Consider the following 57,671-nt stretch of genomic DNA (forward strand, 5'->3'; position numbering starts at 1 on the left):
GCCGTCCCCGTACGAGGACGGCCCCGGCCGGCAGCCCCCCGGCCCGCACGGCCCCCCCCCCCCCCCCCCCCCCCGGGCCCCCCCAACCCCCCCCCCGCCCCCCCCCCCGGGGGGCCCCCCCCCCCCCGGGGGGGGGGGGCCCCCCCCCCCCCCCCCCCCCCCCCTCCGGCGTACTGCCCCGAGAGGGAGGAGCGGCCCCAGGGGCCGCAGGGCGTCAACGCCGGGCGTCAACGCCGTTCCGCGCCGAACCACTTCGGCAGGTGCCCGGTCAGGTCCCGCTGGTCCTCGCCGACCCACGCCACATGGCCGTCCGGGCGCAGCAGCACCGCCCGCGCGTCCAGCTCTTCGCCCTCGCCGAGATCGTCCACGACGTGGTCGACCCGGTCCTCCCAGCCCGCGACGGACAGCAGCCCGGTCCGGTCCAGGAGCAGACCCCGCCCGGCGTGCGTCAGCCCGTACAGGTGGCCGTCCTCGAGCCGCAGGTCACGCAGGCGCCTGCCGAGCAGGTCATGGCCCCCGCCGAAGTCGTAGCGGACCGCGACGCCGGTGATCTTCTCGATCAGATACCGGTCCACCTCCTCGAAGCGCACCAGTTCGGCCAGCAGGCGGCGCACGGCCCGCGGACCGGGCTCCGTCGACATCAGCTGGATCTGCGCCCGGGTGTTGTCGAGGACGTCGGCGGCGACCGGGTGCCGCTCCGCGTGGTAGCTGTCGAGCAGCCCCTCGGGGGCCCAGCCCGCCACCTCGGCGGCCAGCTTCCAGCCCAGGTTGAAGGCGTCCTGGACCCCGAGGTTGAGCCCCTGTCCACCGGTCGGGGGATGGATGTGCGCCGCGTCGCCCGCGAGGAGGACCCGGCCGCTCCGGTAGCGGTCGGCGAGCCGGGTGGCGTCGCCGAAGCGGGAGAGCCAGCGCGGTGCGTGCGCGCCGAGGTCGGTGCCCGCGAACTTCCGCAGCTGGGTCCGGAACTCGTCGATTCCGGGAGTGGCGGTGCGGTCCTCCGCCACCCCCTCGGCGGGCACGATGACCCGGTACAGACCGTCGCCCAGCGGCATCGCGCCGAACCGCAGCTGGGTCCTGCGGACCTCGGCCGTCACGGCGGCGAGTTCCTCCGGGGAGACGTCCAGCGCCATCTCGCCCAGCAGCGTCTCGACCCGTGAGGGTTCGCCGGGGAAGCCGACGCCGAGGAGAGCGCGCACGGTGCTGCGACCGCCGTCGCAGCCGACCAGATGGCGGGCGCGCAGCCGGGCGCCGTCCGCCAGCTCCACCGTCACCCCCTCGGCGTCCTGCTCCAGTCCCACCAGTTCACGGCCGCGCCGGATCTCGGCGCCCGCCTCCACGGCGTGCTCGGCGAGCAGCCGCTCGGTGACGGCCTGCGGAATGGCCAGGACATAGGAATGCGCGGTGTCGAGGTGTTCGGGCCAGGAAGTGCTGAGACCCGCGAAGAAACCACCGGACCGGATTTCCCGGCCCTCCGCGAGAAAACGTCCGAGCAGCCCGCGCTGTTCCATCACTTCGATACTGCGCACATGCAGCCCCTGCGCCCTCGACTGGAGGGTCGGCTCCGTCTCCTTGTCGAGAACCAGCACGTCCACGCCGTGCAGCCGCAGTTCTCCGGCGAGCATCAGGCCGGTCGGACCGGCCCCGGCGATGATCACGTCGATCATGAGAAAAGCCCCGTTCGATAATTCCGGTGTTCCGTGGGGGCGGGTGATCCGTACGTCGTCGCATTGCGCCGTCCACGGCTTCGCCCGGAGATTGTGGACCACGACCTGGGCCTTGCGGCAAGGCCCCCCGTGCGCTATATCTTGAGAGTGGCGAGGAGTCCTTGGACTTCTCGCCTTTCCTGTTTCCCGCCCGCCGCGTGCCACCGGGAGCGGGGTTCACCGGGGTGGTTGACGAAAGGTCTGGACCAACCTACGGTCTGGTCGAACGCGCGCCATGCCCAGGACCATCCCCCACGACGTCCCCAGGAGCACGCATGCCACGCCCACGGATCGCCCGCGCCCTCGGAGCGGGAATCGCCACCCTGCTCGCGGCCGCGGCCCTCGCCGCCCCCACCGCCCAGGCCACCACCCCGGGACCGGCCGCCGCCCCCGGCACCACGTCCGCCGCCGCCCCCGGCGACACCTGCGCCCTCAAGTCCCGCCCCACCGGGAAGGTGCTCCAGGGCTACTGGGAGAACTGGGACGGCTCCGCCAACGGCGTCCACCCGCCCTTCGGCTGGGCCCCCATCGACGACCCCCGCTTCGCCGCCCACGGGTACAACGTCATCAACGCCGCCTTCCCCGTGATCCGTTCGGACGGCACGGTGCTCTGGCAGGACGGCATGGACAACACCGTCCGGGTCTCCACCCCGGCCGAGATGTGCCGCGCCAAGGCGGCGGGCGCCACCCTGCTCCTGTCGATCGGCGGCGCCACCGCGGGCATCGACCTCAGCTCCCGCGCCGTCGCGGACAAGTTCATCGCCACCGTCGTGCCGATCCTCCAGACCTACAACTTCGACGGCATCGACATCGACATCGAGACCGGACTCGTCGGCAGCGGCAACATCAACACCCTCTCCACCTCCCAGGCCAACCTGATCCACATCATCGACGGCGTCCTCGCCCGGATGCCCGCGGGCTTCGGACTGACCATGGCGCCCGAGACGGCCTACGTCACCGGCGGCAGCGTCGTCTACGGCTCGATCTGGGGCGCGTACCTCCCGATCATCAAGAAGTACGCCGACAACGGACGCCTGTGGTGGCTCAACATGCAGTACTACAACGGCAGCATGTACGGCTGTTCCGGCGACTCCTACTCCGCCGGGACCGTCGCCGGGTTCGCCGCCCAGACCGACTGCCTCAACCGGGGCCTGGTCATCCAGGGCACCACCATCCGCGTCCCGTACGACAAGCAGGTCCCCGGTCTGCCCGCCCAGCCCGGCGCGGGCGGCGGCTACATGTCGCCCTCCCTGGTCTCCCAGGCCTGGAACCGCTACAACGGCGCCCTCAAGGGCCTGATGACCTGGTCCGCCAACTGGGACGGCTCCAAGGGCTGGACCTTCGGCGACAACGTGAAGGCGCTCCAGGGCCGCTGAACCCCCGGGCCCTGATCAGGGGACACCCGACCGCCACGCGCACGACCACGCGTCCCCTGCCATCCCTGCCACGCACCCGGGCCCTGGCCGTCGGCCACGGCCGCGCCACCACGGCCCCCCGCCCCGGACCAGTGATCGAGAACCGACGATCACTGGCCCGGGGCACGGGTGGTGTGCTTTGCTGGCCCCATGACCCTGCTCGTGATGCGCCGACACGTGGACTACGTGCGCGTCACGACCACGTCCTGTTCCGGCTGACACCGAGGCACTCGTCCCGGCAGCCGGCCGTCGCACGCGCGACCACCGCGCCCCCCGTCACCCTCGACGCCGTCCTCCGGCGTGCCCTCCCGGGCCCGTCGCCGTCGGCACGAGCGCCTCCCGGTGCAGCGAACCCCGCCCGCGCCCGTCCCACCTGGAGGACCCATGAGTCTCGGGAACGACCCCGACTCCCGCACCGCGCCCGCCCGCCCCGGCACCGCCGACGGCGTCCCCGAGGACTTCGTCGCGGAGTGGGAGGCATGGCACCGCGACAAGGAGGCCCGGCTCTCCGCCGCGCACGGCTTCCTCGCCATCACCGGCCTGCACTGGCTCACCGACGAGCCGCAGAGCATCACCGACACCCCCGGAACCTGGACCACCGGACCGGAGGGAGTCGTCGTCGAACTCGCCGACGACGAGGAACTCGTCATCGACGGGACCACCGTCAAGGGCCGGTACGCCTTCGGGGACATCCCCGAGCGCGGCGGGGTCGACGCCGTCTGGGGGGACGTCGTCATCGAGGTCGCCCGGCGCGGCGGCCACGACGTCGTCCGGCCACGCCACCCCGCCCACCCGCTGCGGGTCGCCTTCACAGGGACACCCGCCTACGCGCCCCACCCGCGCTGGGCGGTCACCGGCCGGTACGTGCCCTTCGACGAGCCCAGGCCCACCACCGTCGGCGCCAGCGTCGAGGGCCTGCGGCACGTGTACGACGCGCCCGGCCGGATCGACTTCCGGCTCGACGGACAGGACCTGAGCCTCACCGCCTTCAACGGCTACACGCCCGGCGGCTTCACCGTCCTCTTCACCGACCGCACCTCGGGCGTCACCACCTACGCCGCCAACCGCAGCCTGCGGGTCGCCGCCCCGGCACCCGACGGCACCGTGCTCCTCGACTTCAACCGCGCGGGCAACCTGCCCTGCGCGTACACCGACTACGCGACCTGCCCGCTGCCCCCGACGGAGAACCGCCTCCCGGTCGCCGTCGAAGCGGGCGAGAAGATCCCCCGGGAGCGCGGACCCGTCACCACCTGACCGACCGGCCCCACCGACCGGGCCCGTCAACCGGCCCCACCGCCCGGCCCGTCCGGCCGGGCGGCGCGGTCGGCCGTCTCAGCCGAGGTCGAACCGGTCCAGGTTCATGACCTTGTCCCACGCCGACACGAAGTCCCGCACGAACTTCCCGCCCGCGTCCCGGGACGCGTAGACCTCGGACAGCGCCCGGAGCTCCGCGTGCGAGCCGAAGACGAGATCGACGGCGGTCGCCGTCCACCGGACCTCGCCCGTGGCCCGGTCGCTGCCCTCGTACACGTTCTCGTCCATGACCGACGGCCTCCACTCCGTGCCCATGTCCAGCAGGTTCACGAAGAAGTCCGTCGTCAGCGACTCCGGCCGGTCGGTGAACACCCCGTGCCGGGAGCCCGCGAAACCGGTGTCGAGGGCGCGCATCCCGCCGACCAGCACCGTCATCTCCGGCGCGGTCAGCGTCAGCAGGTTCGCACGGTCGAGGAGCAGGGTCTCCGGCGACAGCTTCTCGCCCGTCCCGAGGTAGTTGCGGAAGCCGTCCGCCCGGGGTTCGAGCACGGCGAACGACGCCACGTCGGTCTGCTCCTGCGCCGCGTCCGTACGGCCCGGCGCGAACGGCACGGCGACCTCGTGCCCGGCGTTCCGCGCGGCCTGCTCGACCGCCGCGCAGCCGCCGAGGACGATCAGGTCCGCCAGCGAGATCCGCACGCCGTCGGAGCGGCCCCCGTCGAACTCCCGCCGGATCCGGTCGAGCGTCTCCACCGTCCGTGCCACCTCGGGCCGGGCGTTGACCTCCCAGTCCTTCTGCGGCGCGAGCCGGATGCGGGCCCCGTTGGCACCGCCCCGCCGGTCGGTGCCGCGGAAGCTCGACGCGGCCGCCCAGGCGGTGCTGACCAACTGCGACAGGGCCAGGCCCGAGGCGAGGATCTCGCCCTTCAGAGCGGTGACGTCCACCTCCTCGACCAGCGGGTGATCCACCTCCGGGACCGGGTCCTGCCACAGCTGCGGCCCGGGGACCCAGGGACCCAGACAGCGCGAGACCGGCCCCATGTCACGGTGCAGCAGCTTGTACCAGGCGCGGCCGAAGACCTCCGCGAGCCGCTCCGGGTCCTCGTGGAAGGACCGGGCGATCGGGGCGTAGACCGGGTCCAGCTTCATCGAGAGGTCCGTCGTCAGCATCATGGGGGCGTGCCGCTTCGACGGGTCGTGCGCGTCGGGGACCGTGTCGCCCGCCGCCGGGTCCGTCGGCTTCCACTGACGGGCCCCGGCCGGACTCGTCGTCAGCTCCCACTCATAGCCGAACAGATGGTCGAGGTAGCCGTTGTCCCACGTGGTCGGCGCCGTGGTCCAGGCACCTTCGAGACCGCTGGTGAGGGCATCGGCGCCGACCCCCCTGCCACAGGTGTTCCGCCAGCCGAGTCCCTGCTGCTCCAGGGGCGCGGCCTCCGGCTCGGGACCGACGCACGAGGGGTCGACGGCGCCGTGACACTTGCCGAACGTGTGCCCGCCGATGATCAGCGCGGCCGTCTCCTCGTCGTCCATCGCCATCCGCCGGAACGTCTCGCGGATGTCCCGGGCCGCGGCGAGGGGGTCCGGATCGCCGTTGGGCCCCTCAGGATTGACGTAGATCAGGCCCATCTGCACGGCCCCGAGCGGGCCGGTCAGCTCCCGGTCGCCGCGGTAGCGCTCGTCACCCAGCCAGGTGTCCTCGGGACCCCAGAAGACCTCCTGCGGCTCCCAGACGTCCTCCCGGCCGAAGCTGAACCCGAGGGTCTCGAAGCCCATCGACTCCAGGGCGCAGTTCCCCGCGAAGACCAGGAGGTCCGCCCAGGAGATCTTCCGGCCGTACTTCTGCTTCACCGGCCACAGCAGCCGCCGGGCCTTGTCGAGGCTGGCGTTGTCGGGCCAGCTGTTGAGCGGGGCGAAGCGCTGGGCGCCGGAACCGCCGCCGCCCCGGCCGTCCTCGATGCGGTACGTCCCCGCCGAGTGCCAGCTCATCCGGATGAACAGCGGCCCGTAGTGGCCGTAGTCGGCGGGCCACCAGTCCTGCGACGCCGTCATCACCTCGAAGACGTCACGCTTCAGCGCCTCGACGTCCAGGCCCGCGAACTCCTTCGCGTAGTCGAAGTCCTCGTCCATCGGACCGGACCGCCGCGCGTGCTGGTGCAGCACCTGCAGATCCAGCTGGTTCGGCCACCAGTCCCGGTTGCTCATCGGCGGGGCGTCGGTGGGGGTGGGGGAGGGGATCGCCGGGTTCTCGCTCTCGGACACGTCGGTCCTTCCTGTCGCGGTGTCTCCGAATGCCGGCCGCGCACCCCGACGTCCCCCCCACTTCCGGTGCCGTGCACGCGACGCGGCGCGTCCGTATGGTCGCGCACGGCGGGCCGCGCAGCGCGGTGAACACGCGGGGCACCGGCACCGGGACCGGCCCGCCCCCCCTCGTACGGGACGGACCGGGAACGCGTCAGAGTCCGGCGACCCGGGAACTCGCCGACAGCTCGTACACCAGCGTGACCGCCCGGCGGGCCCCCGGCGCGAGAGCGACGTCCCAGCGGACGACGCCCTCGGCGTCCACCGCGTCGGGCACCGGCGAACACGCCTCCTCGCGCAGCCGCACCTCCACCGCCGACACCTCGGACACCGGAACGCGCTCGCGCACCACCACCGTCCGCTCCCCGCCCTCCCCGGGAGCGGAGAACCGGGACAGGTGCAGCCGGACCGTGCGCGTGACCACCGTCCGCTGGGTGAGCCCCGTGGTGTCCCGGCTCTCCTCCGTCGTACGGACCACCCGGTGGTCGTCGTCCCCGCCGAAGGCCAGCTCCACCGGCGCGCCGGGCGCGGTGAACTCCAGCGTGCCCCGGCCCACGAAACCGCCGCCCCTGACCAGGTCCACCGGACCGGCGAGCAGTGCGTGACCGGACCGGTTGTCGCCCCGCACCACCCGGGTGACCAGCGGGGACAGCTCGGGCGCACAGGCGTACTCGCTGCTCACGGGGGTGCTGAAGGACGACAGCGGCACCCGGTGGGCCCGCCCGTCCGAGCGCACCGACACCGGCGCGGGGGCGGGCAGGACACGGACCTCGCCGCCGTCGTCCACCCCGGGAAGACCGACCACCGCGGCGGCCGGACCCAGCGCACCGATCTCCTCCTCGCGCAGCTCCACGTCGACCGTGCGGCGCTCGGCCGCCGTTCGGTCCTTGAGGACGAGCCGGTCCTCGTCGAGCCGGGGCGGTTCGGCGGCCGTCGCCGACCGGGCCGTGGAGAGCGTGAGCCGCACCCCGGACCAGTCCTCGCCGGTCTGCTGCCACACCACGGCGTCCGTCTCCAGCGTCACGGCGTCCCCGTCGAGGACGGCACGGTAGGCGGGCCGCCACAGCGCGCACGGGACGAGGTGGCTCAGCCGCAGCCCGACCGGCCCCGCCGAGGCGGCCTCCACGGTCAGCTCGACGTGCCCGAGCAGTTCGGCGGGCTCCTCCTCGGCGAGCGCCCGGCCTTCCAGGACCTCGGCCAGTTCGGCGGCGACGGCCGTCAGCCGGGCGTCCACGGCACGGAGCCGCTCGCCGTACTCCTCGCGTCCGGCGTCCACCCGGTCGAGCTCCCGGGCCCAGCGGGGACCCTCGGCCTCCCCGTGCCCGACGCCCTCGCCGATCTCCCGCAGCAGATCGGCGGCGAGCCCGCCCAGCAGGTCCAGCCGGGTGCGCAGCCGGTCCCGGGACTGTTCGAGGCCGGTCCGCTCCTCCTCCAGGGCGTGCTCGCGGTGGCGCAGCGCGGAATCGTCCGCGCCCGGCGGGCGGGGGCCGCGCGGTGCCCAGGTACGGACGATCCGGGCGTCGAGCACCGTCGCCGGGGGCCCGGAGAGCGGCTCGGCGTGCAGGGTGCGGTCGACGGCGAGTGCGGAGACCGGGCCCAGGCGCAGCCGGTGGACGCCCGGCTCCAGCTCGACGAGCGCCTCGCGTTCGACGTGCGCGCGGTCCTCCAGACAGGTGACGGCGGTGACGGGGGCGGCGACGGTCTCGACGTCCGTGGACATGGTGTCTCAGCTCCTGCGGTTGCCGCCGACCAGGGCTCTGCCGGCCGGGATGCGGATCTCGTATCGGCCGTCGAGGGCCGTGGTGCCCCCGGCGGGCAGCTCGACCCGCCAGAGGCGGGTGCCGGGCGCGTGCCGTTCGGGACCGTCGTCCCCGGGGGCCGACCAGTCGGCGTGCTCCTCGATCCGGACGTCCGGGTCGGAGGAGACCGGCACCCGTTCGCGGACCTCGACGGTCACCGGCCGCGCGAGCCCGTTGGCGAGTTCCACCCGGACGCGGTGGTCCAGTACGGAGGTCTGGTTGCGCAGACCCGAGGTGGACTCGCGCAGGTGCGCGTTCCGGGAGACCCGCACGCCCTCCGCCGGGCCCAGCCCCATCCGGCTCGTGCCGCCCGGCGCGAGCGTCGGCAGGGCCGCCGTCCGCAGGAACTCCCCGTCGACGGTGACCTCGACCGGGCCCGCGAGGAGCGCCCGGTCGGAGGCGTTGGAGAGCACCAGGGTCGCGTACACGACCGGTTCCACGGACGGCACGGCGAGGTGTTCGGTGCGCAGACCGACCGCGAGTTCCATGACGGTGACGGTGTGCCAGGTGCCGTCCGAGGGGACGTCGGCGCGGGCGGCGGCGTCGAAGCGCTGGTCGAAGGAGCCTGCCGACTCGCGGGGGAGCACGGCGTGCGCGGGCAGCGGCAGGGAGGCCACCGCCTCGGCACGGCGCCGGTACTCGGTCGCCACCGCGTCGGACGACAGATCGGGGAACAGCCGCCCCCGGTGGTGGCCGGGCCCGTCGGGACCGCGCAGGACGAGGGCCGTGTAGTCGAGTTCGGCGGCGTCGGGGCGCGGCGGTCCGGGGACCGGCGCCGGGGACGGCGGCGACGCGCCGGGCGCGGGGGCGCCGGGAGCCGCCGCCGCCGGCGGGGCGGCGAACGCGGCGGGCGCCGCGCCGAAGGCCGCGCTCCCGGGGACGGCGGCGCGGGAGCGCGTACGGGCCGGTGCCGGGGCGTGCCGCTCGGCGGCGAAGGCGTCGCCCCCATAACCCTGGCTCCCGTACCCGTGGTCACCGTACCCCTGGCCGTCGAAGGCCTCGGGGGCGGATCCGGGACCGCCCGGGACCGGGAACCCGGCGACCGGGAGCGGGGACGGCGCGACACCGGCGGCGCCGGACACGGCGCTCCCGGCCCGGCCGAACGTCCCGGGCCGGGGGCCCGCCGCGTCGTACCCGGTGAACAGGTCGTCCAGCCCCGTGGGCGGCTCGCGCCAGCCGGACGCGGCGGGGGGTTCCTGGCGCCGTCCGATCCTGATCGAGCGGAGCTTCGGGAGATCGGTGCGGCGCCGGAGGTCGGCGGTGGCCAGGGCGACGCGCACCCCGGTCCAGTCCTCGCCGGTGCGCTGGGCGACGGAGGCGCGCAGCACCAGACGGCCGGTGTCCTCGCCCTGACGGTGGGACAGCCGGTACGCGGGCACCCAGACGGCACCCGGCACCCCGTACTCCACCTCGATCTCCACCGGCTCCGCACCCGCCCCGACGACGGTGAGGAGCGCCTGGACGGTGGTGTCCACGTGCCGGGACGGCGCGTCGGTGGAGGCGCGGTCCAGCCGGTCCGCGGCCAGCTCCAGCGCGTGCTCGGCGCGCAGCAGTTCCTCGTCGAGAGCGGTCAGCCGGGTGTGGAGACCGGTCAGCCGCCCGTCGACGAAGCCGGCCAGCTCCAGCCAGGCGTCGACCGGGGCGCGGCGGTGCTGGGGCTCGTCGCGCCTGCGGGGCGGCGCCACCGGACGCAGGGCGCCGACCTCCGCGACCAGGGCCCGCTGCCGGTCCCGGCGGGCCCGCGCGGCCTCCGCCTCGTCCCGCAGCCGCTCGACCTCGCGCCGCAGCGCGTCCCGTCCGTCGGGGACGGCGGCGCGGGGCTCCGCCCCGATCTCCACCCGCGCCTCGGTCACCCGGGAGCCGGGGGAGCCCAGGACCCGGGCCCGCAGCGAGCCGTGGTCGAGGGTGCGGGGCAGGCCCGTCACCCGTACCCGGCCGTCCGGCGGCACGACGCCCCGGGCCAGCCTGCGGCAGAGCGCGCCCCGCGCGTACACCACGACCGAGTCCAGGGCCGAGGCCCACCGTCCCGCCGTGTCCGCCGTCCGTTCCGTACCGGTTGTCATCGACCCGCCCCCACCCGGCTCCGCCCGACCGCTGTCCTCGGGGCGAAGCCTACGGGAGCGGCCCCCGGTCACCCCGGGCCGCTCCCGTGCGCCGGGGTGAGCCGTGTCTCACCCCGGCGCGCTCCCTTGCCTATGCAACGAGTTGCATAGAAGGATGGGGGTGTGGCGATCGAACACGCGATTCTGGTGTCCCTGCTGGAGAAGCCCGGGTCCGGCTATGAACTGGCCCGGCGCTTCGAGCGCTCCATCGGCTACTTCTGGACGGCCAGTCACCAGCAGATCTACCGCGTCCTCAAACGCATGGAGGGCGACGGCTGGGTGGATGTCAGGGACGTGCCCCAGCAGGGCCGTCCGGACAAGAAGGAGTACTCCGTCGCCGCCCCCGGACGCGCCGCCCTGACCGGCTGGCTGCGCGAGCCCGTCGAACCCGAGAGCCTCCGGCACGACCTCGCCGTGAAGATCCGGGGCGCGGCCTTCGACGACCCCGCCGCCCTGGTCCACGAGGTGGAACGGCACCGGCGGACGCACGCCGACCGGCTCGCCCACTACCTCGCCGGAGAGGAACGGGACTTCACCGGCCCCGACGCGCCCGGCACCGCCGGGGGACCCCTCGACCCCGGACGGGAACTCCAGCACGTCGTGCTGCGCGGCGGCATCGCGTACGAGCGGATGACGCTCGCCTGGCTCGACGACGTCCTCGCCACCCTCCACCGGCTCGCCGCCCCGCGCTGAAACCGCCCTGTCCGTACCCCGGCACCGGCCGTACCCCGCACAGGCCGCCCGGACCCCAGACCCCGGCCCCCGCACCGGCCGCCGGAACCCCGCCCCCCCCAGACCTCGTACCACTCGCAGCACCCGCCCCGCCCCTCCGGACCGAGAGACGAACACCATGGCCGAATCGCCGCTGTTCAACCCGCGCACCTACGATCCCGCGCACTTCGACCCCGAGACCCGCAGGCTGCTGCGCGCCACCGTCGACTGGTTCGAGGCGCGCGGCAAGCGGCGGCTGATCGAGGACTACCGCACCCGCGCCTGGCTCGGTGACTTCCTCGCCTTCGCCGCCGCCGAGGGCCTCTTCGCGACCTTCCTGACCCCCGCGTCGGAGGGCAAGGGGGACCGGCGCTGGGACACCGCCCGGATCGCCGCCCTCAACGAGATCCTCGGCTTCTACGGTCTCGACTACTGGTACGTCTGGCAGGTCACCGTCCTCGGTCTGGGCCCCGTCTGGCAGAGCGACAACGCCGCCGCCCGCCGCCGGGCCGCCGAACTCCTCGACCAGGGAGAGGTGTTCGCCTTCGGCCTGTCCGAGAAGACGCACGGCGCCGACATCTACTCCACCGACATGCTCCTCACCCCCGACGGCGACGGCGGGTTCCGCGCCACCGGCTCCAAGTACTACATCGGCAACGGCAACGCCGCCGGGCTCGTCTCCGTCTTCGGCCGCCGCACCGACGTCGAGGGCCCCGACGGCTACGTCTTCTTCGCCGCCGACAGCCGCCACCCGGCCTACCACCTCGTCAAGAACGTCGTCGACTCGTCGAAGTTCGTCAGCGAGTTCCGCCTGGAGGAGTACCCCGTCGCCGCCGGGGACGTCCTGCACACCGGCCGCGCCGCCTTCGACGCCGCCCTCAACACCGTCAACGTCGGCAAGTTCAACCTGTGCACCGCCTCCATCGGCATCTGCGAGCACGCGATGTACGAGGCCGTCACCCACGCCCACCACCGGGTCCTCTACGGCCGTCCCGTCACCGCCTTCCCGCACGTGCGGCGCGAACTGACCGACGCCTACGTCCGGCTCGTCGGCATGAAGCTCTTCAGCGACCGGGCCGTCGACTACTTCCGCTCGGCGGGCCCCGACGACCGCCGCTACCTCCTCTTCAACCCGATGACGAAGATGAAGGTGACCACCGAGGGCGAGAAGGTCGTCGACCTCCTGTGGGACGTCATCGCCGCCAAGGGCTTCGAGAAGGACAACTACTTCGCGCAGGCGGCCGTCGAGATCCGGGGCCTGCCGAAGCTGGAGGGCACCGTCCACGTCAACCTGGCGCTGATCCTCAAGTTCCTGCGCGGCCATCTCCTCGACCCGGTCGCGTACGAGCCCGTACCGACCCGCCTGGACCCGGCCGACGACGCCTTCCTCTTCCGGCAGGGTCCGGCCCGCGGCCTGGGCTCCGTGCGCTTCCACGACTGGCGGCCCGCGTTCGACGCCCACGCCCACCTGCCCAACGTCGTCCGCTTCCGCGAACAGGCCGACGCCCTCTGCGCGTTCGTCGCCACCGCCGCCCCCGACGAGGAGCAGAGCCGGGACCTCGATCTGCTGCTCGCGGTCGGCCAGCTCTTCGCGCTCGTCGTCCACGGCCAGCTGGTCCTGGAGCAGGCGGGCCTGACCGAGGTGGACGAGGACGTCCTCGACGAGCTGTTCGCGGTGCTCGTACGGGACTTCTCCGCGCACGCCGTCGAACTGCACGGCAAGGACTCGGCCACCGGGCAGCAGCAGGAGTGGGCGCTGGGCGCGGTGCGCCGCCCGGTCGTCGACCCGGCCCGCTCGGGCCGTGTCTGGAAGACGGTGGAGGCGCTGTCCGACGCGTACGAGATGGCGGACTGACCCGCCCCCGTCCGGCCCCGCCCCGTCCGGCCGCTCAGCCGCCGGGCGGCGGGGCCAGCCGGTCCAGGGCCGCGACCGTCAGGGCGTCGATCGCCGGCGGCAGGGCGGCCCGCACGTCGGGCGCGAAGCGCGGCGAGTGGTTGGGCGGGAGGCGGCCCCCGGCGACCGCCCACTGCCCGGCCCCTGCGGTGCCGGTCATCCAGTAGACCAGCGGCACCCCCTCCTCGCCGTGCAGGGCGGCGCCCGCGTCGCCGTAGAGGGGGAAGTCCTCCGAAGCCGGGGACGGCGGCCGGACGCCGACCCGCGCCGCGCCGAACAGGGCGGTGTGGGCGGCCCGTACCGCGGCCGTCGCCGCCGGGTCGCCCCACAGCGCGGGGGCGCGCGAGACCTGCCGGACCTCGGGCTCGCGCGGGCAGGCGGAGGCGGCGCACTCGGCCCGCACGATCCGCTCCACCGCCAGGACCGCCCGGTCGAGGGCGCCGTCCGTGGCCGCCCGTACGCCGATGCCCAGTTCGGCCGTGTCCGGGACGACGTTCACCGCCGTGCCCGCCCGTACGGTGCCGACGGTGACGACGACCCGGTCGTCCGGCGCGGACTCGCGGGAGACGACCGTCTGGAGCCGGGTGATCACCGCCGCCGCCGTCACCACCGGGTCCACGGTCAGGTGCGGGGTGCCCGCGTGCCCGCCCCGCCCGTGCACCACGACCTGGAGCGTGGCGCACGCGGAGGTCACCGGCGCGTACGGGGTGCCGTGCGCGACGGTGCCCGCGGGCAGCGGCGCCGCGTGCTGGGCGAGGACCGCGTCCGGCCTGCCGAACCGCTCGTACAGCCCGTCCGCCAGCATCGCGCGGGCCCCCGTCAGGGTCTCCTCGGCGGGCTGGCCCAGCACCACGAGGGTGCCCCGCCAGCGCCCGGCGGCCCGGACGAGGAGGTCCGCCGCACCGGTGGCGGCGGCGAGGTGCAGATCGTGTCCGCAGGCGTGCATGGCGCCGTTCCCGCTCGCGTACGGCAGCCCGGTCAGCTCCGTCAGCGGCAGGGCGTCCAGTTCGGCCCGCAGCCAGACGCGGGGGCCCGCGCCGTTGCGCAGCACCCCGACCACGCCGTGGCCGCCGACTCCCCGGGTGACATCGAAGCCCAGGGCGGTGAGCCGGTCGGCGAAGAGCTCTGCCGTGCGGGTCTCCTCGCCGGACAGCTCCGGCGTGCGGTGGACGTCCAGACAGAGCAGCAGGGCGGGGCGCAGCACCTCCCGCGCGGGGGCGAGCACCGCGCGGACGGCTTCGGCGGGACGGACGGGAGCGGGGCCGGACACCGGGTCGGAGGTGGGGCCGGGTGCGTCTTCGGCGGGACCGGGCGTGGCGGACCGGCCCGGTACGCCGGAGGAGGACGCGTCCGGGGCGGTGGTGGCCGCACCGCCCGGGTCGGGGAGGTTCACGAGGACTCCAGGGGACGGGGTGAGCGGACCGCTGGCGCCGGGTGCCAGCGATGTGCGCGCGCGAGACGTGCCGAACGGTGAGCGGGCGGCGGTGCAATGGACGGCGTAACCCCCGGTCGGTCCCCGCGCGGGGCCGTGGTCACAGGAGGCGCCATGAACAAGGACCTGAGCACCCTCGCCGACGAGATCCTCGAACTGGAGGCCGAGACCTTCGAGATCTCCGACTACTCGGACGCCAGCGAGGTCGTGCTCGCCGGTTCCACGAGCACCAGCTCGACCTCGACGTGCAGCTCCACCACCAGCACCACCTCCTGCTCCGCCTGACCGGACCAGGACGGACCGGCCACGGCCGGACGCGCGCCCGGTGACCTGTCCCCAGGCCACCGGGCGCGCCTCCGTTCCCGGGTCGGGACCGCCGGTCACGGGAACGGGTGCGGGACCATCCGGACCTCCTCGTCGGCCAGGTCCGTCGCCCGGTGACCGCCCCGGCGCAGCGCCGTGCGCAGCCGGGGCATCAGCGGCGCCCGCTGCCGGTTCCAGCCGAAGTCGATCGGCAGCAGCCCCGGCACGAGGGTGCTGACCGTGCGCAGGCCCATCCGCTCCTGCTCGGGGGTGGTCTGGTCGACGACGACCACGTCGTGCCCCGCCGCCGTCAGGTACCCCGTCACGGCCCGTACGTCGTCCGCGAGGTCGCCCGTGCGGGGCCGCACGGACGTCTCCCAGTCCCGGTACACCTCGTCGAAACCGCGTACCGCCCTCGGCTCCAGATATCCCCTGGCGTGCTCGGCCATGCGCGGGAGCCCGTACAGCTGGGCGTGGTCCTTGAGGTGGCGGACCCGGTCGAAGTCCTCGGCCATGGCCTCCAGTTCGGGCCTGCGCTCCTCGGTCTGGCGGGAGAGGTGCGGGATGTAGGTGAGCACCTCGGAGAGCGCGCCCTCGACGGCGGCGCGCGGGTCGAGGGAGGACGCCGCCGCGAAGGACAGGGTGCCGGGGCCGCCGTCCCGGCGTACGGCGACCGCCGTGACCACGGGCACCGGCAGGTCGATCCGGTTGTCCAGGACGTGGACGTCGTACCCCTGGAGCGCGGCGCGCGCGGCCATGGCGGCGGAGGCCCGGCCGCCGACCGTGGCGAGGTCGATGCCGGTGAGCCGGGCGCCGCCGTACCAGGCGTTGAGGAAGGCGTCGCGCTCGATCAGTTCCAGGAGCCCGCCGAGGACCGCCTCCTCCAGAGCGCCACCGATGGCGCAGCCGTTGGAGCACTCGAAGACGAAGTTGTCTGCGGCGAGACCGGCGCTGTAGTAGACGAGGCGCGAGGGGACCAGGACGGGGCGGGCGTCACGGAGGGACCAGCCCCACTCCCAGGGGATGGCCCGGTCCGGGTCGAAGGGGTCCACCAGCGGGTCGTCGCGGTAGGTCCGGGGGTCGTAGAAGCCGCAGACGGCGGGGTCCACGGCGTCCTCCCGCAGCGCGTTCCACGAGCCGACGACGGGGGTGCGGCGAGCGCGCCGGTGGGTGCCCGCGTACCGTTCGAGGCCCTCCAGGAAGGCCAGGGTGCGGCTGGTGGCGAAGGTGTTCTCCTGCCCGCTCCAGGTGACGTCGTGGAGACCGGCGTAACCGCGCACGAAGACGCTGCCCGCGACGGGCGCGGTCGTCGGCGAGGTGACGCCGAGCCACGTCCCGCCGCCGAGCGCCCCGCACACCGGGTTGGCGAGCGCCTCGCGGGGCAGCGGGTACACCGACGCGGGACGCAGCCGGTACGCGCCCGGGTCGGGCTTCGGACGCGCGACGAGGTCCAGTGGCCGGGGCCCCGCCGGGACGGGCGCCGGGCCGCAGTCCGGGCAGAGCGGATCGGCGAGCAGCGGGAACGTGCGGACCGCGAGCGTCACCAGGTCGACCCGGGTCACCTGGGGCAGCGCCCGGTCGGCGGCCTCCCGCGCGGGAGGCAGCGCGCCGGGGCCGTCGAGCAGTGCCTCGCAGAGCGCCGCGACCGTGTCGTGCGCATGAGCGGTGAGCACCGGCCAGGCTCCGGCGGGGCGGGGTCCGTCCGGGCCGCCGGTCTCCAGCGCGTCGCGTTCGCTGCGGCTGCGCAGCCGCTGCCAGCGCAGCGCGAGGCAGCGCCCGCAGGCGGGCGCGCTGCCGTCGCCGCCCCAGGGGCCGACGAGGACGGCGGAGGCGGTGAGGTGGACGCGGGCCCCGGCGCGTTCGGCGGCCCACGGGTCGGGGGCGCCCCGCCCGCCGGAGGGCGCGGCGGCGTCGGTGGCGCCGACCGGGACGACGGGGACGTCCCGGCCGAGGCGCCCGCAGAGCGCGGCCCGCAGCTCCGCCCGTGCCGTGTCCATGGGCGGCGGCAGCGGCCGGGTGGCGGTGCTCACGAGGACCTCGTCCAGCGGAAGGTCTTCACCGCGACGGCCCCGAAGAGCACGCCGAACACGAGGAGCCCGGCGCAGCCCACCCACACGTCGGAGGGCTCGCCACGGCCCGCGAGGGCGTGGGACACGGCGTCGTTGAGGTAGCGCAGCGGCATCGCCAGGGAGACCTTCCGCAGCCAGTCCGGCATCGAGTCCAGCGGGAAGAAGGAGCCGGAGAGGAACGCCATCGGCAGCATCAGGAAGTTGGCGACCGCCGCGACCGACTCGGGGGTGTTCGCGAAGGACCCGATGATCACCCCCAGGAGCAGGAAGGTGGTGATGCCGAGAACCAGTACCGGGATCAGCAGCGGCCAGCCGGACGCGGGTTCCAGGCCGAACACGGGCAGCATCGCGACCCCGACGAAGAGCAGCGACTGCACGGCCCCCACCACCAGGGCGAGGACGTACCGGGAGCCGATGACGGCCGACAGCGGCGCCGGGGACATCCGGATCAGCCGCAGGATGTCGTCCGTCCGCCACTGCATGAGGGTGAACGCGATGCCGAAGACGGCGGCGTTCGCCACGCCCCAGGACAGTACGCCCGCCGCCGTGTACGACAGATAGGACAGGCCGCTCTCCGTCACCTCCTGGCCCCGGAAGATCAGCCCGAAGACGACGAGGAAGAGGAGCGGGAAGGCGAACGTGAAGAAGAGGGTGGTCCTGTCCCGGACCTGGGCCCGGTATCCCGCCCGGGTCAGTGCGGCGTAGGCGCTCATGGTCACGGCTCCGTGGTCTCGGCGTGCGGATGGGCCGACCGGCCGGAACCGGCGAGCCGGGCGGTCAGGTCGAGATAGACGTCCTCCAGTCCCGCGGTCCTGGTCTGGACGCCGTCGAGCCCGGTGAGCCGGTCGACGGCGGCGAGGACCCGCCCGGTCTGATGGGTCTCCAGGACGAGCGAACCGCCCTCCACGGTGACCCGTTCGACGCCCTCGATGGCCGCCGCCGCCGTCTCGTCCAGGCGCCCCAGCGGAAGCAGCAGACGGCTCGGGGCGCGGGAGGCGCCCACCAGGTTGTGCGGCGAGTCGGTCACCGCGATCCGGCCGTCCACCAGGATCGCGATCCGGTCGCAGAGCGCCTCCGCCTCGTCGAGGTGGTGGGTGGTGTGGACGATCGTGCGGCCCCGCGCCTTCAGGCCGCGCAGCACCTCCCAGAGGGCGCGGCGGGCCTGTGGGTCGAGTGCCGCCGACGGCTCGTCCAGGAAGATCAGCTCGGGCCCGTGGACCAGGGCCGAGGCGATGGCGAGCCGCTGCCGCTGGCCCCCGGAGAGGTTCTCCACCTGGACGCGGCGCTGTTCGGTGAGGCCCACCGAGGCGAGCGTGGCGTCGACGGCGGCCGGGGGCGCCCCGTAGAGCGCGGCGACGGTCCGCAGGTGCTCGTGCGCGGTCTGCCGCACGAAGAACGCCGAACTCTGCGTCTGGACCCCCAGCCGGGGCAGCAGACCGGTGTTGCGCGGCCAGGGGGACTCCCCGAAGACGGCGACCGTGCCGCTGTCGGCCCTGCGCAGCCCCTCCATGATCTCGATCAGGGTGGACTTGCCCGCGCCGTTGGGGCCGAGCAGACCGAAGAACTCGCCCCGGTGGATCTCCAGGGAGACGTCGTCCACGGCCTGTCGGTCCCCGTACCGCTTGGAGACTCCCCGGACCTGGACGGCGGCGGTCGGTGAACCGCCCGCCGCGGATGTGGTTGACATGGCCTGTACCTCACTCGTGTGGTGCGTGGAACGTGGTCGTCGGGAATCGCGGTCGTGGGGAAACGTGATGGTCGGGAAACGCCGTTGTCGGGAAGCGATGGGGTCGTGAGCCGCGCGGGGGTCCGTGGCCGGTCAGCCGAGGGCGCCGAGCACGGCGAGGACGAAGGCGACGGTGCCCGCCACGACGAGGAGCACCAGGGCCGCCGCCCCGATCGCGTACGCCGTGTGGATCCGCCGGGCCCGCGCCGGATACGCCGCCAGCGCGGGGGACCCCCGCCCGCCCCGGCGTACCGTCAGATACGTCCTGGTCTCGGCGGCCAGCCGGGCGGTGCCCAGAACCTGCCCGAGCATCCGGTACCCGTCCAGCGGCGGCAGCGGTACGAGATTGCTCAGCCCCTGCACGGTGCCGAACACCAGCAGCCCGGCGAGCGCGGGGCGCTCCGGCGCTCCGGCGGGCAGCAGCAGCCACCAGACGGCGAAGGGCAGCAGGAGCACCATGTTGAGGTGCGCGCCCGCCCCGGCGATCACCAGTCCGGCCCGTCTGCCCGGCAAGAACAGGTAGTCGTCGACCGTGCAGTACAGCAGGGCGGCCGGGAGCCGCCAGCGCACTCCGATCTCGGCGACGTGCCCCCCGTAGTGCTGGGCGGCCACCCCGTGGGCCAGTTCGTGGAGGGTGATGCTCAGCCAGAGGAACAGGGCCGCGCCCAGGAGCGCGACGGGCCGCCGGACCAGCCAGGCCGCCCCGTCGATCAGCTCGGGCGCCCGTACGGCGAACAGCACAAGGAACGCCAGGACGGCGACGAGCAGCGGGTACTGGACGGCCGGGCGGAGCAGCGGACGCAGCACCCGGTGCAGCCGCGCCGTGGTCGCGTCGGCGTCCGCGACCAGCGGCCGGGTGCCGCGCCACACCGAGTTCGGCGGCTTCGGCCCGGTCGCGGGCGGCGCCGGGTCGGGAGCCCCGGCGAGCAGCCCCCGGGTGCCGAGGAGACCCAGCAGCCGGTACCAGTGGTCCTCGCCGAGACGGCGGCCGAACCGGTCCGCGTACACCGGCGCGAGGTCGTCCAGGTTCCGCGTCCCGTCGAGCCGGGCCATGAGGAAGTGCTCCTTGACGCCGACCTCGAAGGCCGCGCCGGTCACCGGGTGCCGGACCAGGTGCACGGTCCGGGGGCCGCGCAGCAGCGGCCCGCTCAGCAGGACCCCGGGCCGCAGGGCCGGACGGTGGGCCCGCGCGGCGGCGGACGTCACGAGCCCGCCGCCGTCCCGCGCCCGTCCCGCAGGACCTGCCCGAGGACGAAGGACAGATAGGCCTCGTCCCGGATCGTCACATGCAGCCGGTTGTTGGTCATGTGCATGTACGGGGAGAGCAGTCGGGGCAGCACCGAGGGCACATGGGTCAGCGGCTCCGGCGGGACCGTGTCCACCGGCTCCGCGCGCACCTGCCCGGTGTCCTCGCGGGCGGGCCCCTCGTACGGCGGGAACAGCAGCTCGCCCCGGACCGCGAGGTCCGCCGCGCGGGACCGCAGCTCCAGACAGTGCTCCGCCCAGCCCCGCAGGAACGACGGCAGCCGCCCCAGCTCCCCCGAGGCCACCGCCGCCCGCACGGCGGCGAACCGGCGGCCGAGCGCGGGCGCCATCTCCGCGTAGTTCCGCTCGTACTCCGCCGAGCCGATGAAACCGGTTCCGGGGAACGCCCGGTGCCAGAACGCGTAGTAGCCGTCCAGATAGTCGGCGAGCCGGTCCTCCTCCGGCAGGAAGCAGCTCGCCATCACCATCATCAGCTGCGCGGAGGTCCCGAGCAGCACCGTGCGCAGATGCAGGTTCATCGTGCGGAAGGCGTCCACGACCAGATCGCTGGAGTGCCGGAAGTGCCACTCGGCCAGCTCGACCCCGGCGGGCCCGCCGTACTTCGCGTACTCGGGGGCGTACGGCTCCTCGCTGAAGCTGTTGTTGGGCCGCAGCCGCATCCGGCCGTCCTCGCCCATGTACCGCCCCCGGTCCTCGCCGGGGAACTCGATGTCGAACAGGGCGTTGTAGAAGTCCTTCAGGAACCCCGAGTCGACCTCGTACAGCGCGGGTCTGCCCCGGAGGAACGCGGCCAGCGCCTCCTCGGCCCGCCGCCGCACCTCGGGTGCGGCCGACGGGCTCGTGGGACGCAGCCGCAGCCGGACGTGCGGACCCTCCAGCCAGTAGTTGAGGAAGAAGTACCCGTGCAGCAGGCCCTCTTCGGTGAGCCGGGCGACCAGCGGCCGGACACAGTCCACCAGCATCGGCCGGGGGCTGGCGGCGTAGAACACGTGCAGCGCGATCCACGCACCCGGCTCACCCCGCCCGGCCGGGTCGCGTGCCACAGCCGGTCCGGTCGCCCCGTCCGGCGCCGTCGGAACAGGGGCGGGCGCGGGTGTGTGCGTGGGCAGGGAGGAAGGAGCGTCGGCGTCGGTGCGGGAGAGGTCGGGGGAGGGGAGCGGGGCGATCAGTTCCGGCATGGGGGGCCGTCCTCGGTGCGGTGGCGGAAGGTGAAGGTCTCCACGGCCAGTTCGGCCACGTGCCGGCCCTCGTCGGACGTCACGTGCAGCGCGTCCTCGGCCGGGAGCATCTCGCGCAGGACGACCCCGGCGCCCGGCGCGCGGTCCACCAGGGCCTCGAAGGCGGTCAGCGACAGGGGGCTCTCGAAGTCCACGTACACGGGCTTGGCACCGAGCGCCCGACGGCCCCCGCGCAGCACCGTCGCGAAGACCCGGTCGGGCAGCCCGTGCGCCCGCTGCCAGCGCCGCCACCCCAGGTACCACCCGGCCTCGTCCGTGCCGGGCCCGCGCACCGGGAGGACCGCGGCGTCCGCCGTCCAGCTCCGGCGGGAGACCACGACGTCGCCGTGGGCGACGCGCGGACGGCGGGTCACCCCGTCCGCCGCCGGACCCGCCGGGACCCCGCCCCACACATCGGCCGGGGCCATCCCGCTCGGCGAGAGCAACAGCAGCGTGCGGGGGATCTCCGGCAGCGCCACCGGCACCAGATAGCCGAGGTAGACGGGCACCACCTCGCGGCCGAGCCGCCGCGACCGCAGCACCAGCCGGTCGGCCGCCTCGTCGTGCTCCAGATACAGGTCCTCCAGGTCGATCCGGGCCTCCGGCGGCACCGCCGCCGTCTCGCCCGGACACACGATCCGGTGGTCGGTCAGCCGCCCGTGCAGATTGAGGTTGCTGGTGACGGGACCGCCGGTCAGCTCCGCGAACACCGTCCCGGGCGGCTGCCGGTCCCGCAGCTCGGCCCGCAGCGCGTCCGACAGCCCGGACGCGGCGGGCCCGTCGTACACATGGGTGAAGCGGCTGAAGGGGAACGCGAGCCCGCCGTACGAACGGTTGAGGACCACCCGGGTCGCCCCGTCGCCTCCGGACGGGGGCCGCACCACCTGGAGATGATGACTCAGCGGAGTGAAGTCTCCCGTCAAAGGCTCCAGTTCGGCCGCGATGTCGGCCAGTAGCCCGGCGGGCAGCCGTAGTTCCTCCTCCATGCCGTGACGGTCCCACAGCTCACGCATCCCCGCCACGAACCGGCGGCGGGCGTCGTCGAGCCTCCGCAGCGCGCTCTGGCCCAGCCAGTTCTCCTCCGGGACGTACGCGCCGTCCGCGTCGAACGCCGAGCGCTTCGCCGTGAAGGACACGTACTGGTCGAAGAAGTCCTCGTGGAAGTCGTGTACGAGCCCCAGCAGGTCGTCGCAGCGCCCGCCCCGCCCGTACCGCGCCACGAAGAATCCCCGCAGGGAGACCCGGTGCGGGAGCGTCAGGTCGAACATCGGCAGCACGCCCTCGACCGCGCGCAGCGCCGCCGCCGTCCCGCCCGCGAGCAGTCCTGCGTCGGCGACCGGTCCGTCACCCGCGCCGACGTCCTCGTACAGCAGCGTCCGGGGCAGTGACGGCTCCTCGGCGCCCAGCCCCCGCTGCACGTCGAGGAGTTCGGAGCGCAGCGTCCGCAACAGGGCGCGCCGCTCGGCGAGCCCGGCGGCCGGGTACGCGGCGAGGCGGGCCGCCGGACCTCCGAGCCGGTCGGCGACCGCCTCGGCCCACGGCACCGCGAGGGCCCGCAGGGCCCGCCGGAACGCGTCCAGCGGATCGGCGGCGTGCACATCGGTGCGCAGACACGGCACCTGCACCATGCCGACCCGGAGCAGCGCGGCGGCGTACCGCTCGCACTCGGCGGGCTCGGCGCCGTGCTCGGCCCGGAGCCGTTCGACGAGATCGCGGTGTCGGAGCCCCGGGGAGCCGTCCAGGAACCCGAGCAGCCGTTCGAGGGTGCCGCTGCTCCGCAGGTAGAACAGCCGGTCGCGGACCGAGTCGAAGGTCACGGAGGCGTCGTCGTCGCCGCTCGTCACCCACTGCCGCACGTACCGGACGCGGTCCTCGTCGCGCCCCCAGCCCGGGGACAGGACCACGGGCAGGTCCTGGCGGAGCACCGGATCGGCCAGGATCAGATCGGCGATCCGGCCCAGCGCGACCACGTTGAGCCGCACATGACCGGTCCGCTCCGCGCCGAGACGCGGTCCCGGCCCGTCGTCCCCGGCGCCGTCCGGAACCGTACCGAAGACGGCGGACGCGACCGGGGTGAACGTACTGAAGGGGCTGGTCTTGCACGCCGTGCGGTAGAGGTACGTGAGCGCCGACCGCTCGACCTTCCGCATCCGTCCGCTCGACATCGAGCCGGAGCCGGAGCCGGAGCCGGGGGCGGGGGCGGAGGCGGTGCTCGTGCCGGAGCCGGTGTCGGGGGTGGGTATGGGACCGCCGTCGGAAACCGGATCGTGGTCAGCACCGGCACCGGCACCGGCACCAGCACCACCACCGGCACCGGAGCCCGCTCCCACGCCCGCGCCGGACGCCGTACCGACGCCCGCGCCCGCCGTCAGGTACCCGTCGAGCCTGCTGTCCAGCGTCGGTGACGCCAGGAGCAGACCGCGTCGGACCTCCTCGCGGGACAGCGCGGCGCGCAGCGCGCCCCGGGCCGTCGCCAGTTCCCCGGCCAGCAGTGCGGGACCCGCGTCGAGCAGGACGCCGTACCGCTCCCGGTCGTCCAGCCAGGCGGCGAGCCGCCCGCCCGCCGCCGCGTCGAGCCCGGTGACCAGGCGCACGGCCGCCCCCGGGTCGGCGGGCGCCCGGTTGTTGAAGACGCGGCGGCGCAGGGCGAGGAGCGCCCGCCGGGCCTCGTCGCCCGTGGCGTCGGCCGCCCCGAGCAGACCGTGCAGCAGGTCGCTGACGGCGGCGCCCTCGGCGGCCAGCCGCTCCTCCCGGGCGAGCACCTCGTCGGCCCAGGCACGGGTGAGGGGGCAGCGAAGCCCGCGCACGGTCTCCACGGGGAGCCCGGCGGCCCGGAGCAGGAAACGGCGGCCCACCTCCCAAGTGACGGGTCGGCGGGCGGCCGTGCCGGTGGTCGGACGTGTCATCGCGGTCTCACCTCAGGCGATCTCGTGGCGGAAGTCGGCAGGACCGGGCCGCTCGTTGCCGAGCGGCATGATGAGCAGCGGCGCCTCCTCGGTGCCCGCGAGGTCCAGCCGCTCGACGAACGACACGTTGTCGAAGCCGAGGGCCACTCCCGCGCCCAGGCCGAGGGCGGACGCCGTCAGGTAGAAGGTCTGCGCCACCGCGCCCGCCGTACCGACGGCCAGCCGGTAGCCCCGGTCGCCGACCGCGTCCAGGACGGCCGCCGTGCGGACCGTCGGCACCAGGACCGCGCCCGCCTGCTCCAGGTTGTAGTTGGCCAGGAAGTAGTTCTCCTGGAGGAAGCGCCCCTGCGGGCCGGGGACGACCAGGGACAGTTCGCCCGTGTCGGCGTCGTGGACGTACGCCCCGGGGGCGATGTCCTCGACGTGGTTGACGAAGGCGTAGAGCCGGACCTGGCGCGGGGTGCCCTCGGGGGCCGCGTCCCCGCCGAGAGAGGTCGCCGCGCAGGCCGCGAGCACCGTCGACAACTGCCCGGGGGTGACCGGGACGGCGGCGTCGAACCGCCCGAAGCTGCTGCGCCGGTTCCGCAGCACCCGCCGCACCGGCACCTCCGGCAGCTCGGGCGCGGGCAGGGCGATCCGGGTGCCGCCCCCGGGGACCGGCCGCGCCGCCGAGGCGTTGAGGGCCCCCGGCGCGGGCCGGTCGGTGGCCCCGGCCACCGTCGCCGCGTGCATCGCGAGGACGGTGGGGAACCGGACGACGGTACGGGACCGCTCGACGTCCCGGTGCCGCACGGCGGGATCGGGGCCGGGGCCGGTGCGACCGGAGGCGGTCCCGCCGTGACCGGCCCCACCGGGAGGGACCGCGTACCCGGCCCCACCGGGGCCCGGCGCGCGTCCGGCCGCACCGGGAGTATCCGCACGCGCGGCGCCGCCCTCCCAGCGTAGCGGGACGACCGCGAAGACGCTCTCCTCCTCGCCGTCGGCGCCGAGCAGCCCGTTCAGTCGGGGCTCGTCGAACCACAGGAGGGGCGCGACCAGGAGCCCGTGGGCGGCGGCCCAGACCCGCCAGGTCTGCACCAGGGTGCCCACATCGGTGCAGACCACGTGGTAGCCGAAACTGTTGTACTTGAACGCGGTCTGCCAGTACTTCACCCCGAGCAGCAGGTACTGGTCGGTGCCCAGGGCCCCGGCGGGCGCGTCCGTGCCCAGCGCCTCCCGGACCCGGTCCGTCACATCGCCGGTCAGCAGCCGTCGCACGGCGTGCCGGTGCACGTCGTAGTGGTGGACACCCGGGGTGAGCGGTCCGGAGGGCCCGGACACCCAGTGGACCGAAACCGGATAGAGGCCGCCGCCACCCGCCGTGCCGCGCGACCAGTTGGCGTGCGGGTAGAGCGGCAGCCCCGACAGGTCGCTGTTGGCCTGGACACCCAGACGGCGCCCGGTGAGCCCGTACGAGTCCTTGAGCATCGCGGACAGCAGCGGCAGGGTGAAGCCGGACCCGCCGGACCCGGTGGGGCCGCCGGGCGCGGGCAGCAGGCCGAGCCGGGCCGGTGCGTCGGCGAGGCCGTCGCCGTCGGGGAGCGCGTACGGCTCCGCGTCGGGATAGAACTTCCCCCGGCGCGGCCCGTCGGGCCAGTCGGGGACGAAGTCGGCGGGCTCCATCGGAACGCGGCCCCGGTACAGGACGGCGTCGGCGTACTCATGGGCGAACCCCATCGGGGTCGGCCTCCTTTCGGACGGCGGGCGGAACGGGCGGCGCACCGGACGGGCGAGCCGTGCGGGGCACGGGAACCGCACGGCGGGAGAGGGCTACGGGAAGGGGTGGGGCGCGGGATTGAGCCCCGAGCCGGCCAGCGCCCCGCGCATCCGGGGCATGTGCCGGGCCCGCTGCCGGGACCAGCCGAAGTCGATCGGCAGCAGACCGGGCACCAGCACCTTCACGGTGTGCAGCCCCACGGCCCGCTGCTCCGGCAGCGTCTGGTCGACCACCACCACGTCGAAACCGGCGTCCGCCACCGCGCCCACCGCCCACAGCAGGTCCTCGCGCACGTCCGGGGAGACGGCGGACGCCCCCACGGCCGGACCGCCGGGACCCGCCGCGCGCGACCGCGCCAGTTCGGCGACGGCCAGCGGCGGGGCGGGCTCCGGCTGCCGCAGCAGGAAGTCGGCGTGACGGCCCGTCTCGGGGACGCCGTACATCAGCGGATGGTCGTGAAGGGTGGTCACCAGCGAGAAGTCGTCGGCCATGGCCCGCAGCCGGACCTCGTCGCGCCGGGTCCTGCCGACCAGGTTCACGGAGTCGGTGGCGATCTCGCACAGCGCCGCGTCGAGCGCCGACTCGGGGTCGAGCCCCGCTCCCGCGCCGAAGCACATCCGGCCCACCCCGCCGTCGACCCGCTCGGCGCAGGCGGTGACGACCGGCACCGGCAGATCGTGCCGGGCGTCGAAGAGCCGGGCCCGGTAGCCGTACATCGCGAGCCGGTCCACCATGTGCCGGGTGCCCGCCCGGACGCTGGTCGACGGGTCGATCTCCCGCAGCGGGACCCGCCCGTACCAGGCGAGCAGGAAGGCGTCCCGCTCGACGACCTCCATCAGGCCGAAGTAGACGGCCTCCTCCGTACTGCCCCCCGAAGCACAGCCGTTGGAACTCTCCTGTACGAACCGGTGCTCAAGACCGGGCGCGTGGTAGTACGCCAGGACCTCGGGCACCGCCCGGGGGGCGCCGTCGCGCAACGACCAGCCCCACACCCAGGGGATGCGCCGGTCGGGGGCGAACGGCCGCACCCGGGGGTTGTCGCGGTGGAACTCCTCCGCGTACAGGCCGGTCACCCGCGGGTCCACGGCCGCCGGGCCCAGCTCGTCCAGCGAGGCCGTCAGCCGCGCCGTCCGGGTCCTGGCCCGCATCCCCGCGTACCGTTCGAGCCCTTCGAGCACCCCGACGCGCTGGCTGCGCGCGAAGGTGTCGGCGTGACCGCCCCAGAACGTCTCGCGCAGATACTCCCCGGAGCGCGACGAGAAGCAGCCGACGGTTGCCGACGTGGTGGTGGACGCCACGTCGCACACCACCGAGGAACCGATCGCCCCCCAGTGCGGATTGGCGAAGGCGTCCACCGGCAGCCCGTACTCCTCGATCCGGCGGACCCGGAAGACCCCCTCCCGGTACTTGGGCGCGGGCCGCAGCTCCAGGGCCGCGCCCCCGGCGGTGTCGGCCTCCGGCACCCCGCAGGACGGGCACTCCGGATCGGGCACCAGCGGATGGCTCCGTACGGTCCCCGCGTCCAGGTCGAGCAGATGGACCCGGGGGTACGGGCCCGGCGCCGGGCCCGCCGCCGCGAGCCCCGCCACCAGGGCGGCCACGGCGGTCGCGGCGAAGGGCACGCCGTACGGCCAGTCGCCCGCCCGCCGGGTCCCCGCACCGCGTTCGAGACCGTCGCGCAGCGGCACCGAGCGGACGCCCTGCCAGCGCCGGGCCAGACAGGTCGCGCAGCCGCGCCCCCGCCCGGAGGACGGCCAGGGGCCGACGAGCAGTTGACGCCCGTAGAGGTGCACGGGCAGCCGCCCCTCGGACGGCACCGCCCCGGCGTACGCGTCACCCGTACCGAGGGCACCGACCACCACCTCGGGCAGCGGCACACCCCCGGACTCCCACGCCCGCAACGCCGCCCGCAGTTCGTCCGCGAAGACGTCGTGGCACCGGACCGGCCGGGGCGGCACGCGCTTCGGCACGGCGTCCGGTACGGCCGTCCGAGGCGGGGCCGCCAGGGCGTCCGGTACGTCCGCCGGACCGCTCCCCGATGCCGTCGACGGTTCGGTTCTCATCGGGCCGCCGCCCGGGTGAGCAGCACCCGCACGGTGTGGATGCCCGCGCCCGGCAGGTCGGCGGCGTGCGTCGGGACGACCAGCGCGTCCCGGCCGGTGGCCGCGAGGCGCTCCAGGACATCGGCCCACTCCGGCGGCGCGCCCGCCGCCACCGTGTCCGTGTCCGTGTCCGGGGAGATCCGTATCAGCGAGGCGTCGAGGTCCCGCATCAGCGGGTCGCCCTCGTCGGCGACGCCGCCGTCCTCCTCGGCGGCGAACTGGGCCCGGCCCAGGAGGTCCCGCACCGCGTCGACGGCGGCCGAGGCCGTGTCCAGCGCCGCCCCGACGGCCCAACCGTCGCCTGCGGCAGGGCTGTTGGTTCTGGCCAGGATCACGGACACGCCGGAGTGAGCCCGTTCGCCGAGGTCGAGCAGTTCGACCGGAAGGTCCAGCAGCGCGGCCGAACGCAGCAGGAACGTCATCTCCGGGTCCTCGCCGAAGGCGTCCGCCGTGAGTACGGCGACGATCCCGCCGCCCGCGACGGCCCGGCGCAGCGCGTCATGGGAGAGTGCCGACAGCAGTCCCGCCGCCGATGCCCCCGGCAGGTCCTCCCCGGCCCCGGCCCCCGCACGCGTGGGCTCGAAGCGCCGGTCGGCGTTGTCCCGGCCGAAGGGACGGACGGCGCCCGAGGGCACCCGTACGACCTCCTTGGTGATCAGCGAGGTCGCGAGGGTCCAGACGGGCTCCCCGCCGGAGCCGCCCGTACCGGACGCGACGGTGAGCAGGTCCGGGTTCACCGCCGGGAGAGCGGCCGACCGCTCCGCCGGAACGGCGGACGGGACCACGTGCTCGGCGTAGACCGTCGCCGCCGCGTCCAGCGCCCGCAGTCGGGCGCCCGCCGTGTGGTGCACGTCGAAGGCGGTGACGGTACGGGTGCCCCGCGCGCCGAGCCCGAGGACGACCGAACCCACCTTCAGGGGCGTCTGCGTCAGCGGTTCGTCGGCGTACTCCCGGAACACCCCGGTGAACGGCCGGACGAGCGCCGAACGCCGTTCCAGCGCGGCGAGCGGCCCCCGCGCGGCCTCGTCGTCGGGGGCGGTGGCGACCGTCGGCAGGAACGCGGGGCGCGCCGGTGCCGCCGTCAGGTCGACCGGCTCGGGCGGTTCGGCGGGCGAGGAGCAGAACGGGCACCGGGGATGCGCGAGCAGCGGCTCCGAAGCGACGTCGAAGCTGGCCGTGGACTGGACGAGCACCCGGTCCCGGCTCTCGTCCGGGAGCGCCCCGGTGACCAGCCGGAACACCTCGTACCCCAACTGGTTCCCGAGCATCGCCGCGAGCGGTCCCGAGGGCCGGTCGCCGGGGGTGCCGGTGCCGAGCGCCAGACCGCTCCACAGCTCGGCCGCGTCCCCGGCGGCCGTACCGGCGGACGCGCCGAGCCGCAGGGCCGCGCACACCCAGCAGGAGGACGTGCCGGAGGCCATGGTGGGACCGATGACGGCGAGCCCCCCGAACGTCCACGCGGGGAGGAGGACACGGCCCTCCGGAACGCCCTCCCGCAGCAGCGGCAGCACCCGTTCGGGTACGTCGTCCCCGGCGGCGGCCACGACCACGTCGTACCCGTCGAAGGACGCCCAGCCTCCTCGCCCCGGCTCCTTCACCGGCCCTTCCAGGACGGCGAGTTCGACGGGGCACCCCTCCTCCGCGAGGGCGGCGGCCTCCGCGTGGACGGCCGCGAACTCCCCGGGCGCGACGCCTCCGGTGCCGTCCGCGAAGGCGGGCTCGACACCGATCGCGGCGCAGCCGTTCCGGATCAGGGAGAGCACGCACCAGCGGGCGGTCGGACCGTCGCCGAGCACGGCGACCCGGGTTCCCCGGAACCGGGCGAAGCGGGCCTCGGCGCCGTCCGCGTAGTGGTCGACGTAGCCGATCTGCGGGGCGAACCGGGCGGCCACGGCGGGCGGGTTGGCGGGGACGGCGGGCCCCTCCTCCGGCGCGGGCACGGGGCGGGCGAATCCCCGCGCGTAGAGCGCTTTGACCAGCTCGCCCACCATCGCCTTCTGGGCCTCGCCGAAGCCCCGGCAGATCTCCTCGACGCTCCTGGTGCCGTCCAGGTACGGCACCAGGAGCGTGGCGAAGCGGTAGCCGGACCTGGCGGTGAGCTGGAAGCCGCCGTCGGCGTTGTGGAAGATCACCCCGTCGGGGGTCTGGGTGAACAGGACGTCCCGACGGACCCGGGGCCGGGTTCCGGCGATCTCCGCGTAGGGCGTTGCGGTCATGCGTGCGTCACACCTCTCGTTGGGGCGGCGGTGGGGAGCCCGGGGCGACGGGCGGGCTGGTGCGGTGCGGGCGGGTCGGTGCCGCCGGGCCGGACGGCGGGTACGGGGACGACGGGGCCTCAGGCAGTGGTCGCCGTGGCGCGGGCGGCCTCCGGCCGTTCCGCCGACGGGAGTTCGCCGTACCGGGGTGGGCGGAGCAGGGCCGGTACGTGCCCGGAGGCGGTGCCCGCCGTCCTGCGCGCGTGGGCCCGTAACAGCTCGTGCGTCCAGAAGGCGCCGGGCTGGCCCTCCTCCAGGAACCCGGCGTCGAGCAGCCGCTCGACGACCTCCTCCGCCCTGTCCACCGGGAGGCCGAGAGCCTCCGCGCTCAGGGCGGCGGTGAGCGGTTCGTACGGCGAGGCGGCGAGACGCAGATGGGCCTCGGCGAGCCCCGGGGACAGCCGACCGAGGGCCTCGTCGAAGCGCTTCGGTACGGACATCCGGGCGTCGTCGGTGAGGCTGAGCCGTCCGACGGGGTCGTGCCGCAGCCATTCCGCGTAGTCGCCGGCGCGCATCCGGGGGCGGGTGAGCAGCCGGGCGGCGGCGATGCGCAGGGCGAGCGGGTGGTGTCCGCAGACGGCCGCGAGGGTCCGCGCGGCGGTGGGCTCGGCGGCGAACCTGGCAGGGCCGAGGACGGCGGTGAGCAGCGCCCGCGCCTGCTCGGGCTCCAGGGCGTCGAGCCGGTGCACGGTGCCGCCGTGCGTGGCGACGAGACCGGCGAGTCCCATGCGGCTGGTGACGAGCGAGGCGCCGCCCGCGTGGGCGGTCAGCAGCGGCCGGACCTGGTCGGGGTGGACGACGTCGTCCAGGACGAGCAGGGCGCGGCCGCGTTCCCCGTCGGCGCCCTGCGGCAGCGCGCGGCGGAGTTCGGCGGCGGCCTCGTCCGCCCGGCGCGGGGCTCCGTCCGGACCGGTCAGGCTCAACAGGACACAGCCATGATGGAAGTGACGGATCGTCCGGTGCGCGATGTGGAGCGCGAGGGCCGTCTTGCCGATGCCGGGGGCGCCGGACAGAACGGCGAGCGGGAGGCGCTCGGCGCCCTCGCTCGACCGTGCGGGCTCCAACAGGGCGAGCAGGGAGGCGACTTCGTCCTCGCGCCCGGTGAAGTGCGGGACCGTGGGGAGGGGGGCGGTGCGGTGCTCCCCGCGCGCGGTGGCCGTGACGGGGGAGTGGGGGGCGGGCGGCTGATCGTCGAGAGGCATGAAAGGACTGGGCGTCGAGGTGGTGGGGACCGGATCGGATGCCGGGTCCGGCGGTCGGGGTGAGGGGGTGTCCGTCGGGGCGATCGGGCCGGGGGCCGGCAGGGTCGGAGCCGACGCGAGGGCTGACGCGGGAGGCTGTGAGGGGAGCGGCGGAGGAGACGGCGGACAGGGCGAGGGTGGGGCCGTGAGCTGGTCCGTGAGGCGCATCGAAGGCGGTGCCGAGGTGTTCGAGGAGCGGATCGGTGGGGGGCCGGTCCACCGGCCGGTCGAGTCCGCCGAGTCCGCCGAGTCCGTGGAGCCTGTCGGGTGCGTCGAACCCGTCGAGCCTGTCGCCTCGACCGCCGACGAGCTGTGCGGCGAGGGGCTCGGCGGGGCCGTCTTCCGTGGCGGGGCGAGCGTCAGTGGACCGCGTTCCGCGTCCAGGGGGCCGAGGTCCTCGCCGCGCAGGATCGACATCTCCAGGCGCTGGAGCGCGGCCCGGGGGTCCACGCCGAGCCGCTCCCGCAGCTGGCCCTTGATCCTGCGGTACTCGGCCAGGGCCTCGGTCTGCCGGCCGGTCCGGTAGAGGGCGACCATCAACTGCTCGGCGAACCGCTCGTGGGCCGGGTATACGCGCGTAACCTCCCAAAGATCAACGAGTGCTTCCCGGTTCCGGTCGTGCTCCAGCTCGATGTCGCAGACGCGCTCCAGGACCCGCAGCCGTTCCTCCGCCAGGCGGGGTACCTCGTCGCGGTGGAGCAGTTCGGAGGGGACGTTCGACAGGAGCGCTCCCTGCCAGAGCCCGAGCGCGGTCCGCAGCGCGAACAGTTCGGCCCCGGCGTCCGACGCGGCGGCGCCCCCGACGAGGCGGCGGAAGTGGAGCAGGTCCAGGGTGTCGGCGTCGGCGTCGATGCGGTACCCGCCCGCCACCGCGACCACGGCCTGGTTCTCGATGCCGTACTTGGCGAACAGCCGCCGCAGCCGCAGCACACAGCTCTGGAGCGCGGTCTTGGCGGTCGGCGGGTGCTCCTCGCCCCAGACGAAACCGCGCAGCCGCTCGGCGGAGACGATGGAACCGGGGCGGACGAGCAGGGCGGCGAGCAGCGCCGTGGGCTTGGACGGCGGGAGCACCGCGACAGCCCGCCCATCGGTGATGCTGAGCGGTCCGAGCAGCTGGAAACGCACGGTTGCCCCCGGTCTGTGGGGTGGGGGCGGGGAGGGTGCAGCGGGCATGGCGAACCACCGTGGGAGGGCGGAGGAGAAAGGGGGAAGCGCTGAGCGGCTGAGGCCGTGGGGGCGGCCTGAACGAGGGGGAGCGAGCGGGCGTGACCCGGGTCGGCGGCGGGGTCAGGAGGAAGGTACAGGCGGCCGGGCGCCGAGGGGACGGGGCCGGGAACCTTCCGGCCAACCGGCCCCGTGTGGTTGACGGGCCGGGGTGGAGCGTGCCACTCCGTGGGGCGGAAGGGGGCCCGGAGGGGAAGGATGGCGAGGTCATGACACTTCCAGCCCCCGACGCGGGTACCTACTGGTGCGTACGGCAGGGCTTCCGGAAGCCTGGACGGTGGCGCGCTTCCGATGAGGAGAATGGCTACTTTCCGCTCGTGCGCCGAAAGCTCTTGCGGCCCCAAGTGGCTTGGACCGGAGGGTGGTTCGTCCGTCGTGAGCGTCACGGACGCCGCTGCCTGACCGCACATCCGGCTGTGACCAGGGTGAACAGTGCATCTCGGAGGAACATCGATCGCGCCAACACAGGGTGGGGCGGATGCCGGAACCGCACCGGACGATCGATCCGGAATCGGACGCGTGGCGGACCGTACGGGTTCCGGCCATCGGAGGGCCGGGCCGCCGTGACGGTCACCACAGGAGGGCACGGGACGGCCCGGGGAGGGGGCCTCGGGCCCGTCCCCGCCCGCCCCGCCGTGAGGACGTGGCCCGGGGTCCGAACGGTCGTCTCTCCGGGCGCACCCGGTCCGTTCTCCGGCGCCTCCGCTCCCGCCTGCCCCGCCGGTTCTCACCGTCAGACGAACGCGGGCTCCCTGCCGTGGCCTTCAGGCGAACGCGGGCTCTCTGCCATGGCCGTCGGGCGAACACGGGCTCTCTCCCCTTCGGCCGTCCGGCGAACGCGGGCTCTTCTCCTCGGCCGTCAGGAGAACGGCGGCTCCGCCCGGCCGTCCGGCGCACGCGTGCTCCCCGGCCGCCCGGCTGATACGGACTCCGGCGTCCGCGCGGTCAGGCGGAAGTGGCCTCCAGCGTCGACCCTTCGAAGGGCGGATAGGCCTCCGCCCCCATGCGCTCGGCCGCGTCGATGTAGACGCTCAGGGCCTCCCGGGACCGGGTGATCCGCTCCGCCTGCTCGTCCAGTCGCCGCAGTCGTGACCGCATCGCCGCCAGCAGGTCGGGACAGCCGACCAGTTCGGGCACCTCCCCCACGGCACAGGGCAGCAGGTAGGCGATGTCCTCGGAGGACAGCCCGGCGCCGAGCAGATGCCGGATCTGCCGTACCCGCAGGACGGCGCTCTCGTCGTAGGCGCGGTAGCCGTTGGCCCCGCGCTCGGCCTCCAGGAGGCCCTGGGCCTCGTAATAGCGCAACTGGTGGGTGTGAACGCCCGTCCGGCGACTGAGTTCCCCGATCCTCATGACATCCCTCGCTTGACCTTCATACCGGTATCAACGTTCACGATGCTGTCATGACCGACCGAACCACTTCCTCCGTCACCGTCCTCGGCCTCGGCCTGATGGGCCGTTCCCTCGCCGGTGCCTTCCTGAAGGCCGGACACCCCACCACCGTCTGGAACCGTACGGACTCCAAGGCCGCCTCCCTCGTCGCCGGGGGAGCCCGGCTCGCACCCACCCCGGCCGACGCGATCCGGCCGGACACCCTCACGATCCTCTGCCTCACCGACTACCGCGCCGTCCACGAGGTGCTCGGCGCGGAGGGCGTCGACCTGCGCGGCACCACCCTGATCAACCTCGGCTCCGGTTCCTCGGCGCAGGCCCGGGAGACCGCACGCTGGGCCGAGGAGCGCGGCGCCCGGTACCTGGACGGCGCCGTCATGGCCGTTCCGTCCTCGATCGGCACCCCGGAGGCGACGATCCTGCACAGCGGCCCCGTGGATCTCTTCGCCGCCCATGAGCCGACCCTCGCCGCCCTCGGCACGGTCACCCACCTCGGCGACGACCCGGGGCTCGCGTCGCTCTACGACGCGGCCGGTCTCACCATGATGTGGAGCGTCCTGAACGCCTGGCTGCAGGGCACCGCCCTCCTCCGGACGGCCGGCGTGGACGCCGCGACCTACGCGCCCTTCGCCCGGCGGATCGCGGCGGGCGTGGCCGACTGGCTGCCCGGGTACGCCGAGCAGATCGACAGCGGCACCTTCACCGCCGAGGTGTCGGCGCTGGAGACCGACGCGCGGGCCATGGCCCATCTGATCGAGGAGAGCGAGGCGCTCGGCGTCGACGCGGAACTGCCCAAGCTACTCAAGGCGATGGCCGACCGCGCGATCGCCGCCGGGCACGGCGGCGAGCAGTACCCGGTCCTGATCGAGGAGTTCACCCGGCCGGGCGGGCGCTGACCGGTCCCGGCGCGGCCCGGGAGCCGCGCCGGAGCCACGTCGGGGAGGTCCGGGGAGGTCCGGGGGCGACGAGGGAGCCGTGCCGGAGGCGGGCCGTGCCGGAGCCGAGTCGTGAGGGAGGCCGCGCCCGGCACGAGCCGGTCCCTGGGTTCGCGCCGGGCCGACCCCGTCCTACCTGACCCGACCCGACCCGACCGGACCCGGTCCCGACCGGACCTGTCCGGCCCCGCACGGGTCCCCCACACCGTCCGGCCCGATCCGGCTCCCGTCCGGCCCCGTACCCGGACATCCCCCCCGGTCCCCGGGTGCCCTTCCCCCTCGGGGGTGGGAAGGGCACCCGGTTTCCCCCGGTGGCCGCCGTCCTGGTGCGGGCTCCGCCGGGCCGGGTCACCATCGAAGGGACCTCGACGCCCCGGAGGAGACGGAGACGCCCATGGCGACCGGTTGGGAACCCCGCCCCTCGGACGACGTCGAGGGTGGTGAATGGCGGCCGGTCCTCGACGTGCCCCCACCGGGACCGCAGCGGCGCTGGACGGTCCTGCTGCGTTGGCTGCTGCTCCTGCCGCAGTTCGTCGTCGTGGTGGTGCTGTCCTTCCTTGCGTTCTTCGTGACGATCGCGGGCTGGTTCGCGGCCCTGGTCCTGGGCAGGCTGCCCGAGCCGATCGCCTCGTTCCTCGGGGCGGTCCTCGTCTACCAGACGCGGGTCACGGCGAGTGCCTTCCTGCTGGTGGACCGCTATCCGCCGTTCGCCTTCGAAGCCCCCGACCATCCGGTCCAGATCGAACTGCGGGCCACGCCGCTCAACCGGCTCGCGGTGCTCTTCCGGCTCTTCCTGATGATCCCGGCGGCGATCGTCAGCAACCTCGCCCAGACCGGCTGGTTCGCGATCGGCTGGGTGTTCTGGCTGATCGGCATCGCCCTGGGCCGTCTGCCCGAGCCGGTCTACGGCGCCACGGCGGCCGTGGTCCGCTACCGGATGCGCTTCTCCGCGTACGCCATGATGCTGACGCCCGTGTACCCGAAGGGCATCCTGGGCGACGTGCCCGGTCCGCTCGCGGAGCGGCCCGCGTCCGGCACCCGGCCGCTCGTCCTGGGCACGGCCGCGAAGGCACTGGTGTGGCTCTTCCTGCTGCTCGGGCTCGCGGGCCATGTCACGTCCAGCACGGTGACGACCGGCTCGGACGAGCACTACGAGCACGACGAGTCCGGTACGACCGCCCCCGCCACTCGCTGACCAGGAGGTTCCCGGAGGGGCGCACGGTCCCGACGCGGCCGACGCACCGTCAAGAGGGCGCCACCGGTCAGCACCGTCCCGGAACCGGACGTACCGCGCGACACGCCCGAACGGCCGAGGCGGTGCCTGGTAGGGATGGCTCTGTCGCAGACGACAAGCAGAAGCACACGATACGCAAGAGTGCCTCCGTCGTCCGCTCCGGCCATCCAAGCACCCGACCGAGGGACGCCCTTGAAGTTCTTACGCCAGGTCGCCGGACGCTCCGCCGTCCTCGCCACCGCCTTCGCCGCCACGCTCGCCACCACCCTGTTCGGCGCCTCCGCGTCGGCAGCGCCCGCCGCCGCGCCGCCCGCGGCCCCGGCGGCCGTCTCCGCCGTGGGACCCGTGAAGCTGTACATCAAGGGCTTCGGCAGCGGCCCGCGGAACGTGGCCGAGCAGTCCGCCCGCGCCACCGGCCTGGATGCCGCGGCCGCCCGTGGCTTCGACCCGTCGGAGTGCCGCGTCGCCGCAGGCCCGACCGTGGTCAACACGCTGCCCAACGGCTACGTCCAGGTCCACATCGAGTACCTGTGCACCGGCGAACCGAACGTCACCTCGCCGACCTTCGTCCTGTACCGCTACCACAAGTCCTCGGACACCCTCAGCACCCCCTGGGACGCCCCCGTCGGCTACCAGCTCCAGGGCCCGCTGGGCACCCTCCACACCTCGGCCGCCCCGGGCACCACGCCGCTCTACCTCTGCCAGGTGCGCGGTGACCACTTCACCAGCACGGACGTCAACTGCGAGGGCCAGGCGTACGTGACCCGCCTCGGCTGGCTCCACACCAGCCCGCCGCCGGGCGTCTCCACGTTGCCGCTGCTCAGGTGCCTGCGCAACGAGAACCGCCAGATCTTCGAGTCCCACCAGACCAATTGTGAGGGCCAGATCCACGGCGGCACGCTCGGTTACCTGCTGCCCTGACCGTACGAGGAGTGCCCGTCCCGGCGAGGAGGCCGGGGCGGGCGCCCCCGCGTGTCCGGTGCCCGGACCCCCCGGAGGGAACCACAGGGGCTCCGGGCACACTCTGCGTGGGAAGAAGCCCCGGGGAAGCCCCGACGGCATCCCGGCGAAACCCCGGCAGAAGGAAGGCACGCAGATGATCACGCTGACCAAGGAAGACGGACCCGCGGACCTGGACGGGGTGACCCGGCTGTCCATCGGGGTGTCCTGGGACCCCACGGCGGGCAGCAGCGGCGGCGTACTGGGCCGGCTGCGCCGCAAGACCGGCACCGACCTCGACCTGATAGCCGTCGCCATGCAGGGCGGCGACCCCGTGCGGCTCGCCGGGCTCGACTCCCTCGACCCGATGGGGAACGGCGCGCTGGTCCACAGCGGCGACAACCAGACCGGCCACGGCGACGGCGACGACGAGACCGTGACCGTCGAGTTCGACCGCCTTCCCGCACACATCACCGCCATCGTCTTCGTCGCCGCCGCCTACAAGAAGGGCAGCTCCTTCCAGAAGGCGCGCAACATCAGCTTCAAGGTGTACGACGCCACCGGCGGCAGCTCCCAGCAGGTCGCCGACATCTGGCCCAGCCTGCTCACCCAGGACAACGGCTGCGCCGTGGCCAAGGCGCTGCGGGTGGGCGGCGGCTGGAAGCTCGAAGTGATCAACACCACCGGGAAGATCAAGCAGGGCGACGAGCACGCCCTGATGCGCTTCGCGGTCAGCAAGTAGCGGACCTGCCGGGGCGGGGGCGGGGACGATGAGCGGGGTGCTCTACGGCGAACGGTCGCGCAATCCGTTCGCGCGGACGGTCGAACTGACCGGGGACCGGCTGCGCAGGGGCGGCACCAGCACGCCGCTGGACGTGCTGAACCTGGGGGCGATGGCGGAGGCGTACCTGCGTGGGCGATGGCTCGGCGGCGGCGGTTCGGAACGGACCCTGGACCGGCTGCCGGAAGGGCCCGGTGTCGTCCCGGTCACCCGGGTGACCGGGACGGCCACGGCGGTGAAGGTGCGTGACGCCGCCGCGTTCGCCCGTGAACTGGGCGAGCTTGCGGTGCGGCTGAGCGGAGGTCCGGCCGGGGTGGCGGCGCTCGCGGACCGGGCGGCGGCCGAAGGCGTGCCCCTCTGGATGGCACGGCGCCTCGCCGGAGGACCGGCCGGACCGGTGACCGTGGCGGTGGACCGGCGTCTGGTGCGCGTCGACGTGTGGGGGCCGCACGCCCCCGTCGTACGGATGCGGGCACCGTACGGCTTCCGGCCCGATGCGGCCGAGCCTTCCAGGGGGCTGAGCCTGACCGTCGGGGACGTCACGGCCGGCCTCGAACTCCACAAGAGGATGCGGAGGTCGAGGAGTTCGGTGGAGGTGACGCTGCCCGGACAGCGGTGGTCGCTGCGGCGGGGGAGCGCGACCAGCTCGTGGCTGCTGCGCGACGAGCACCACGTCGCCCTTCTGAGCCGCCCCGCCCGACGCCGGGCGGCCGGGCAGGACACGGTGCTCCTGCCGCTCGGACCCGTCCGGTACGAGAGCGACGAGCCGCAGGACGCCGTCATGGCGCAGTTCTTCTCCGTCGCGTTCGGGCTCGGGGACACCACGGGCCTGGCCCGGTTCCCGGCCCGACGGCGGACGAGGGACGGCGCGGAAGCGGTCGTCACCGACTCCGACTGGGACTGTTCCTGGTACAGCAACCTCGGTACCGGCGGCGAGGACTGCGAGGCGGGCGGCGGCGACGGCTGGGGCTCGGACGGCGGTGACGCCGGGAACTCCGGCGGTGGCTCGGACGGCGGCGGTGGCGGGGACGGCGGGGGAGGAGGCGGCGACTAGGGCGTGTTTCGAAAGTCCCGCCTGCCTGGCGGCGTCTGGCACGCACGCTCGCCGCGTTGTCGGGATCACCCCGATACCACCAGTATCGGGGCGACCCTCCGCCTTGCGATCGCACGCACCAGACGCCGCCAGGCCTGCCCTCCGGGCAGACGACGCCACTTTTGAAACACGCCCTAGGAGGAATCCGGGCGGCCTCCCGCTCCCCGCCGGTCCGGACGGCCATTCCCGGGCCTTCTGCCGTCCGGACGGCTATCCCTGGGCTTTCTGCCGTCCGGACGGCTCTTCTCTCGTCTGCTGTCGTCGGGACGACCTTCTCCCGTCCCTCCATCGGCCCTGTGACCTCCCGCTCCCGTTGTCCGGGTGGCGACCTTTCGCCGCCCCCGTCACCCACCTGCGCCGTCTTTCGGCCTTTCTTGGCCGAGATGCGGCGCGGGTGCTTCCGGAAGTGATCGACCGCGTATTTTCTACAGCTGTGTAGAGGCGCGGTGGTCGCGCCTGCTCGACGGCTGGAGGGCCTCATGGCTTCGATCGATCTCGACAAGGTGCTGGACAAGGCGTGGGCGGAGAAGAGCCTGCCCGAGATCCTCGCCGCCCCCGTCGCCGCGCTGAAGGGCGTCTCGGACCGGGACGGCGAGCTGCTCGATGAGGCGTTCGGTGTGAAGACCGTCGCCGACCTCGCGGACCTGAAGTTCGCCCGCTGGGCGCAGGCCCTCGCGGCCCTGGCCGCCGCCAAGTAACCCGCGCCGCCCGTGTCGCCGCCCCGCCCGCACGGGCCGGGCGGCCGACGGCGTTCCGGCCCGGTGGGCAGCCGTCGACGGAGGCCGCCCCGAACGGCGCGGGGCGGGGGTGTGGCACGTGGTCGACGGTGGGTCCTTCGGCGGGGCTCCGTATTCGCATCCGTACGGCCCGGCATCGTCCAGGGTGCTCACCCGCGCGAGGCGTCCGCGAGCGCCAGGCCCACGCGGCGGCGCCCACTTCGGCCGCCGCCGTGACCCGTAAACGGAGAGTCAACTCCGGTACGGGCGCGACCCGGCGGGGCTCTGAGTGGATCCGGCACGCACCGGCGGCCCCTATGCTTCTACAGGCATGTAGAGGGTCTCCGGTCTCCGGAGCCCCTCGTGCCGAACCACCCCACGTGACATGAAGGAGTGAACGCCAGATGGTGTTCAAGCGTCTGCTCGGCTCGCTCGGCGTCGGCGGCCCCTCGGTGGACACCGTGCTCGACCCCGGCGCGGTGACGCCGGGCGGTGTCCTGAGCGGGCAGGTCCATCTGAAGGGCGGCGGCGCCGACTTCACGATCGAGCACATCACCCTGGAACTCGTTGCCCGGGTCGAGGCGGAGCACGAGGACGGCGAGTCCGAGGGCCTCGTCGTCTTCCACCGGCACGTCGTCGCCGGGAACTTCCGGCTCGCGGAGGAGGAGCACCGCAGCGTCCCCTTCTCCTTCCCGCTGCCCTGGGAGACCCCGATCACCGAGCTGTACGGGCAGGGCCTCGGCATCGTGCTGGGCGTCCGCACCGAACTCGGCGTCGCGGGCGCCCGCGACAAGGGCGACACGGACCCGCTGGCCGTCCGCCCCCTGCCCGCGCAGGAAGCCGTCCTGGAGGCACTGGGCCAGCTCGGCCTCGGCTTCAAGTCGGCCGACCTGGAACTCGGTCACATCGGCGGCACCGGCCAGCAGTTGCCCTTCTACCAGGAGATCGAACTCTCCCCGTCCCCCCGGTACGCGCACCAGGTCAACGAGATCGAGGTGACCTTCCTCGCCGGTCCCGCCGGACTGGAGGTCGTCCTGGAGGCCGACAAGCGCGGCGGCTTCCGCTCCGAGGGACACGACGCCCTCACCCGCTTCACCGTCAGCCACCACGGCGTCGAGCGGATCGACTGGAACGCGGAGGTGGACGACTGGCTGCGCAGGCTGGTGGAGCACCACTCCTCGTACGGGAACCACGGCGCCTCAGGGCCCGGCGGCGCCCTCTTCGCCCAGGGCGGCCACGGCTCCCACGACGCGTACGGCCACGATCCGTACGGCGGCCACGCCCACAAGGGCGACCACGGTCACGGCCACCATGACGGCGGCCACCGCTCGGGGCCGGGCATGGGCACCGCCGTCGCCGCCGGTGCGGCGGGCCTGGCCGTGGGCGTCGTCGGCGGCATGGTGGCCGCCGAAGTCATCGATGAGGTGGGCGACTTCTTCGAGGGCGACGACGAGGGCGACGAGGGCGACGAGGGCTGAGCCCCGGGCTCCATGTCTCCGGGGTGCGGTGCGGAACACCCCGGAGACCTCCGGCGAGCAGTGCCGCCGCAGAACCCCACGGTTCCGGCGGGACGCGGCCGGAGCCTCGCCCGGAGCGTCACACCAGCGGTGTCGTCCCGCGCGGGCGGTGCCCCCGGGAACGCCTCCGGGGGCACCGAGCCACGCCCGCCGCCGCGCCCGCGCGCGGTGGGCGTCGGACATGCGTCCGGGGGAGGGCGGCCCGCCGGGCGAGGGCCCCGGCCGCAGGTCACATTTCCGGAGCGCCGATCGTCTCCAGCCTGCCGTCGGCGAGCCGCAGCCAGCGGTCCACCCCGATCTCGGCGAGGAACCGCTCGTCGTGACTGACCACCAGGAACGCGCCCCGGTACGACTGGAGCGCGCCCTCCAGCTGACCCACGCTGACGAGGTCGAGGTTGTTCGTCGGCTCGTCGAGGAGGAGCAGCTGCGGCGCCGGTTCGGCGCACAGGACACAGGCCAGGGTGGCCCGCAGCCGCTCGCCGCCGGACAGCACACCGACGGGGAGGTGCGCCCGGGCGCCCCGGAACAGGAACCGCGCGAGCAGGTTCATCCGCTCCGCGTCGGACCGCTCGGGCGCGAAGGCGGCGAAGTTCTCCGCCACGGTACGGTCCACGTCCAGCAGGTCCAGGCGCTGGGAGAGATGGGCGACCCGGCCGTCACCGCGCTTGACCAGCCCTCCGTCCGGCGCGAGTTCACCGCTGACCAGCCGCATCAGGGTGGTCTTCCCGGAGCCGTTGGGCCCGGTCAGCGCGATGCGCTCGGGTCCGCGCACGGAGAGATCGGCACCGTCCGGTGTGAACAGGTCGCGGCCGTCCCGCCGGACCCGCATTCCCTCACCGAGGAACAGGTCCCGACCGGTGGGCACCTGGGTCTCGGGCAGGTCGAGGGAGATGCGCTGCTCGTCACGGAGCGCCCGCCCGGCCTCGTCCAGCCGGGCCCTGGCCTCACCGACCCGGGACGTGTGCATCTGCCCGGCGCGCCCGGCGGACTCCTGCGCGCCGCGTTTCATGTTCCCCGCGAAGATCCGGGGCAGCCCGGCGCTCTTCAGATTCCGGGCGGCGTTGCTCGCGCGGCGATCGGCACGCTCACGGGCCTGCTGCAGCTCGCGCTTCTCACGCTTCAGGTCCTGTTCCGCGTTGCGCACGTTCTTCTCGGCCACCTCCTGCTCGGCGCGCACGGCCTCCTCGTAAGACGTGAAGTCGCCGCCGTGGAACCGCAGCCGGGAGGCGCCCAGTTCGGCGATGCCGTCCATGCGGTCGAGCAGGGCCCGGTCGTGGGCGACCACCAGGAGCAGCCCGTTGAAGTCGGCGAGCACGTCGTACAGCCGGTGCCGGGCGTCCCGGTCCAGGTTGTTGGTCGGCTCGTCGAGGAGCAGGACGTCGGGGCGGGCCAGGAGCCGCGCGGCGAGACCGAGGGAGACGATCTGGCCGCCGCTGAGGGTGTCGAGGCGGCGGTCGAGGGCCAGCCGCCCGAGCCCGAGGCGGTCGAGCTGGGCACGGGTCCGCTCCTCGATGTCCCAGTCGTCGCCGATGGTGGCGAAGTGCTCCTCGCCGACGTCACCGGACTCGACGGCGTCGAGGGCGCGGATCACCGGGGCGATGCCGAGGACCTCGGCCACCGTGAGGTCACCGCTCAGCGGCAGGGTCTGCGGGAGGTACCCGACGGTGCCGCCGACGGACACCGAACCGGCGGACGGCCGCAGCTCACCGGCGATCAGCCTGAGCAGGGTGCTCTTGCCGGAGCCGTTGGGCGCGACGAGCCCGGTACGGCCGGAGGCCAGGGCGAAGCTCAGGTCGTGGAAGACGGGGGTGTCGTCGGGCCAGGAGAAGGACAGGCCGGAGCAGACGACGGAGACGTCGGACATGGAAGGACCTCGGGTGGGCTGGGGGCGGAGAGAGCTCCGCCCCGGGCAGACATGCGGGAACGGGGTACGACGAGACGGGCCACTCCGCCTGCGCCCGGGGCGCCGCGGTGGCCGTCAGTTCCGGATCTCATCCGGAGATGTCGTCGTCACCCGACATGTCTGCCGCTCCTCGCTACACGGTCAACGTCTCTTCGACCCTAACAGCCGCCTTCTCGGCCCGCCGGGAATTTTCGCCGGGCCTGCCGTGCCCGGGCCTGCCGTGCCCGGGCCTGCCGTGCCCGGGCCGGTCGGGTCATGCCGGGCGGGATCGAGCCGGGCCGGGGCGGCGCGGTCCAGGCCGGGCGGGGTCGTCTCGGGTCCGCGACGGGCGGGTGCCGGGCAGGGGTGCCGGGCTTCCCTCCACAGGGACGGGGTCCGCCCCGGCGGTCCTATGCTGAGCCGATGCCGGACCACGACGAACCACCGCGCGCCGCGCGCACGGAAGAGACACGGACACCCGGCGCGGCGGGGGGACTGCCCAGGGCCCTGCGTGTCGCTGGGCTCGTACTGAGCCGTACGCCGAGCCCTCCGGATCTGGCCTGCTGGACCGGCTCCCGGCCGGAGCCGACGGGCGGCGGGTCGGCGGTGGTCAGCGTGGTGACCGAACCGGCCGCGCCGCCCGACGAGGCCACCCTCCGCCTCGCCCACGACGTGGTGGACCGGTTCGACGCACTCATCGCCGAGGCGCGACGGTACTGCCGCACCCGGCTCAGGGAGGAGCGCTTCGGACTCACCGCCGAGGAGGTCGGCCTGCTGGACCTGCCGGACCTTCCCCTGGCCGGTCCCGAGGCGACGGTGTGGGCCGACGGGTCCTGGGCCGTCCTCTTCACCGAGAGCCGCTTCCGGCTCGGTGACCCCTACGGGATCCTCGTGACCTTCGACGGGGCGAGCCCGGTCGACGTCGAGGGAGTCGACGACGCGGAATGAACCGGTACGCCCCGGCCCTCCCGCCACCGGAGGCTCCGGCCCCTTGCCGAGACAAGGCGCTCCGGTCTCACCGGGACCCGGAGCGATGGCCGCGCCGTGACCTGGGAGGGCGGTCTCCCTCACGTACCCAGGACGGCAACCCCCGTACCCGGGGCGGGGGTATCCCCACGGGGGACGGCGGCCTTCCCGGACCCGGGGCAGCGCCTGAGCCGCTCGGCTCCTGCCCGAGGATCCGGCCACCTCGGAGGAACTCGGCTCCATCACGCGACAGTTGAGGGCAAAGTCGCATATGTGTCCTTAATGGGGAGGCGCGAGGCGGCAGCGGGCATCTACCCTGCGGGGCATGATCGACTGGAACACCATCGAAGCCGCCGACTGTGCCGTGCCCGCCGACCGGGCCGTGGACGACCTCGTCGGCGAACTGTCCCGGGCCCTGGCGGACCCCGACCCGCTGGTCCGGGACGGCGCCCCCTACACCGTCCTGGCGACCTGGATAGACCGGGGGACGATCGGGGCGTCCCGGCGGCTCGAACTGGGCGACGAGATGGCCGCCCGGTTCGACGACCCGAGGACCGAGGCCCGTACCTTCGCGCCGCTCGTGCTCGACATGCTGGTGGCGGCGGGGGACCTGAGGGCCGGCTGGGTGGACGCGTTCGAGCGCTGGTATCCGGCGGAGCGGGATCTGCGCGGCCACGACGGGACGCTCGGCTGGCTGCACGCGGTGGCGCACGGCGCCGACCTGCTGTCCCGGCTCGGCCGCCACCCCGAGGTGGCGCCCGTGCGGATGCTGGAGCTGGCCGCCGCACGGCTGACGGCGCCCACGGACCACGTCTACGACCAGTTGGAGGACGACCGCCTGGCGCGGGCCGTCGCCCTGGTCCTCACCCGTACCGATCTGAGCGAAGCCGACTCGACCGGCTGGCTGGAGCCGATCGCGGAACGCTTCGGGTCCGAGCGCATCAGCACCCCGGTACCCGCCCACATCAGCAACTGCCTGCGCACCCTGCGGCTGCTCCACGTCCTCGCCGACCGGGGCGTGCGCCCCACCAGCGACCTGCCCGCCGAACCCGTGCACCACCGCGAGGCGGTCAAGTCCGCCGTCGCCGACACCCTCGACCGGATCGTCAGGCGCTGACCGAGGGCGCTCCCCGGCGGGCTCGCGCGCGCGGGACCTCAGGGCCGGTGCCCCCGCGCGGCCCGGTGGCTCCGACGGCCGCGGCGGCTCCGCCGGGGGCGCCTGCGGGCGCGGCCGACGGCGGCGATGACGAGACCCGCGCACAGACTGCCGAGGAACTCCGGCAGCGCGGAGAAGACGATGTCCACCATGTCGGTGATGCGGGCGCGCCGGAGGAGCCCGGTCGCGCGCCGACGTCCGTTCCTGGTCGTGGGGCTGGGCGAGGCACCCCCGGGCTCACGGGTGCGGTTGGCGTCAGGAGCGGTGCGTATCGGTGAGGAAGCCGGTCCAGCCGACGGGGGAGGGGCCGAGGGAGCCCGCCGGGAGGAGCAGCCCCGAAGGGCCGTGCCGGGACGTCGCCGCTCCTTCCTCCGGCCGCTCCGGCGCGTCGGCGGCGGGGAGCGCGGCGAGGAGCGTCAGCAGGATCAGGGCCGACTGCCCGGACAGGATCCGCGCGGCCTCGACGAGCCGTGGCGACCGGTCGGCGGGCAGGGACAGGGCGACGCAGGCGGGCTGCCCGTCGAGGGGCACCGGAACCGCCACGCACACCTCGCGCCGCGAGTACTCCAGGACGTCGAACTGGCTGGCGTGGGGGCCGTGGCCGTCCAGGGTGCGGAACAGCGCAGCGGGATCCGTGATGGTCCGCTCCGTCAGGGCGTACGGCCGGTACCGCGCCAGGTGGTCCATCCGGTCCTCGAAGTCGAGCTGGGCCATCAGGCTCTTGCCGTTCGCACTGGCGTGGGCGGCCTCCTTCAGGTCGACCCACTGGGTGATCGCCGGAGTGCCGGGACCGTCCGAGCAGTGCTGGATGTCGATCTCCCCGTCGGTGTACCGCGAGAAGTAGACGGCCGCGCCCGTGGCGTCCCGCAGATCGTCGAGCAGCCGGACGAGGGTGTCGTGGCGCAGGACCGGATCGCCCGCGGGGACGGGGGAGAAGAGCGGTCCGACGGTGTACGAGCCGTCGGGGAGGCGGCTGAGCAGGTGGTGCGCGCACAGCCAGGTGAGGAGCCGGCCGAGGTCGGTCCCGCCGAGCCCGGCCGCCGAGGCGATCCCGGCCGGGGCGAGGGGGGCGCGGGCGCCCCGGACGGCGTGCAGGACGTCCAGCACCCGCATCGCCTCCGTCCACCGGTCCGGTGCTTCGGGCACCTGCTGGGCGAGCGCGGTGAGGGTCGTGTGCCGCAGGGGCCGTGCGGAGAAGGCGGCGCTCCCGCCGGGCGGCGGGGCGTCCACGTCCGTGCGCGGCCCGCGCGCGGCGGGTCCTTCGGCCGTCCGGCCGCGTTCCTCCGCGCGCGGTGCCGCCATCGGGTGCGGGACCATCCAGTCCCCGGGGGCCGCCCGCCCGAGCCGGGGGGCCAGCGCGAAGACCTCCTTGGCGAGGCCCGGGGTGGCGAGCGGGACCGTGCCGAGGTCCTCGTGCTCGTACGGAACCGTCCACCGGCGGGCCCGCGCGAGCGTCTGCCGCAGCAGTGGGGACGGGGTGCGGGCCGGGTCGCCCGCGAGGGTGTGCGGGGTGCCGGTGTCGCCCCGACGGCGGGCCCACACGGCCGCGTCCTGGTACTCCCCGCGCCGGGAGTGGTCGAGGAACAGGCAGTGGACGGCCGGGTCGAGTTCGGCCCCGGCGGCCAACTGCCACCAGAAGGTGGCCCCTTCCCCGTCACCGGCGAGGTGCAGCACACAGGCGAAGACCAGTGCGCCGCCGGGATCGGCCGCCGCGTACTCGGCGAACGAGGCGAGCGAGGAACCTGCCGTACGGGACAGGACGACCGTGGCGCAGAGGGCGTCCAGTCGGCGCAGGGCCTCGTCGGCGTCGAGCGGATGCCGTCCGGTGTGACGGTCCGTGACGGTCCCGGTGGCCGGTCCGCAGGGCTCGGCGGCGGCTTCGGCGCCGGGTGCGGACGGCGGACCGGCGGCGTCCGCCAGGAGTCGCGCGCGGGAGGCCTCGACGCCGGGGCGCTGCCCGGGGACGTCGGACGAGGCCGCGGCGAGGATGTCCTCCACGGACCGGAAGACCTCACTGTGCTCGCTCATGAGCAGGCCCTTCGGTGCTCCGGGCGGCTGCCCGGCAGGTCGAGTGTCCGCCCGAGGCGGGGGAGCGCCCGGCTGATGTGCGACCGGACCGTGGCCTCGTTGATGCCCAGCACCTCGGCCACCACGGAGGTGGGCTGGTCCAGCAGGAAGTAGAGCGTGATCACGTCCCGCTGCCGCTCGGGAAGCCGGTGGACGGCGTTGCGCACGGAGATCCGCAGGGCCAGCGCGTCGAAGGCGTCGTGCGCCCCGGCGCGTTCGTCGAGCAGGCCCCACAGGATCGGGTCGTCCACCGGGAGGGCGGTCCTGTGGCGTCTGAGCCCCTGGTCGACGAGGCGTCTCTTCAGCACGGTCCACGCGTGGGCGGTCGGATTCTCCCGTGCCGCCACCTTCGGCCACCGGTACATCAGCTCCGCGAAGGTGGTGTCCACGGCCGCCTCCGCGAGCTCGTCGGACCGCAGGTCGTACCGTGCGAACCGGACGAACCTGTCGTACAGCCGGGCGTGGAACTCCCAGTATCCGGCGGGGCGCCCGTCCGTGGGGAGGGGCGGCCGGGGCGGTCCGGTGGCGCCCGGCTCCTCCGTGCCGACATCGCTCACGGGAGCACCTCTGCGTCCGTGTCGGTCCACCCGGGGCGGGCGGACCGCCCCACCGTGGCGGCGGATACGTCCTCCCGGGCCCGTGCGGTGTCTCCCCCCGCTGCCGCCTCCGCGGCGAGTCCGCCCCGCGACACCGTCGTGCCGTCCCGCATGCGGCCCCCTCCCGTCGATCCTGCGCACCGCCCGCCGCCCCCTCTCCGCGGTACCGGAGGCGATCGCCTCCACCGGTATCAGCGATCACGGCGGCCCAAACGTGCACAGGAAAATCAAAGAAAATAACAGAAAGTAATCGATCAGAATCGGTCTCCATTCGGCGGAGACGGGAGGAGGGAGGCAGGAGTCGGGTTGAACCTCGGGATCACGCCAAGTGGCCTGAAATTATTGACCGTTGCGTGGCCTGGCCGGGATTCCGGCGCGTCTTGGTATGTTGCGTACGCGCCAAATCTGAGACGGGAGCGACCGGTTCGCGCCGGGCTCCGCGCTCCTCTCTGAGGGCGGTGCCACACTCCCTGCGGCGTGCGCAAAGATCCTTCGCGGGGGCCTTCACACTTTCTCCCCACCGTCTTCACACAGGGAATACTTTCGGCCGTGGGGCGCGCGGGATTCCGCCTGCCGAGGGAGACGGCGGGCCCTCCCGGTGCCTAGCCTCCCGGACCATGCGATCACTCCTGACCCGACGCCTCGGTCTCACCGTCGTTCTCGCGCTCTGTATGGGCCTCTTCGGCCTGGCCCCGGCCGCGAACGCCGCCGCCCCGGCATCCGCGCAGCTGACCTTCTCCACCAGTGCCGCCACCACCACGCCCGGCGGCACCGTGAACCTCTCGATGACGCTCACGAACAACAAGAACTACGACATCTGGTTCGTCTACCAGACCATCGACCCGACCTGGCTGACCACCCAGCGCCCGGACCTCAAGTACGCGTTCACCGGCTGCACGCTCGCCGGCCCCTCGGGCAGCAGCTCCTGCTCCGGTACCGGTCCCGCCAACCTGGGCGCCAACTACGGCGCGACCATCCCGCCCGGCCAGAGCCGCACGGTCACGCTGACCCTCCAGGTCGCCCCCGACTCGGGCTGCAACGGCAACATAGGCTTCTACTCGTACTTCTACGCCGAGTTCAGCGACACCACCAGCGTCAACGGCGGCCCGGTCTACACCCCGGAGACCCGCGTCCTCTGCGCCTGAGACACCGGCGCCCGGGCGGACACTGTCTGAAAAGCGCCTTCAGGGGCCTCTTTTCTGGACAGGTCCACACCTATGGCGGTGCCACCGGCGGGCCCTCGGCCCGCCGGTGGTCCTCATTCCCGCCAATCAAGACCCGTAGGCCATCGGAAGGATCACCTCCGGTGCGGCGGCAGACCCCCTGAGCGCCCCGGAAGCACCACCACCGCCCCCGCGAGGACCGACGAATTCTCGCCACCTTGCGCAGTAACACCACAAGAACCTCACAGATACCTCACCATTTGACGCGACGGATGCGTGTACGACCGGCCTTCGAGGGGGACGCCGGCGTGGCACGAGGGGGTGCGTCCGCTCCACGGAGCCGTACCCACCCCTGCTCCGGGAGGAGAACACCACCGCATGAAGCGGATAGTCAGCACCACCCTGCTCGCCGCCGGCGCGCTCCTGGCGGGACTCGTCCTGCCCACCTCGACCGCCGGGGCGGTCGAGCCGCCGCCCCGGGTCGACCTACGGGTCCTGGTCGTCACCGACGGCGGGCCCGCCACCCAGGCCATCGCCGCCGAACTCCAGACCGCGGGAACGCCGTACACCGAGATCGACCTGAACCGCGCCGACCGGCCCGTCATCGACGCCGCCTATCTGGCCGACAGCGTCGGGGGCCGCGCCCGCGCCAAGTTCCAGGCCGTCGTCCTGCCGAACGACAACCCGTTCCCGGCGAACTCGTCCGAGATGGCCGCCCTCGTCGCCTACGAGCAGGCCTACGACATCCCGCAGGTCGACGCGTACACCTACGCCCGGCCCGAGGCCGGACTCCAGTACCCGGTCTACGGCGGCTACTCCGGCAGCCTCGACGGCGTCCAGGCCCAGGTCACCACGGCCGGCCGCAACGGACCCTTCGGCTACCTCGCCGGAGCGGTTCCCTTCGAGGACAACTCGCCCACCGTCGGAGAGAGTTACGCCTACCTCTCCACCCCGGTGGCGGGCGCCGACTTCACCCCGTACGTCGAGGCGACGATCCCCGGCACCACCAAGAAGGGCTCGCTGGTCGGCGAGTACCAGCACGACGGACGGCGCGAACTCGTCGTCACCTTCGTCTACAACCGCTACCAGCAGCAGTTCCGCCTGCTGGCCCGCGGCATCGTCGAATGGATGACCGACGGCGTCCACCTGGGCTCCTCCCGCAACTACTTCGCCGTCCACATCGACGACGTCCTCGCCGCCGACGACCGCTGGAACTCCACGCTCAACTGCACCCCCGGCGACGTCGACTGCACCGACCCCAACGCCGTCCCCGACCCCATCAGGATGACCCCCGCCGACGTCGACGCGGCCGTCACCTGGCAGAACAACCGGGGCTTCACGCTCGACCTCGCGTACAACGCCGCAGGCAGCGTGGACCACCGCGAGGACAACAACGGCGCCGACCCGCTCGCCGACCGACTGGTCAACCAGCGCAACCAGTTCCGCTGGATCAACCACACCTACACCCACGCCTTCCTCGGCTGCGAACAGGACACCTCCGTCGTGCCCTGGCGCTGCGCCACCCTGCCCAACGGCTCCGTGAAGTGGGTGAGCAGGGCCGCCGTCTCCGACGAGATCGCCCTCAACCGCGTCTGGGGCCAGACCGCCGGACTTCCCCTGGAGAACGGCGAACTCGTCACCGGGGAGCACTCCGGGCTGCGCGTCCTTCCCCAGCAGCCCACCGACAACCCCAACCTGGGCCTCGCCCTCGGCGACAACGCCATCACCTGGCTGGCCTCGGACAACTCCCGTGACCCCGGCCAGCGGCAGGTCGGCTCCGCGACCACCGTCCCGCGCTACCCGATGAACATCTTCTACAACGCGGGCCGGGCCGCCGAACAGGTCGACGAGTACAACTGGATCTACACCAGCCGCGCCCAGGGCGGCAGCGGCATCTGCGAGGACAACCCCGCGACCACCACCTGCCTGCCCGCCCCGCTCGACCCGGCCACCGGCTACGCGAACCACATCGTGCCGCTGGAGCGCCAGATCGCCCTCGGCCACGTCCTCGCCAACGACCCGAAGCCGCACTTCATCCACCAGTCGAACCTCGCCGAGGACCGCATCGCCTACCCCGTCCTCGACGGCGTACTCGACAGCTACCAGGCGCTCTTCGCGACCAGCACCCCCGTGGTCAACCTGCGGATGAAGGACATCGGCGGCGAGCTCAAGCGCCGCACGGCCTGGCAGACCGCCGTCAGCGCCGGACAGATCACCGCCTACCGCATCGGCAGCGCCGTGACCGTCCAGGGCCCGGCCGGACTGGCCGTCCCCGCCACCATGCCCGCGGGAACCCTGAGCGGCGGAACCGCCTTCGGCGAGGCCTACGCGGGCACCCGCTCCGGCTGGACCACCCTCACGACCACCCCGCTCACCCTCACCCTGTCCGCCCCGCCCGCCCCGGTCACCACGACCGGCGCCCCGGGCCCCGTCCCCGCGCCCGCCCCGGCCGCCCGCGTACCCCAGGGCGTCTCCGCCCGGGTCGCGCCCGGCACCGACGGCTGACCACAGCCACCCGGCACCGACGGCTGACCGCAGCACCGGCAGCGAAGGTCCCGGACACCCCTCGACAGGGGGGTCCGGGACCCGTACCACCACCCCACCACCGCCGTGGAGCACACACCCATGCACGTACCCCAGGGCGCCCGGCGCTCCGGCGCCCCGCGCGTCACCCTGCTCACCGAAGGCACCTACCCGCACAGCCACGGCGGGGTCAGCGTCTGGTGCGACCAGCTCGTCACCGGGATGCCCGACATACGCTTCGACGTCATAGCCGTCACCGGCACCGGACGCGAACCACTCGCGTGGGACCTGCCGGCCCACGTCACCGACGTCCTGTCCGTCCCCATGTGGGGCCCCGCCCCACCCGGCCGCGCCCCGCGCGGACGCACCGCGAGACGCCTCGCCGACACCTACGAGACCTTCCTCACCGCCCTGCTCGACCCCACCGCCGAAGCCGGTTTCGCCCCCGCCCTCCAGGGCCTCGCGCGCGCCGCCGCCGACGGGGTCCTCAGCCCCTTCCTCCGCGGCGACACGGCGATATCCGTCCTCACCTCCGTCTGGCTGCGACCGGGCGTCCCCGCAGCCGAGGCCGGGCCCACCGTCCACGACGCGCTCACCGCGACCGCCCTCCTCGAACACGCCCTGCGCCCCCTCGCCGCACCGGTCCCCGCCGACGGCGTCTCGCACGCCGTCAGCGGTGGCGTCGCCGTCCTGCCGGGACTCGCCGCCCTCGAACGCCACGGCGTCCCCCTGCTCCTCACCGAGCACGGCGTCTACCTGCGCGAGCGCTACCTCGGCTACCGCACCGCCCCCTACCGCTGGCCCGTCAAGGCCCTGATCCTCGGCTTCTTCCGGCTCCTCGCCGAGGAGACCTACCGCCGGGCCGCGCTCATCACCCCCGGCAACCGCTACAACCGGCTCTGGGAGGAGGAGGGCGGCGCCGACCCCGCCGCCATCCGCACCGTCTACAACGGCGTCGACCCCGCGGCCTTCCCGCCCGCCGGACCCGAACCCGAGGCACTCACCCTCAGCTGGGCCGGACGCGTCGACCCCATCAAGGACCTGGAGACCCTGATCCGCGCCTTCGCGCTCGTCCGCGAACGCCTCCCCGAGACCCGGCTGCGGCTCTTCGGCGGCACCCCGCGCGGCGGCGAGGCCTACCGGGAGCGCTGCGAGGCACTCGCCGCCGACCTCGGCCAGGGCGGACACGTCACCTTCGAAGGCCGCGTGGACGACATCAGGGACGCCTACGCGGCCGGCAACGTCGTCATGCTCTCCAGCATCAGCGAAGGCTTCCCCTTCACGCTCATCGAAGCCATGTCCTGCGGGCGCGCCACCGTCTCCACCGACGTCGGAGGCGTCCGCGAAGCCGTCGGCGACACCGGCCTCGTCGTCCCCCCGCGCGACCCCGAGGCCATGGCCGCCGCCGCCCTCCGGCTCCTCGGCGACCCCGCCCGGCGCCGCGCCATGGGCGCCGCAGCCCGCACCCGCGTCGTCGAACAGTTCACCCTCCGGCAGACCATCGACACCTTCCGCGCCATCTACCGCGAACTCGCCCGGGGCCCGGTCCCGGCGCCCGCCCGGATCGTCCTGCCCACCCCGGCGGTCAGCGGCACCGGAAGGTTCGCCGGATGAGCGGCCCCCTGTCCCTCGAACCCGGCGGCAGCGAACAGGACACCCTCGCCATCCGCCTCGCGGTGCCCCGGCCGCGCCGCTGGTCCGCCGACCCCGGCGACTCGCCGACCCTCGCGATCCGGATGCCCCGCAACGGCCCCGACGAGGAAGCCGTCAGCGAACTCGCCGCCGAACTCGCCGACCGCATCGGACCCGCCGTCCACCCCTACGAGGTGGCCGCGCTCCTCGAAGCCGACGGCCTCTCCGCCTCCATGATCAAGGAGCGGTACGGGCACCCCACCCTCTTCTCCCTCGCCGCGGCCCTCTACGAACGCGTCCCCCGGACCTTCCCCGAACCGCCCGCGGGCGCCGACCCCTGGCGGCCGGACACCCTGCGCTGCCTGCTGCGCGGAGCCCTCTTCGCCCTCCCCGCACTGGCCTACCTCCTCACCTCACCGCTCTGGGACGTCACCCGGCACGCCCCCGCGCTCATCGTCGCGGGCACCGTCTCCTGGGCCTGGGGCCAGGCCCTCGGACACCGCGCCCACCTCCGGCTCGTCACCGGCCGCAGAGAAGCCGGACGCTCCCTCGTCGGCGGCGCCGCACTCGGCGCGGCCGTCGCCACCGCACTCGCCGCCCTCCCCGCCGGAGGCGGACCCGTCACCGCCGTCGCGGGCCTCCAGTCGCTCTACCTGGGCGCGGCGGGCGTCCTCCTCGTCCTCGGCCGCGAACGCCTCCTGCTCCTCACCCTCACCCCGCTCGTCCTGGGCGCCGCCGTCCTGCCCTGGTGGGACCCCGGCGCCCTGATCCGGCTCACCCTGCCCCTGCTCGCCGTCCTCGCCACCCTCGCCGCCGCGGCCCGGGTCCTCGCCGAGTGCCTCGCCGAACCGGCCGCCGCCGACGCGGGCCCCCGCCCGCCGCTGCGCGCCTCCGTGCCGTACGGCCTGTTCGGGCTCGCCGCCGCCGTCCTCACCATGCTGGAAGGACGACGTGACCCGTACGCGGTCATCGCCCTCACCCTCAGCATGGGCCCCGCCGAATGGCTGCTCTACCGCTACCGGGGCTGGTCCGTCACGGCCCTGCGCCGCGCCACCACACCCGGCGGCTTCCTCCTGCGCTCCTGCGGCGTCCTCGCCCTCTGCCTCACCGGCTACCTGCTCCTCCTCCTGCCGCCCGCCCTGATCATCGGCACCGGACCCGCCGCCCTGCTGGCCCTCGCGGCCCTGCTCTGGACCGCGCTGCTGCTCCAGGCCTTCGGAGTGGCCTGGCCACCGGCCCTCGTCTGCCTGACCTCCGCCGCCGCGGCGGGCGCCGTCACCTGGGCGGCCGGACCACCCGGCCCCGCCGCGCTGCTCCCCGCCGTCTGCGGCGCCGCCGCGCTCTGCCTCGTCGGGGTGACCCTCGCCCTCCTCGGGCGGCCCTCCCCGCACGCCTGACGACCGGCCGGCGCCCACCCGCGCCGACCCGGCCGCACGGCACCCCCATGCCTTCCCCGTCCCACCCGGTCCCCGCGACCGCCCCGAAAGGAACCACACGTGACCTCCGCACCGCTCGCCGCCGTCACCGGCGCCGAAGGCTTCATCGGCTCGCACCTCACGGAGGCGCTCGTCGCCTCCGGCCACCGGGTGCGCGCCATGGCCCAGTACAACTCCTTCTCCTCCTACGGCTGGCTGGAGACCCTCGCGCCCGAGGTGCTCGACCAGGTGGAGATCGTGCTCGGCGACGTCCGCGACCCCGGCTCCGTCCGCGCCCTCCTCGACGGCGCCGACTGCGCCTACCACCTTGCCGCGCTCATCGCGATCCCGTACTCCTACCAGGCACCCCACAGCTATGTGGACACCAACGTCACCGGCACCCTCAACGTCCTGGAGGCGGTCCGCGCCCTCGGCACCCCCCGGCTCGTCCACACCTCCACCAGCGAGACCTACGGCACCGCGCAGACCGTGCCGATCACCGAGGACCACCCCATCAACACCCAGTCCCCGTACGCCGCTTCGAAGGCGGGCGGCGACCGGCTCGCCGACAGCTACCACGCCAGCTTCGACACCCCCGTGGTCACCCTGCGCCCCTTCAACACCTTCGGGCCCCGCCAGTCCATGCGGGCGGTCATCCCCACCGTCATCGCCCAGGTCGCCGCGGGGGAACGCACCCTGACCCTCGGGGACCTGCGCCCCACCCGTGACTTCACCTTCGTCGCCGACACCGCGCAGGCGTTCCTCGCCGTCGGCACCGCCCCCGCAGAACGGGTCGTCGGCCGCACCTTCAACGCGGGCACCGGCGGCGAGATCTCCGTCGGCGACCTGGTCGCCCTCATCGGCAAGGTCATGGACGCCCCCCTCGACGTCCGCGAGGACGCCGAACGGCTGCGGCCCGCCGCCTCCGAGGTCATGCGGCTCGTCGCCGACGCCTCCCGGCTCACCGACGCCACCGGCTGGAGCCCCGGCCACACGCTGGAGGAAGGGCTCGCCCGCACCGCCGACTGGTTCACCGACCCCGCCAACCTCTCCCGTTACAAGACCGGCATCTACAACATCTGAATCCGACGCCACGCACCCCGAAGGAGGTCCGCCATGCACGCTGTGATCCTGGCCGGAGGCAAGGGCGTCCGGCTCCGGCCGTACACCACCGCCCTGCCCAAGCCGCTCGTCCCGATCGGCGACGAACACGCCATCCTGGAGATAGTGCTGCGCCAGCTGTCCGGCGCGGGCTTCACCCACTGCACCCTGGCCATCGGCCACCTGGGCGAGATCATCCGCGCCTACGTCGGCGACGGCTCCCAGTGGGGCATGAAGATCGACTACGCCACCGAGGAGAGCCCGCTCGGCACGATGGGCCCCCTGCTCACCTTCAAGGACCGGCTCCCCGAGCACTTCCTCGTCATGAACGGGGACGTCCTCACCGACCTGGACTACGCCGACGTCCTGCGGCAGCACACCGCCGCGCGGGCCCCGCTCACCATCGCCACCTACGCCCGCAAGGTCCGCATCGACTTCGGCGTCCTCACCACCGACGACAGCCGGGTCGTCGCCTTCACCGAGAAGCCCAGCATCGACTACCGCGTCTCCATGGGCGTCTACGGCGTCTCCCGCGACACCCTGGAGACCTACACCCCGGGACTGCCGCTCGGCTTCGACGAACTCGTCCTCGACCTGCTCGCCGCCGGGACCCCGCCGCACGCCTACGCCTTCGACGGCTACTGGCTCGACATCGGCCGCCCCGACGACTACGACCGGGCCAACGCCGAGTTCACCAGCCGCAAGTCCCTCCTGCTCAAGGGAGCCTGAACCACCATGAGGATCCTCGTCCTCGGCGCCGGGGGGTACCTCGGCGGCCATGTCGTCGAGCGGCTCCGCGCCCGCCCCGGCACCCGGGTGCTCCTCGGCGGCCGTTCCCCGGCCGCCGACGTCACCGCCGACCTCGCCACCGTCCGTCCCACCGATCTCGCCCGGGCCCTCGCGGAGGCCGCCCCCGACGCCGTGGTCAACTGCGCGGGAGCCACCGGCGGCGACCCCGTCCAGCTCGCGGAGGTCAACGCCCGGGGCACCGCCGCGCTCTGCGCCGCCCTGCGCGAGGCGGCCCCCGCCGCCCGGCTCGTCCACCTCGGCTCCGCCGCCGAGTACGGCCCCGGGGAACCCGGCCACGCCGTCGCGGAATCCGCGCCCTGCGCCCCGGCCGGACCCTACGGCGCCACCAAACTGGCCGGCACCGTCACCGTGACCACCTCCGGCCTCGACGCGGTCGTGCTCCGCGTCGGCAACCCGGTGGGTGCCGGAGCCCCGCCGGAGGGGCTGCCCGGCCGGGTCGCCGCCCTTCTCGCCGGGGCGTCGGCCGAACCGGGCGCCGAACTCCGGCTCGGCGACCTCTCCGCGTACCGGGACTTCGTCGACGCCCGTGACGTCGCACGGGCCGCCGAACTCGCCGCCACCGTCACGGGCCCGCTCCCGCCGGTCCTCAACATCAGTGGCGGGGAGGCCCGTTCCGTACGCGAACTGGTCCACGGGCTCGCCGACGCGGCCGGGTTCCCCGGCCGGATCGTCGAGGCCGACGGCGGTTCCGCCCGCTCCGCGAACGTCTCCTGGCAGTGCTCCGACATCACCGCCGCCCGCCGGAACCTGGGCTGGCGCCCCGTCCACTCCTTCAGCTCCTCCCTCACGGACCTGTGGGCCGCCCACCGGCCCGCCCGCGTCCCCGAACGGGTGGCGGCACCGTGAGCCTGCTCGTCCCGCTGTACGTGCACCCGGCCGAGGACCCGGACGCCTGGCGGCGCCTGATCACGGCCGGCGACCGCACCTACGGCGTCGTCATCAACCCGGCGAACGGCCCCGGGGAGGCACCCGACCCCGCCTTCACGGCCGCCGTCGACGCCCTGCGCACGGCGGGCGCCCGGCTGCTCGGCTACGTCGACACCGACTACGGCGTCCGCACCCCCGCCGAGGTGACCG

The 57,671-nt window shown here is 74.3% G+C and carries 42 protein-coding genes (1 of these 42 running past the window's edge); 22 read left to right on the forward strand and 20 right to left on the reverse strand.

From position 1 onward, the window contains the following. Window positions 1-227 precede the first annotated feature (227 nt). Entirely contained in the window at window positions 228-1,664 is a 1,437-nt protein-coding gene (gene rox / locus ACIRQY_RS30480) for a rifampin monooxygenase (RefSeq protein ID WP_403931056.1), read from the reverse strand. A gap of 314 nt (window positions 1,665-1,978) precedes the next feature. Between rox and ACIRQY_RS30485 the strand changes: the two genes are divergently transcribed. Both ACIRQY_RS30485 and ACIRQY_RS30490 read left to right on the forward strand, forming a co-directional pair. Beyond that, window positions 1,979-3,079: a chitinase gene (locus ACIRQY_RS30485; protein ID WP_351784201.1), complete on the forward strand. Its 1,101-nt coding sequence runs from the start codon at window positions 1,979-1,981 to the stop codon at window positions 3,077-3,079. A gap of 423 nt (window positions 3,080-3,502) precedes the next feature. After that, the gene (locus tag ACIRQY_RS30490) at window positions 3,503-4,372 is read left to right on the forward strand and encodes a DUF1684 domain-containing protein (protein ID WP_403931058.1); all 870 of its coding nucleotides are present in this window, start codon (window positions 3,503-3,505) and stop codon (window positions 4,370-4,372) included. 78 nt (window positions 4,373-4,450) lie between these two features. On the opposite strand, the gene katG is transcribed toward ACIRQY_RS30490, so the two are convergent. From katG to ACIRQY_RS30505, 3 genes are all read right to left on the reverse strand, one after another. Further along, the gene (gene katG / locus ACIRQY_RS30495; RefSeq protein ID WP_403931157.1) at window positions 4,451-6,577 is read right to left on the reverse strand and encodes a catalase/peroxidase HPI; all 2,127 of its coding nucleotides are present in this window, start codon (window positions 6,575-6,577) and stop codon (window positions 4,451-4,453) included. A gap of 250 nt (window positions 6,578-6,827) precedes the next feature. After that, window positions 6,828-8,393, reverse strand: coding sequence for a mucoidy inhibitor MuiA family protein (locus ACIRQY_RS30500; protein ID WP_403931060.1), 1,566 nt, complete (start codon window positions 8,391-8,393; stop codon window positions 6,828-6,830). A gap of 6 nt (window positions 8,394-8,399) precedes the next feature. Further along, window positions 8,400-10,535 carry a DUF4139 domain-containing protein gene (locus tag ACIRQY_RS30505; RefSeq protein WP_403931062.1) on the reverse strand — a complete coding sequence of 712 codons (2,136 nt, stop codon included), beginning with the start codon at window positions 10,533-10,535 and terminating at the stop codon, window positions 8,400-8,402. Window positions 10,536-10,697: 162 nt separating this feature from the next. Between ACIRQY_RS30505 and ACIRQY_RS30510 the strand changes: the two genes are divergently transcribed. Beyond that, window positions 10,698-11,267: a PadR family transcriptional regulator gene (locus tag ACIRQY_RS30510; protein WP_403931064.1), complete on the forward strand. Its 570-nt coding sequence runs from the start codon at window positions 10,698-10,700 to the stop codon at window positions 11,265-11,267. A gap of 157 nt (window positions 11,268-11,424) precedes the next feature. After that, window positions 11,425-13,140: an acyl-CoA dehydrogenase family protein gene (locus ACIRQY_RS30515; RefSeq protein WP_403931066.1), complete on the forward strand. Its 1,716-nt coding sequence runs from the start codon at window positions 11,425-11,427 to the stop codon at window positions 13,138-13,140. A 34-nt stretch (window positions 13,141-13,174) separates the two neighbouring features. Here the strand turns inward: ACIRQY_RS30515 and ACIRQY_RS30520 are convergent, their stop codons facing one another. Continuing rightward, window positions 13,175-14,404, reverse strand: a complete 1,230-nt coding sequence (locus ACIRQY_RS30520; protein WP_403931159.1) for an amidohydrolase — start codon at window positions 14,402-14,404, stop codon at window positions 13,175-13,177. A gap of 321 nt (window positions 14,405-14,725) precedes the next feature. Between ACIRQY_RS30520 and ACIRQY_RS30525 the strand changes: the two genes are divergently transcribed. Beyond that, entirely contained in the window at window positions 14,726-14,896 is a 171-nt protein-coding gene (locus tag ACIRQY_RS30525) for a thiazolylpeptide-type bacteriocin (protein WP_030757923.1), read from the forward strand. Window positions 14,897-14,991: 95 nt separating this feature from the next. Here ACIRQY_RS30525 and ACIRQY_RS30530 read toward each other — a convergent pair whose 3' ends face one another. The 11 genes from ACIRQY_RS30530 to ACIRQY_RS30580 form a co-directional block, all read right to left on the reverse strand. Beyond that, a complete protein-coding gene (locus ACIRQY_RS30530) occupies window positions 14,992-16,911 on the reverse strand; it encodes a TOMM precursor leader peptide-binding protein (RefSeq protein ID WP_403931161.1) in 1,920 nt (639 codons plus the stop codon). Between the two features lie 29 nt (window positions 16,912-16,940). Beyond that, window positions 16,941-17,696, reverse strand: a complete 756-nt coding sequence (locus tag ACIRQY_RS30535; RefSeq protein ID WP_403931069.1) for an ABC transporter permease — start codon at window positions 17,694-17,696, stop codon at window positions 16,941-16,943. Between the two features lie 2 nt (window positions 17,697-17,698). Beyond that, window positions 17,699-18,670, reverse strand: a complete 972-nt coding sequence (locus ACIRQY_RS30540; protein ID WP_403931070.1) for an ABC transporter ATP-binding protein — start codon at window positions 18,668-18,670, stop codon at window positions 17,699-17,701. Window positions 18,671-18,802: 132 nt separating this feature from the next. Next, entirely contained in the window at window positions 18,803-19,915 is a 1,113-nt protein-coding gene (locus ACIRQY_RS30545; protein ID WP_351784218.1) for a M50 family metallopeptidase, read from the reverse strand. Beyond that, window positions 19,912-20,937: a lantibiotic dehydratase C-terminal domain-containing protein gene (locus tag ACIRQY_RS30550; RefSeq protein ID WP_403931163.1), complete on the reverse strand. Its 1,026-nt coding sequence runs from the start codon at window positions 20,935-20,937 to the stop codon at window positions 19,912-19,914. The genes ACIRQY_RS30545 and ACIRQY_RS30550 overlap by 4 nt, the downstream gene beginning before the upstream one ends. A gap of 203 nt (window positions 20,938-21,140) precedes the next feature. Then, window positions 21,141-24,098: a lantibiotic dehydratase gene (locus tag ACIRQY_RS30555; protein WP_403931072.1), complete on the reverse strand. Its 2,958-nt coding sequence runs from the start codon at window positions 24,096-24,098 to the stop codon at window positions 21,141-21,143. Window positions 24,099-24,110: 12 nt separating this feature from the next. Further along, entirely contained in the window at window positions 24,111-25,814 is a 1,704-nt protein-coding gene (locus ACIRQY_RS30560) for a nitroreductase family protein (RefSeq protein ID WP_403931074.1), read from the reverse strand. A gap of 93 nt (window positions 25,815-25,907) precedes the next feature. Next, the gene (locus ACIRQY_RS30565) at window positions 25,908-27,917 is read right to left on the reverse strand and encodes a TOMM precursor leader peptide-binding protein (RefSeq protein WP_403931076.1); all 2,010 of its coding nucleotides are present in this window, start codon (window positions 27,915-27,917) and stop codon (window positions 25,908-25,910) included. Continuing rightward, the gene (locus tag ACIRQY_RS30570; protein ID WP_403931078.1) at window positions 27,914-30,172 is read right to left on the reverse strand and encodes a TOMM precursor leader peptide-binding protein; all 2,259 of its coding nucleotides are present in this window, start codon (window positions 30,170-30,172) and stop codon (window positions 27,914-27,916) included. The genes ACIRQY_RS30565 and ACIRQY_RS30570 overlap by 4 nt, the downstream gene beginning before the upstream one ends. A 119-nt stretch (window positions 30,173-30,291) precedes the next feature. Continuing rightward, complete coding sequence (locus ACIRQY_RS30575) at window positions 30,292-32,577, reverse strand: BTAD domain-containing putative transcriptional regulator (protein WP_403931079.1); 2,286 nt, start codon at window positions 32,575-32,577, stop codon at window positions 30,292-30,294. Between the two features lie 1,044 nt (window positions 32,578-33,621). After that, window positions 33,622-34,029: a MerR family transcriptional regulator gene (locus ACIRQY_RS30580; RefSeq protein ID WP_403931081.1), complete on the reverse strand. Its 408-nt coding sequence runs from the start codon at window positions 34,027-34,029 to the stop codon at window positions 33,622-33,624. Window positions 34,030-34,079: 50 nt separating this feature from the next. On the opposite strand from ACIRQY_RS30580, the gene ACIRQY_RS30585 reads away from it, so the two are divergent. The 7 genes from ACIRQY_RS30585 (at window position 34,080) to ACIRQY_RS30615 (ending at window position 41,244) form a co-directional block, all read left to right on the forward strand. Next, window positions 34,080-34,964 carry an NAD(P)-binding domain-containing protein gene (locus ACIRQY_RS30585; protein WP_351784234.1) on the forward strand — a complete coding sequence of 295 codons (885 nt, stop codon included), beginning with the start codon at window positions 34,080-34,082 and terminating at the stop codon, window positions 34,962-34,964. A gap of 433 nt (window positions 34,965-35,397) precedes the next feature. Then, the gene (locus ACIRQY_RS30590) at window positions 35,398-36,198 is read left to right on the forward strand and encodes a DUF4389 domain-containing protein (protein WP_403931083.1); all 801 of its coding nucleotides are present in this window, start codon (window positions 35,398-35,400) and stop codon (window positions 36,196-36,198) included. A gap of 231 nt (window positions 36,199-36,429) precedes the next feature. Further along, on the forward strand, window positions 36,430-37,158 hold the full coding sequence (locus ACIRQY_RS30595) for a hypothetical protein (protein ID WP_403931084.1): 729 nt from the start codon (window positions 36,430-36,432) through the stop codon (window positions 37,156-37,158). Window positions 37,159-37,333: 175 nt separating this feature from the next. After that, window positions 37,334-37,918: a TerD family protein gene (locus tag ACIRQY_RS30600; RefSeq protein ID WP_351784240.1), complete on the forward strand. Its 585-nt coding sequence runs from the start codon at window positions 37,334-37,336 to the stop codon at window positions 37,916-37,918. A gap of 28 nt (window positions 37,919-37,946) precedes the next feature. Then, on the forward strand, window positions 37,947-39,011 hold the full coding sequence (locus tag ACIRQY_RS30605) for a hypothetical protein (RefSeq protein ID WP_403931086.1): 1,065 nt from the start codon (window positions 37,947-37,949) through the stop codon (window positions 39,009-39,011). Window positions 39,012-39,529: 518 nt separating this feature from the next. Then, window positions 39,530-39,748, forward strand: coding sequence for a hypothetical protein (locus ACIRQY_RS30610; RefSeq protein ID WP_351784244.1), 219 nt, complete (start codon window positions 39,530-39,532; stop codon window positions 39,746-39,748). A gap of 422 nt (window positions 39,749-40,170) precedes the next feature. Beyond that, window positions 40,171-41,244: a sporulation protein gene (locus tag ACIRQY_RS30615; RefSeq protein WP_403931088.1), complete on the forward strand. Its 1,074-nt coding sequence runs from the start codon at window positions 40,171-40,173 to the stop codon at window positions 41,242-41,244. Between the two features lie 268 nt (window positions 41,245-41,512). Here ACIRQY_RS30615 and ACIRQY_RS30620 read toward each other — a convergent pair whose 3' ends face one another. After that, window positions 41,513-43,147: an ABC-F family ATP-binding cassette domain-containing protein gene (locus ACIRQY_RS30620; RefSeq protein WP_403931089.1), complete on the reverse strand. Its 1,635-nt coding sequence runs from the start codon at window positions 43,145-43,147 to the stop codon at window positions 41,513-41,515. Between the two features lie 441 nt (window positions 43,148-43,588). Here ACIRQY_RS30620 and ACIRQY_RS30625 point away from each other — a divergent pair, with 441 nt between their 5' ends. Both ACIRQY_RS30625 and ACIRQY_RS30630 read left to right on the forward strand, forming a co-directional pair. Beyond that, window positions 43,589-44,113: a hypothetical protein gene (locus ACIRQY_RS30625; RefSeq protein WP_403931091.1), complete on the forward strand. Its 525-nt coding sequence runs from the start codon at window positions 43,589-43,591 to the stop codon at window positions 44,111-44,113. 343 nt (window positions 44,114-44,456) lie between these two features. Beyond that, entirely contained in the window at window positions 44,457-45,248 is a 792-nt protein-coding gene (locus tag ACIRQY_RS30630) for a DUF2785 domain-containing protein (protein WP_351784252.1), read from the forward strand. 38 nt (window positions 45,249-45,286) lie between these two features. Here ACIRQY_RS30630 and ACIRQY_RS30635 read toward each other — a convergent pair whose 3' ends face one another. From ACIRQY_RS30635 to ACIRQY_RS30645, 3 genes are all read right to left on the reverse strand, one after another. Beyond that, window positions 45,287-45,439, reverse strand: coding sequence for a hypothetical protein (locus ACIRQY_RS30635; RefSeq protein ID WP_351784254.1), 153 nt, complete (start codon window positions 45,437-45,439; stop codon window positions 45,287-45,289). 103 nt (window positions 45,440-45,542) lie between these two features. Then, a complete protein-coding gene (locus tag ACIRQY_RS30640) occupies window positions 45,543-47,315 on the reverse strand; it encodes an IclR family transcriptional regulator C-terminal domain-containing protein (protein WP_403931093.1) in 1,773 nt (590 codons plus the stop codon). Further along, window positions 47,312-47,911 carry an RNA polymerase sigma factor gene (locus ACIRQY_RS30645; protein ID WP_403931095.1) on the reverse strand — a complete coding sequence of 200 codons (600 nt, stop codon included), beginning with the start codon at window positions 47,909-47,911 and terminating at the stop codon, window positions 47,312-47,314. Before ACIRQY_RS30645 ends, ACIRQY_RS30640 begins: the two co-directional genes overlap by 4 nt. Before the next feature lie 656 nt (window positions 47,912-48,567). Here ACIRQY_RS30645 and ACIRQY_RS30650 point away from each other — a divergent pair. From ACIRQY_RS30650 to ACIRQY_RS30685, 8 genes are all read left to right on the forward strand, one after another. Beyond that, entirely contained in the window at window positions 48,568-49,095 is a 528-nt protein-coding gene (locus ACIRQY_RS30650; RefSeq protein ID WP_403931097.1) for a hypothetical protein, read from the forward strand. Window positions 49,096-49,491: 396 nt separating this feature from the next. Then, complete coding sequence (locus tag ACIRQY_RS30655) at window positions 49,492-51,618, forward strand: hypothetical protein (protein WP_403931099.1); 2,127 nt, start codon at window positions 49,492-49,494, stop codon at window positions 51,616-51,618. A gap of 120 nt (window positions 51,619-51,738) precedes the next feature. Next, complete coding sequence (pelF, locus tag ACIRQY_RS30660) at window positions 51,739-53,250, forward strand: GT4 family glycosyltransferase PelF (RefSeq protein ID WP_403931101.1); 1,512 nt, start codon at window positions 51,739-51,741, stop codon at window positions 53,248-53,250. Continuing rightward, the gene (locus ACIRQY_RS30665) at window positions 53,247-54,665 is read left to right on the forward strand and encodes a hypothetical protein (RefSeq protein WP_351784266.1); all 1,419 of its coding nucleotides are present in this window, start codon (window positions 53,247-53,249) and stop codon (window positions 54,663-54,665) included. Before pelF ends, ACIRQY_RS30665 begins: the two co-directional genes overlap by 4 nt. A 99-nt stretch (window positions 54,666-54,764) precedes the next feature. Continuing rightward, window positions 54,765-55,766: a GDP-mannose 4,6-dehydratase gene (locus ACIRQY_RS30670; protein WP_351784268.1), complete on the forward strand. Its 1,002-nt coding sequence runs from the start codon at window positions 54,765-54,767 to the stop codon at window positions 55,764-55,766. Between the two features lie 33 nt (window positions 55,767-55,799). Further along, a complete protein-coding gene (locus ACIRQY_RS30675) occupies window positions 55,800-56,513 on the forward strand; it encodes a sugar phosphate nucleotidyltransferase (protein WP_351784270.1) in 714 nt (237 codons plus the stop codon). Window positions 56,514-56,519: 6 nt separating this feature from the next. Continuing rightward, the gene (locus ACIRQY_RS30680) at window positions 56,520-57,440 is read left to right on the forward strand and encodes an NAD-dependent epimerase/dehydratase family protein (RefSeq protein ID WP_403931104.1); all 921 of its coding nucleotides are present in this window, start codon (window positions 56,520-56,522) and stop codon (window positions 57,438-57,440) included. Next, window positions 57,437-57,671, forward strand: the 5' portion of a protein-coding gene (locus tag ACIRQY_RS30685; RefSeq protein WP_403931106.1) for a spherulation-specific family 4 protein. The gene runs 428 nt beyond the window's last position; the window shows 235 of its 663 coding nt (coding positions 1-235); its start codon is at window positions 57,437-57,439; the stop codon falls past the right edge of the window. Before ACIRQY_RS30680 ends, ACIRQY_RS30685 begins: the two co-directional genes overlap by 4 nt.

The sequence above is a fragment of the Streptomyces sp. NPDC101490 genome, assembly GCF_044767145.1.
In the GTDB taxonomy this organism is placed as follows: domain Bacteria; phylum Actinomycetota; class Actinomycetes; order Streptomycetales; family Streptomycetaceae; genus Streptomyces.

What these genes read in the sequence shown, in the direction of transcription:
- rox (WP_403931056.1), bottom strand. Translation starts at nt 1,664, where the DNA reads ATGATCGACGTGATCATCGCCGGGGCCGGTCCGACCGGCCTGATGCTC.
- ACIRQY_RS30485 (WP_351784201.1), top strand. Translation starts at nt 1,979, where the DNA reads ATGCCACGCCCACGGATCGCCCGCGCCCTCGGAGCGGGAATCGCCACC.
- ACIRQY_RS30490 (WP_403931058.1), top strand. Translation starts at nt 3,503, where the DNA reads ATGAGTCTCGGGAACGACCCCGACTCCCGCACCGCGCCCGCCCGCCCC.
- katG (WP_403931157.1), bottom strand. Translation starts at nt 6,577, where the DNA reads ATGAGCAACCGGGACTGGTGGCCGAACCAGCTGGATCTGCAGGTGCTG.
- ACIRQY_RS30500 (WP_403931060.1), bottom strand. Translation starts at nt 8,393, where the DNA reads ATGTCCACGGACGTCGAGACCGTCGCCGCCCCCGTCACCGCCGTCACC.
- ACIRQY_RS30505 (WP_403931062.1), bottom strand. Translation starts at nt 10,535, where the DNA reads ATGACAACCGGTACGGAACGGACGGCGGACACGGCGGGACGGTGGGCC.
- ACIRQY_RS30515 (WP_403931066.1), top strand. Translation starts at nt 11,425, where the DNA reads ATGGCCGAATCGCCGCTGTTCAACCCGCGCACCTACGATCCCGCGCAC.
- ACIRQY_RS30525 (WP_030757923.1), top strand. Translation starts at nt 14,726, where the DNA reads ATGAACAAGGACCTGAGCACCCTCGCCGACGAGATCCTCGAACTGGAG.
- ACIRQY_RS30530 (WP_403931161.1), bottom strand. Translation starts at nt 16,911, where the DNA reads ATGGACACGGCACGGGCGGAGCTGCGGGCCGCGCTCTGCGGGCGCCTC.
- ACIRQY_RS30535 (WP_403931069.1), bottom strand. Translation starts at nt 17,696, where the DNA reads ATGAGCGCCTACGCCGCACTGACCCGGGCGGGATACCGGGCCCAGGTC.
- ACIRQY_RS30540 (WP_403931070.1), bottom strand. Translation starts at nt 18,670, where the DNA reads ATGTCAACCACATCCGCGGCGGGCGGTTCACCGACCGCCGCCGTCCAG.
- ACIRQY_RS30550 (WP_403931163.1), bottom strand. Translation starts at nt 20,937, where the DNA reads ATGCTGGTGGACTGTGTCCGGCCGCTGGTCGCCCGGCTCACCGAAGAG.
- ACIRQY_RS30555 (WP_403931072.1), bottom strand. Translation starts at nt 24,098, where the DNA reads ATGACACGTCCGACCACCGGCACGGCCGCCCGCCGACCCGTCACTTGG.
- ACIRQY_RS30560 (WP_403931074.1), bottom strand. Translation starts at nt 25,814, where the DNA reads ATGGGGTTCGCCCATGAGTACGCCGACGCCGTCCTGTACCGGGGCCGC.
- ACIRQY_RS30565 (WP_403931076.1), bottom strand. Translation starts at nt 27,917, where the DNA reads ATGAGAACCGAACCGTCGACGGCATCGGGGAGCGGTCCGGCGGACGTA.
- ACIRQY_RS30570 (WP_403931078.1), bottom strand. Translation starts at nt 30,172, where the DNA reads ATGACCGCAACGCCCTACGCGGAGATCGCCGGAACCCGGCCCCGGGTC.
- ACIRQY_RS30580 (WP_403931081.1), bottom strand. Translation starts at nt 34,029, where the DNA reads ATGAGGATCGGGGAACTCAGTCGCCGGACGGGCGTTCACACCCACCAG.
- ACIRQY_RS30585 (WP_351784234.1), top strand. Translation starts at nt 34,080, where the DNA reads ATGACCGACCGAACCACTTCCTCCGTCACCGTCCTCGGCCTCGGCCTG.
- ACIRQY_RS30590 (WP_403931083.1), top strand. Translation starts at nt 35,398, where the DNA reads ATGGCGACCGGTTGGGAACCCCGCCCCTCGGACGACGTCGAGGGTGGT.
- ACIRQY_RS30600 (WP_351784240.1), top strand. Translation starts at nt 37,334, where the DNA reads ATGATCACGCTGACCAAGGAAGACGGACCCGCGGACCTGGACGGGGTG.
- ACIRQY_RS30605 (WP_403931086.1), top strand. Translation starts at nt 37,947, where the DNA reads ATGAGCGGGGTGCTCTACGGCGAACGGTCGCGCAATCCGTTCGCGCGG.
- ACIRQY_RS30610 (WP_351784244.1), top strand. Translation starts at nt 39,530, where the DNA reads ATGGCTTCGATCGATCTCGACAAGGTGCTGGACAAGGCGTGGGCGGAG.
- ACIRQY_RS30615 (WP_403931088.1), top strand. Translation starts at nt 40,171, where the DNA reads ATGGTGTTCAAGCGTCTGCTCGGCTCGCTCGGCGTCGGCGGCCCCTCG.
- ACIRQY_RS30620 (WP_403931089.1), bottom strand. Translation starts at nt 43,147, where the DNA reads ATGTCCGACGTCTCCGTCGTCTGCTCCGGCCTGTCCTTCTCCTGGCCC.
- ACIRQY_RS30625 (WP_403931091.1), top strand. Translation starts at nt 43,589, where the DNA reads ATGCCGGACCACGACGAACCACCGCGCGCCGCGCGCACGGAAGAGACA.
- ACIRQY_RS30630 (WP_351784252.1), top strand. Translation starts at nt 44,457, where the DNA reads ATGATCGACTGGAACACCATCGAAGCCGCCGACTGTGCCGTGCCCGCC.
- ACIRQY_RS30635 (WP_351784254.1), bottom strand. Translation starts at nt 45,439, where the DNA reads ATGGTGGACATCGTCTTCTCCGCGCTGCCGGAGTTCCTCGGCAGTCTG.
- ACIRQY_RS30640 (WP_403931093.1), bottom strand. Translation starts at nt 47,315, where the DNA reads ATGAGCGAGCACAGTGAGGTCTTCCGGTCCGTGGAGGACATCCTCGCC.
- ACIRQY_RS30650 (WP_403931097.1), top strand. Translation starts at nt 48,568, where the DNA reads ATGCGATCACTCCTGACCCGACGCCTCGGTCTCACCGTCGTTCTCGCG.
- ACIRQY_RS30655 (WP_403931099.1), top strand. Translation starts at nt 49,492, where the DNA reads ATGAAGCGGATAGTCAGCACCACCCTGCTCGCCGCCGGCGCGCTCCTG.
- pelF (WP_403931101.1), top strand. Translation starts at nt 51,739, where the DNA reads ATGCACGTACCCCAGGGCGCCCGGCGCTCCGGCGCCCCGCGCGTCACC.
- ACIRQY_RS30665 (WP_351784266.1), top strand. Translation starts at nt 53,247, where the DNA reads ATGAGCGGCCCCCTGTCCCTCGAACCCGGCGGCAGCGAACAGGACACC.
- ACIRQY_RS30675 (WP_351784270.1), top strand. Translation starts at nt 55,800, where the DNA reads ATGCACGCTGTGATCCTGGCCGGAGGCAAGGGCGTCCGGCTCCGGCCG.
- ACIRQY_RS30680 (WP_403931104.1), top strand. Translation starts at nt 56,520, where the DNA reads ATGAGGATCCTCGTCCTCGGCGCCGGGGGGTACCTCGGCGGCCATGTC.